The sequence below is a fragment of the Pantoea sp. JGM49 genome (genome assembly GCF_018257655.1).
GTDB lineage: Bacteria > Pseudomonadota > Gammaproteobacteria > Enterobacterales > Enterobacteriaceae > Pantoea > Pantoea communis.
Genome location: NZ_JAERJM010000008.1, coordinates 57,672 through 115,151, shown reverse-complemented (window position 1 = coordinate 115,151; position 57,480 = coordinate 57,672). Strand labels below are relative to the sequence as shown.

General features: G+C 52.3%; 53 protein-coding genes and 4 pseudogenes (2 of these 57 running past the window's edge). 35 read left to right on the top strand and 22 right to left on the bottom strand.

What is annotated here, in order from left to right; all coding sequences use genetic code 11:
• From argE to JK231_RS15230, 6 genes are all read left to right on the top strand, one after another.
• Positions 1-914, top strand: the 3' portion of a protein-coding gene (gene argE, locus JK231_RS15255) for an acetylornithine deacetylase (protein WP_153012316.1). Its footprint begins 238 nt before the window's first position; only the last 914 of its 1,152 coding nucleotides appear in the window; the start codon falls outside the window, past its left edge; the stop codon is at positions 912-914.
• A 230-nt stretch (positions 915-1,144) separates the two neighbouring features.
• Complete coding sequence (locus JK231_RS15250; protein WP_211728958.1) at positions 1,145-2,293, top strand: ABC transporter ATP-binding protein; 1,149 nt, start codon at positions 1,145-1,147, stop codon at positions 2,291-2,293.
• 3 nt (positions 2,294-2,296) lie between these two features.
• A complete protein-coding gene (locus tag JK231_RS15245) occupies positions 2,297-3,292 on the top strand; it encodes an NAD(P)H-quinone oxidoreductase (RefSeq protein ID WP_211728957.1) in 996 nt (331 codons plus the stop codon).
• A complete protein-coding gene (locus tag JK231_RS15240) occupies positions 3,289-3,903 on the top strand; it encodes a glutathione S-transferase N-terminal domain-containing protein (protein ID WP_211728956.1) in 615 nt (204 codons plus the stop codon). The genes JK231_RS15245 and JK231_RS15240 overlap by 4 nt, the downstream gene beginning before the upstream one ends.
• Before the next feature lie 12 nt (positions 3,904-3,915).
• The gene (locus JK231_RS15235) at positions 3,916-4,365 is read left to right on the top strand and encodes a type II 3-dehydroquinate dehydratase (protein ID WP_045815582.1); all 450 of its coding nucleotides are present in this window, start codon (positions 3,916-3,918) and stop codon (positions 4,363-4,365) included.
• Positions 4,362-5,291 carry a glyoxylate/hydroxypyruvate reductase A gene (locus JK231_RS15230; RefSeq protein WP_249221725.1) on the top strand — a complete coding sequence of 310 codons (930 nt, stop codon included), beginning with the start codon at positions 4,362-4,364 and terminating at the stop codon, positions 5,289-5,291. Before JK231_RS15235 ends, JK231_RS15230 begins: the two co-directional genes overlap by 4 nt.
• A 6-nt stretch (positions 5,292-5,297) precedes the next feature.
• Here JK231_RS15230 and JK231_RS15225 read toward each other — a convergent pair whose 3' ends face one another.
• The gene (locus JK231_RS15225) at positions 5,298-6,260 is read right to left on the bottom strand and encodes a LysR family transcriptional regulator (protein WP_045815580.1); all 963 of its coding nucleotides are present in this window, start codon (positions 6,258-6,260) and stop codon (positions 5,298-5,300) included.
• Positions 6,261-6,604: 344 nt separating this feature from the next.
• On the opposite strand from JK231_RS15225, the gene JK231_RS15220 reads away from it, so the two are divergent.
• The 5 genes from JK231_RS15220 to JK231_RS15200 all read left to right on the top strand — a co-directional run bounded on the left by JK231_RS15220 (position 6,605) and on the right by JK231_RS15200 (position 11,969).
• Positions 6,605-7,636 carry an ABC transporter substrate-binding protein gene (locus JK231_RS15220; RefSeq protein WP_058961376.1) on the top strand — a complete coding sequence of 344 codons (1,032 nt, stop codon included), beginning with the start codon at positions 6,605-6,607 and terminating at the stop codon, positions 7,634-7,636.
• 64 nt (positions 7,637-7,700) lie between these two features.
• Positions 7,701-8,555 carry an ABC transporter permease gene (locus JK231_RS15215; protein WP_058961377.1) on the top strand — a complete coding sequence of 285 codons (855 nt, stop codon included), beginning with the start codon at positions 7,701-7,703 and terminating at the stop codon, positions 8,553-8,555.
• A 1-nt stretch (position 8,556) separates the two neighbouring features.
• A complete protein-coding gene (locus JK231_RS15210) occupies positions 8,557-9,375 on the top strand; it encodes an ABC transporter permease (RefSeq protein WP_160833882.1) in 819 nt (272 codons plus the stop codon).
• Between the two features lie 124 nt (positions 9,376-9,499).
• Positions 9,500-10,750, top strand: coding sequence for an NAD(P)/FAD-dependent oxidoreductase (locus JK231_RS15205; protein WP_211728955.1), 1,251 nt, complete (start codon positions 9,500-9,502; stop codon positions 10,748-10,750).
• Positions 10,751-10,829: 79 nt separating this feature from the next.
• Positions 10,830-11,969, top strand: a complete 1,140-nt coding sequence (locus JK231_RS15200) for an alpha-hydroxy acid oxidase (RefSeq protein WP_072226584.1) — start codon at positions 10,830-10,832, stop codon at positions 11,967-11,969.
• A 45-nt stretch (positions 11,970-12,014) separates the two neighbouring features.
• On the opposite strand, the gene JK231_RS15195 is transcribed toward JK231_RS15200, so the two are convergent.
• The 4 genes and pseudogenes from JK231_RS15195 to JK231_RS15180 form a co-directional block, all read right to left on the bottom strand.
• Positions 12,015-12,734 carry a dienelactone hydrolase family protein gene (locus JK231_RS15195; RefSeq protein ID WP_160833879.1) on the bottom strand — a complete coding sequence of 240 codons (720 nt, stop codon included), beginning with the start codon at positions 12,732-12,734 and terminating at the stop codon, positions 12,015-12,017.
• A 128-nt stretch (positions 12,735-12,862) separates the two neighbouring features.
• Positions 12,863-14,044, bottom strand: a pseudogene (locus tag JK231_RS15190) (multidrug effflux MFS transporter).
• 242 nt (positions 14,045-14,286) lie between these two features.
• Complete coding sequence (locus tag JK231_RS15185; RefSeq protein WP_211728954.1) at positions 14,287-14,976, bottom strand: type 1 glutamine amidotransferase domain-containing protein; 690 nt, start codon at positions 14,974-14,976, stop codon at positions 14,287-14,289.
• 13 nt (positions 14,977-14,989) lie between these two features.
• The gene (locus JK231_RS15180; protein ID WP_211728953.1) at positions 14,990-16,408 is read right to left on the bottom strand and encodes a coniferyl aldehyde dehydrogenase; all 1,419 of its coding nucleotides are present in this window, start codon (positions 16,406-16,408) and stop codon (positions 14,990-14,992) included.
• A 103-nt stretch (positions 16,409-16,511) separates the two neighbouring features.
• Here JK231_RS15180 and JK231_RS15175 point away from each other — a divergent pair, with 103 nt between their 5' ends.
• The gene (locus tag JK231_RS15175; RefSeq protein WP_211728952.1) at positions 16,512-17,402 is read left to right on the top strand and encodes a LysR family transcriptional regulator; all 891 of its coding nucleotides are present in this window, start codon (positions 16,512-16,514) and stop codon (positions 17,400-17,402) included.
• Positions 17,403-17,408: 6 nt separating this feature from the next.
• On the opposite strand, the gene JK231_RS15170 is transcribed toward JK231_RS15175, so the two are convergent.
• The 4 genes from JK231_RS15170 to JK231_RS15155 form a co-directional block, all read right to left on the bottom strand.
• Complete coding sequence (locus JK231_RS15170; protein WP_211729055.1) at positions 17,409-17,669, bottom strand: hypothetical protein; 261 nt, start codon at positions 17,667-17,669, stop codon at positions 17,409-17,411.
• Between the two features lie 130 nt (positions 17,670-17,799).
• Positions 17,800-19,446, bottom strand: a complete 1,647-nt coding sequence (gene mqo, locus JK231_RS15165; protein WP_211728951.1) for a malate dehydrogenase (quinone) — start codon at positions 19,444-19,446, stop codon at positions 17,800-17,802.
• A gap of 306 nt (positions 19,447-19,752) precedes the next feature.
• Positions 19,753-21,141, bottom strand: coding sequence for an APC family permease (locus JK231_RS15160; RefSeq protein ID WP_097119155.1), 1,389 nt, complete (start codon positions 21,139-21,141; stop codon positions 19,753-19,755).
• Positions 21,142-21,290: 149 nt separating this feature from the next.
• Positions 21,291-22,121: a helix-turn-helix domain-containing protein gene (locus tag JK231_RS15155; protein WP_034823993.1), complete on the bottom strand. Its 831-nt coding sequence runs from the start codon at positions 22,119-22,121 to the stop codon at positions 21,291-21,293.
• Positions 22,122-22,352: 231 nt separating this feature from the next.
• Here JK231_RS15155 and JK231_RS15150 point away from each other — a divergent pair, with 231 nt between their 5' ends.
• From JK231_RS15150 to JK231_RS15120, 7 genes are all read left to right on the top strand, one after another.
• Entirely contained in the window at positions 22,353-23,492 is a 1,140-nt protein-coding gene (locus tag JK231_RS15150) for a tyramine oxidase subunit B (protein WP_160833874.1), read from the top strand.
• A 25-nt stretch (positions 23,493-23,517) separates the two neighbouring features.
• Positions 23,518-23,940: a RidA family protein gene (locus JK231_RS15145; protein WP_211728950.1), complete on the top strand. Its 423-nt coding sequence runs from the start codon at positions 23,518-23,520 to the stop codon at positions 23,938-23,940.
• Between the two features lie 16 nt (positions 23,941-23,956).
• On the top strand, positions 23,957-25,252 hold the full coding sequence (locus JK231_RS15140; protein WP_211728949.1) for an FAD-binding oxidoreductase: 1,296 nt from the start codon (positions 23,957-23,959) through the stop codon (positions 25,250-25,252).
• Between the two features lie 147 nt (positions 25,253-25,399).
• Positions 25,400-26,821, top strand: a complete 1,422-nt coding sequence (leuC, locus tag JK231_RS15135) for a 3-isopropylmalate dehydratase large subunit (protein WP_097119159.1) — start codon at positions 25,400-25,402, stop codon at positions 26,819-26,821.
• Position 26,822: 1 nt separating this feature from the next.
• Positions 26,823-27,449, top strand: a complete 627-nt coding sequence (gene leuD / locus JK231_RS15130) for a 3-isopropylmalate dehydratase small subunit (protein ID WP_211728948.1) — start codon at positions 26,823-26,825, stop codon at positions 27,447-27,449.
• Positions 27,446-28,360, top strand: coding sequence for an alpha/beta hydrolase (locus JK231_RS15125; RefSeq protein ID WP_211728947.1), 915 nt, complete (start codon positions 27,446-27,448; stop codon positions 28,358-28,360). Before leuD ends, JK231_RS15125 begins: the two co-directional genes overlap by 4 nt.
• A gap of 30 nt (positions 28,361-28,390) precedes the next feature.
• The gene (locus tag JK231_RS15120; protein ID WP_211728946.1) at positions 28,391-29,350 is read left to right on the top strand and encodes a LysR substrate-binding domain-containing protein; all 960 of its coding nucleotides are present in this window, start codon (positions 28,391-28,393) and stop codon (positions 29,348-29,350) included.
• Between the two features lie 26 nt (positions 29,351-29,376).
• Here JK231_RS15120 and JK231_RS15115 read toward each other — a convergent pair whose 3' ends face one another.
• Complete coding sequence (locus JK231_RS15115; protein WP_045815559.1) at positions 29,377-29,682, bottom strand: DUF1471 domain-containing protein; 306 nt, start codon at positions 29,680-29,682, stop codon at positions 29,377-29,379.
• A 279-nt stretch (positions 29,683-29,961) separates the two neighbouring features.
• Positions 29,962-31,830 (bottom strand): low affinity potassium transporter Kup, encoded by a 1,869-nt coding sequence (gene kup / locus JK231_RS15110; protein WP_211728945.1) that lies wholly within the window; start codon positions 31,828-31,830, stop codon positions 29,962-29,964.
• 355 nt (positions 31,831-32,185) lie between these two features.
• On the opposite strand from kup, the gene JK231_RS15105 reads away from it, so the two are divergent.
• Entirely contained in the window at positions 32,186-33,295 is a 1,110-nt protein-coding gene (locus JK231_RS15105) for an SDR family oxidoreductase (RefSeq protein ID WP_160833867.1), read from the top strand.
• Between the two features lie 45 nt (positions 33,296-33,340).
• Here JK231_RS15105 and JK231_RS15100 read toward each other — a convergent pair whose 3' ends face one another.
• A complete protein-coding gene (locus tag JK231_RS15100; RefSeq protein WP_160833866.1) occupies positions 33,341-34,141 on the bottom strand; it encodes a MetQ/NlpA family lipoprotein in 801 nt (266 codons plus the stop codon).
• Between the two features lie 406 nt (positions 34,142-34,547).
• On the opposite strand from JK231_RS15100, the gene JK231_RS15095 reads away from it, so the two are divergent.
• Positions 34,548-34,751 carry a hypothetical protein gene (locus JK231_RS15095; protein ID WP_034823970.1) on the top strand — a complete coding sequence of 68 codons (204 nt, stop codon included), beginning with the start codon at positions 34,548-34,550 and terminating at the stop codon, positions 34,749-34,751.
• A gap of 19 nt (positions 34,752-34,770) precedes the next feature.
• Here the strand turns inward: JK231_RS15095 and JK231_RS15090 are convergent, their stop codons facing one another.
• Positions 34,771-35,343: a TetR/AcrR family transcriptional regulator gene (locus JK231_RS15090; RefSeq protein WP_034823968.1), complete on the bottom strand. Its 573-nt coding sequence runs from the start codon at positions 35,341-35,343 to the stop codon at positions 34,771-34,773.
• Positions 35,344-35,433: 90 nt separating this feature from the next.
• Between JK231_RS15090 and JK231_RS15085 the strand changes: the two genes are divergently transcribed.
• Positions 35,434-36,330, top strand: a complete 897-nt coding sequence (locus JK231_RS15085) for an ABC transporter six-transmembrane domain-containing protein (RefSeq protein ID WP_097119168.1) — start codon at positions 35,434-35,436, stop codon at positions 36,328-36,330.
• Here the strand turns inward: JK231_RS15085 and JK231_RS15080 are convergent, their stop codons facing one another.
• Entirely contained in the window at positions 36,331-37,119 is a 789-nt protein-coding gene (locus JK231_RS15080) for an MBL fold metallo-hydrolase (RefSeq protein ID WP_211728944.1), read from the bottom strand.
• 170 nt (positions 37,120-37,289) lie between these two features.
• Positions 37,290-37,622, bottom strand: coding sequence for a gamma-glutamylcyclotransferase family protein (locus tag JK231_RS15075; RefSeq protein ID WP_034823962.1), 333 nt, complete (start codon positions 37,620-37,622; stop codon positions 37,290-37,292).
• 156 nt (positions 37,623-37,778) lie between these two features.
• Between JK231_RS15075 and JK231_RS15070 the strand changes: the two genes are divergently transcribed.
• Positions 37,779-38,798 (top strand): MBL fold metallo-hydrolase, encoded by a 1,020-nt coding sequence (locus tag JK231_RS15070; protein WP_160833864.1) that lies wholly within the window; start codon positions 37,779-37,781, stop codon positions 38,796-38,798.
• A gap of 78 nt (positions 38,799-38,876) precedes the next feature.
• Here the strand turns inward: JK231_RS15070 and JK231_RS15065 are convergent, their stop codons facing one another.
• From JK231_RS15065 to JK231_RS15055, 3 genes are all read right to left on the bottom strand, one after another.
• A complete protein-coding gene (locus JK231_RS15065; RefSeq protein ID WP_211728943.1) occupies positions 38,877-39,425 on the bottom strand; it encodes a sigma-70 family RNA polymerase sigma factor in 549 nt (182 codons plus the stop codon).
• 5 nt (positions 39,426-39,430) lie between these two features.
• A complete protein-coding gene (locus JK231_RS15060) occupies positions 39,431-39,865 on the bottom strand; it encodes a hypothetical protein (RefSeq protein ID WP_211728942.1) in 435 nt (144 codons plus the stop codon).
• Between the two features lie 220 nt (positions 39,866-40,085).
• The gene (locus JK231_RS15055; RefSeq protein WP_249221724.1) at positions 40,086-41,183 is read right to left on the bottom strand and encodes an MmgE/PrpD family protein; all 1,098 of its coding nucleotides are present in this window, start codon (positions 41,181-41,183) and stop codon (positions 40,086-40,088) included.
• Positions 41,184-41,266: 83 nt separating this feature from the next.
• Between JK231_RS15055 and JK231_RS15050 the strand changes: the two are divergent.
• Positions 41,267-41,449 (top strand): annotated as a pseudogene (locus JK231_RS15050) (PIN domain-containing protein); the annotation flags it as partial.
• Between the two features lie 161 nt (positions 41,450-41,610).
• Here JK231_RS15050 and JK231_RS15045 read toward each other — a convergent pair.
• A pseudogene (locus tag JK231_RS15045) lies at positions 41,611-41,760 on the bottom strand (ISNCY family transposase); the annotation flags it as partial.
• A gap of 393 nt (positions 41,761-42,153) precedes the next feature.
• Between JK231_RS15045 and JK231_RS15040 the strand changes: the two are divergent.
• Complete coding sequence (locus JK231_RS15040) at positions 42,154-43,638, top strand: sensor domain-containing diguanylate cyclase (protein WP_160833853.1); 1,485 nt, start codon at positions 42,154-42,156, stop codon at positions 43,636-43,638.
• Positions 43,639-43,657: 19 nt separating this feature from the next.
• Here the strand turns inward: JK231_RS15040 and JK231_RS15035 are convergent, their stop codons facing one another.
• On the bottom strand, positions 43,658-45,052 hold the full coding sequence (locus tag JK231_RS15035; protein WP_211728940.1) for a M24 family metallopeptidase: 1,395 nt from the start codon (positions 45,050-45,052) through the stop codon (positions 43,658-43,660).
• 293 nt (positions 45,053-45,345) lie between these two features.
• Here JK231_RS15035 and JK231_RS15030 point away from each other — a divergent pair, with 293 nt between their 5' ends.
• The 3 genes and pseudogenes from JK231_RS15030 (at position 45,346) to JK231_RS15020 (ending at position 49,049) form a co-directional block, all read left to right on the top strand.
• Complete coding sequence (locus JK231_RS15030) at positions 45,346-46,338, top strand: sugar phosphate isomerase/epimerase family protein (RefSeq protein ID WP_097117921.1); 993 nt, start codon at positions 45,346-45,348, stop codon at positions 46,336-46,338.
• A 724-nt stretch (positions 46,339-47,062) separates the two neighbouring features.
• Positions 47,063-47,986, top strand: a pseudogene (locus JK231_RS15025) (substrate-binding domain-containing protein).
• Positions 47,987-48,221: 235 nt separating this feature from the next.
• The gene (locus tag JK231_RS15020; protein WP_211728939.1) at positions 48,222-49,049 is read left to right on the top strand and encodes a creatininase family protein; all 828 of its coding nucleotides are present in this window, start codon (positions 48,222-48,224) and stop codon (positions 49,047-49,049) included.
• Between the two features lie 37 nt (positions 49,050-49,086).
• Here JK231_RS15020 and JK231_RS15015 read toward each other — a convergent pair whose 3' ends face one another.
• Positions 49,087-49,986 carry a LysR family transcriptional regulator gene (locus JK231_RS15015; protein ID WP_211728938.1) on the bottom strand — a complete coding sequence of 300 codons (900 nt, stop codon included), beginning with the start codon at positions 49,984-49,986 and terminating at the stop codon, positions 49,087-49,089.
• A gap of 106 nt (positions 49,987-50,092) precedes the next feature.
• Here JK231_RS15015 and JK231_RS15010 point away from each other — a divergent pair, with 106 nt between their 5' ends.
• Genes JK231_RS15010 through JK231_RS14980 form a run of 7 tightly spaced genes read left to right on the top strand, consistent with a single transcriptional unit; the run spans position 50,093 to position 57,286 of the window.
• Positions 50,093-51,103, top strand: coding sequence for a BMP family protein (locus tag JK231_RS15010; protein WP_211728937.1), 1,011 nt, complete (start codon positions 50,093-50,095; stop codon positions 51,101-51,103).
• Positions 51,104-51,119: 16 nt separating this feature from the next.
• A complete protein-coding gene (locus JK231_RS15005) occupies positions 51,120-52,661 on the top strand; it encodes an ABC transporter ATP-binding protein (RefSeq protein ID WP_211728936.1) in 1,542 nt (513 codons plus the stop codon).
• Positions 52,654-53,769: an ABC transporter permease gene (locus JK231_RS15000; RefSeq protein ID WP_211728935.1), complete on the top strand. Its 1,116-nt coding sequence runs from the start codon at positions 52,654-52,656 to the stop codon at positions 53,767-53,769. The genes JK231_RS15005 and JK231_RS15000 overlap by 8 nt, the downstream gene beginning before the upstream one ends.
• A complete protein-coding gene (locus tag JK231_RS14995; RefSeq protein WP_211728934.1) occupies positions 53,766-54,704 on the top strand; it encodes an ABC transporter permease in 939 nt (312 codons plus the stop codon). Before JK231_RS15000 ends, JK231_RS14995 begins: the two co-directional genes overlap by 4 nt.
• Positions 54,705-54,706: 2 nt before the next feature.
• Positions 54,707-55,129 (top strand): cupin domain-containing protein, encoded by a 423-nt coding sequence (locus tag JK231_RS14990; protein WP_211728933.1) that lies wholly within the window; start codon positions 54,707-54,709, stop codon positions 55,127-55,129.
• A gap of 1 nt (position 55,130) precedes the next feature.
• A complete protein-coding gene (locus JK231_RS14985) occupies positions 55,131-55,901 on the top strand; it encodes a cysteine hydrolase (RefSeq protein ID WP_211728932.1) in 771 nt (256 codons plus the stop codon).
• Positions 55,901-57,286 (top strand): amidohydrolase, encoded by a 1,386-nt coding sequence (locus JK231_RS14980; RefSeq protein WP_211728931.1) that lies wholly within the window; start codon positions 55,901-55,903, stop codon positions 57,284-57,286. Before JK231_RS14985 ends, JK231_RS14980 begins: the two co-directional genes overlap by 1 nt.
• A gap of 75 nt (positions 57,287-57,361) precedes the next feature.
• Here JK231_RS14980 and JK231_RS14975 read toward each other — a convergent pair whose 3' ends face one another.
• Positions 57,362-57,480, bottom strand: the 3' portion of a protein-coding gene (locus JK231_RS14975; RefSeq protein ID WP_211728930.1) for an aromatic amino acid transporter. 1,120 nt of this gene lie beyond the right edge of the window; the window shows 119 of its 1,239 coding nt (coding positions 1,121-1,239); its start codon lies off the right edge, out of view; its stop codon occupies positions 57,362-57,364.

Genomic DNA, 57,480 nt, shown 5'->3' with positions numbered 1-57,480 from the left:
CGTGGAGCGTTCCGCCTTTTGCGCTGACCGAGCATGACGGCAAACTCTACGGGCGCGGCACCGCGGATATGAAGGGATTTATCGCCTGTATGCTGTCGGCCGTACCGCATTTTCTGGCACAACCTCTCACTCAGCCGCTGCATCTGGCGATCTCTTATGACGAAGAAGTGGGTTGCCTCGGCGTCAGAACCTTGCTGGATGCGTTAGCGCAGCGCCCGGAAAAGCCGGACATTTGCCTCATCGGCGAACCCACCGAGCTGCAACCGGTTTTAGGCCACAAAGGCAAACTGGGCATGCGATGTGAAGTGCAGGGCGCGGCGTGCCACTCTGCTTATGCGCCACAAGGCGTGAATGCTATCGAGTACGCAGCGAAATTGATTCATCGACTAACCGAGATGGGTGAGCGACTGGCTGCTGCGGAAAATCAGGATGCGCGTTTTGATCCGCCTTATACCACCGTGCAAACCGGCGTGATTCAGGGCGGGCGGGCGCTGAATATTGTGCCTGCAGAATGTAGTTTTGATTTTGAAGTTCGCACCTTACCCAAAGATGATGCGCAACAGGTAGCCGACGAACTGGAGCGTTACGCACAGCGCGACCTGTTGCCCCTTATGCAGGCCGTCAATCGCGACACGTCGATTCGTTTCACATCTATCAGTGGTTATCCCGGTTTATATACTGACGCGGAGAGTCCCGCAGCGCGTTTGATTGCGCACCTGACCGGTACCGACAGCTTTAGCACGGTGGCCTTTGGCACCGAGGGCGGCTTGTTCCATCAGGCTGGTATCCCAAGTGTTATCTGCGGTCCTGGCAGTATGGCGCAAGGGCACAAACCCGATGAGTTTATCAGCCTGGAACAGCTGACCGCCTGCGATGCCATGTTGCGGCGGTTAGCGGAGTGGATGTGTCTATAAAGTGACACTGTCACTCATTGCGCAAGCTTATTGAGCCGCACCCTTCAGTTATCTCGTTCTTGTTTTCATCAATCACACACCAGGCTGAAGGGCGCGGTTATCAGGCCGCGCCCAGCCAATTTGCCTGCTTTAACTTTTCCAAACACCAGCTTCAGGAAGCACTAACCGCATGATGCACGCATTCACCGTATGCTGGTGGTAAGCAAAGATAGCCCGTTTCTGGAGAGTCCATGGTCAGTGCAGAAGTCACCCCGTTCCCGCAGCCCGACGTGCTGCATCCTGTAGCCCACAAAGCCAACGTTGCCGTGCAACTGGATGGCGTACTTAAACGCTTTGGCGATGCCATAGCGCTACACAAAATTTCGTTAACCATCGAAGAGGGTGAGTTTATTACGCTGCTCGGCCCATCAGGCTGTGGCAAAACCACACTGCTAAACCTGATGGCAGGCTTTGCCGAAGCAGATGGCGGCGAGATCTTTATTGATGGCGATCTGGTCACCGAGATCCCTCCTTACCAGCGTGAAATCGGTATCGTCTTCCAGAACTACGCACTGTTCCCGCATATGACCGTGGAGAAGAATGTTGGTTATGGTTTGCGTATGCGCGGTGTACCCAAGGCGGAGATCGCTGAGCGTGTAGAACAGGCATTAGCGCTGGTTAAACTGGCGGGCTACGGTCAGCGTAAGCCGCGTGAACTTTCTGGTGGGCAGCAGCAGCGTGTTGCCCTGGCGCGCGCTCTGGTGATTCGCCCGAAAGTGCTGCTGCTGGATGAGCCGTTTTCCGCACTCGATAAAAATCTGCGTTTATCGATGCAGGTCGAGTTAAAAGCTATTCAGCGCAAACTCGGCGTCACCACGGTATTTGTCACCCACGATCAGGGCGAAGCGCTGAGCATGAGTGACCGGGTAGTGGTGATGTCTGCTGGACACGTTCGCCAGATTGGTACCCCGGATGACATCTATCGCCGTCCGCAGGATCCTTTTGTCGCGGGATTTGTCGGCGATGTGAATATCTTGCCAGGCCACTACGCTGGCCGCGACAGCACCGCCGTTATAGAGCTAGGTGGCAATAAACTGCGTCTTCCGTCAGAGCGAGTAAATGCCCATGTGGGCGAACGTCTTGATGTCTACATGCGCCCAGAAAACCTGCAACTGGCACCGTTGAGCCCCCACTCCCTGTTCAGTGCCACGGTGATTACCCATGTTTTCCAGGGTGATCATGTGGATGTACATCTTGATGCGCCAGCACTGGGCAGCGCGGCATTATTTGCGCGCCAATCGGGACTCGAATCCCTGACGCGCTGGCCGGTAGGCAGTGTGGTGGGCGTGAGCGTTGATGATGAAGGTGTTTGTGCGTTTAGCGCGACGAAGCAAGGATAATCGATGTTACCTGAAATGATGAACGCCGTAATAGCACGCCAGCCCGGCGGTCCTGAAGTACTGGCATCAGTCAGCCGTCCTGTGCCGCAACCGGCGGCTGGAGAAGTGTTGATTCGCGTCAGCTGTGCGGGCGTTAATCGCCCGGATATTATGCAGCGTAACGGTATGCCGCTACCGCCAGGCATCACCGATATTCTCGGGCTGGAAGTCTCAGGCACCGTGGTCGCACTCGGCGCGGGTGTCGAATACCCGAGAATCGGGAGCGCCGTGATGGCGTTACTCAACGGTGGCGGATACGCCGACTATTGTGTCGCGCGTGCCGAACTCTGCCTGATCGTCCCGCATACCTTGCCGCTGAATCATGCCGCTGGCGTGCCGGAAGCCGCATTTACCGTCTGGCATAACCTGTTTGAGCTGGGCCGTCTGCAACCGGGGGAAACGGTATTGATCCATGGTGCTGCCAGCGGCGTCGGGACCTTTGCGATTCAATGCGCTCAGGCTTGCGGAGCAAAGGTATTCGCCACCGCAGGCGGTGCCGATAAAATCGCCGCGCTACAGCAACTCGGGGTTTGTCGTGCCATTGACCGACATCACGAAGACTTTGTTTCCGTTATTGAGGATGAAACCCAGGGCCGCGGTGTGGATGTGGTGCTGGATAACGTAGGCGGCGATTACGTGGTGCGTAACCTCAGCGCTCTGGCACCAGGCGGACGCCACGTGAGTTTGTCGTTTATGCAGGGGGCGAAAGTTGAGCTCGACTTACAGCTGGTGATGCGCAAAGGGTTAAGCCTGACGTCATCCACGTTGCGTCCCAAAAGCGCCGCAGAGAAAGCACGGCTGGCGCAAAACATCAGCAAACACCTGTTGCCACTGATGGCGAGCGGAAAAATTTCCCCGATCATTCATACGACATTACCGCTGGCACAGGCCGCCGACGCCCATCGCATTCTTGAAGCCAACGCCAACATCGGCAAAGTGCTGTTAAAGGTGGCGCCATGATGCAGCTCTTTTACGCCAGCACCTCGGCGTATGTGCGTAAAGTCATGGTCTGTGCACAGGTGTTGGGGTTAGCTGACGCGATCGCGTGGCTGGATTCGGCGGCACATCCTGTCGAACGGGATGAACGGATCGCGGCGTTTAATCCTCTGGCGAAAGTGCCCGCATTGCGAACCCATCATGGACTTTGTCTGTATGACAGCCGCGTCATTTGTGAATATCTGAACACGCTGTCACAAGGCACGCTGTTCCCCGCAACCGGGGATGCACGCTGGCAAAGCCTGACACGACAGGCATTAGGCGATGGCTTAATCGATGCCGCTTTATTGGCCCGCTACGAATTTAGCGCGCGTCCGGAAGAGAAACAGTGGCAAAACTGGGCCGATGCGCAGTTAAAAAAAGTCACCGCCGCTCTGGCAGAAATCGAACGACAGGTTTCGCAATTCAGCCCGCAGCCTGATGATATTGGTTTGATTGCAATTGGCTGTGCACTGGGCTATCTCGATTTTCGTTTCGCAACGCTTAACTGGCGTGATAGCTATCCGCTGACTGCCGCATGGTTCGCCCGTTTTGATGCTCATCCGGCAATGGCCGCAACGCGTCCGCACGTTTAATCAGGAGTTTTCATGTCACAGCAAATCTATTTTCTGAATGGACCCAATGCCAATTTGTACGGCCTGGATAAAAACGGCACCTACGGAAGCGAGAGTTTTGTCAGCATCGGCGAACGTTGCCAGCGCCGCGCAGCATCACATGGCGTGGTATTGCACTTTCGTCAAAGTAACCATGAGGGCGTCCTGGTCGACTGGATTCAGGAAGCGCGACAAAACGCCGCCGGGCTGATTATCAATGCCGCCGGTTTGACCTACAGCTCAGTGCCAATTCTGGATGCATTGCTGATGTTTGATGGCCCGATCATCGAAGCGCACATGAGCAATATCTGGAAGCGTGAGCCGTTCCGCCATCACTCCATGGTATCCAAAGCGGCAACCGGTGTGATAGCTGGACTCGGCGTGTTGGGCTACGAACTGGCCATTGATGCGGTGGTCACCCTCATCAAGGCGGATGTGGCATGACAACCCTGGTGTTTTACAGCGAGTTTGACAGTTACTCCGAGTGGTCAGCACTGCTGGCCCCACATCTGCCCGGTGTCACAATTTGCCGAGCTGAGGAGGTTCTGGACGCCAATGACGTGCACTTCGCGCTGGCGTGGAAACCGCCGCACGGTTTTTTTGCCCCGTACCGCAATCTTAAGCTGTTGGTGAATCTCGGTGCGGGTGTTGATTCGCTGGTAGGACGCGATGACCTGCCGGATATCCCGATTATCCGCCTGTCCGATCCTGATATGGCCAGGATGATGGCTGGCTATGTGCTGTTCGCGGTGCTGCGCTGTGCGCGCGACATCCCGGCATTTGAACGGGCGCAACGCGAGCGGCGCTGGCACTACCTTCATCCTCGGGTGCCATCAAGCGTACGGGTTGGCGTGATGGGTTTGGGAGAGTTGGGGGCTTTTGCCGCGCAGGAATTAGCACGGCAGGGGTTTGCTGTGCGTGGCTGGTCACGCTCACAAAAAAACATTGCCGGTATTGAATGCAGCAGCGGGCTGGCATCGCTGGATGATTTCCTCAGTCAGAGCGACATTTTGGTCGTGATGTTGCCATTAACGCCGAGTACCACCGGTTTGCTCAGCCAACAACGGCTGGCGCAACTGCCAAAGGGGGCGGCCTTTATCAATGTGTCACGCGGCGCGATTGTAGATCAGGCTGCGCTGACCTGCGCGCTACAATTGGGAGATATTGCCGAAGCTACGCTGGATGTGTTTGACCGCGAACCGTTGCCGCCGGAAGATCCGCTGTGGCGTATGGAGAATGTGTTAATCACCCCCCATCTGGCCTCGGTCGCCATTCCCGCCAGCGCAGCGTTACAGGTTGCTGAAAATATTCAGCGCGCCGCGCGCGGGGAAGCGGTATCCAATCAGGTGTTCCCGGAACGCGGATACTAAGCGGGTTCAGGCCACGCGCACCACTTGCGGGTCGAAATAGCTCGGGGCTGCCATGCCCGGAATGTATTGATCGGAGATGAACATCTGGCAACGTTCGGCAAAGGCGTTCACCACCATGGATTGCTGGGTGTTAGCCATGGTGGCATAGCCGAGTTGCATCGGCTTGTTCACGCCTGCCAGACGCACGCGGATCAGCCGTTTGCCATCCTGTGACAGGTGCGCTTTCGGGCGCACGTTGGCAATGCCAAATCCGACGCCGTTGGCCACCATGGCGCGCACCACTTCCATATTGCTCGAGCGCATCACCACATTCGGCGCCACACCCGCTTCACTGAACAGGCCGAGGAAATATTCGCGGCTCCATGGCATATCCAGCAACACCATCGGCATCGTTGCCAGGTCCTGAATGGTTACCGCCGATTGTGTCGCCAATGGATGATGTTCGCCCACCATCACATACGGCGGCAACTGCGCCAGGGATTTAAACGCCACGTCATTGGCCGGCACTAAATCATAAGTGAGGGCGATGTCGATATCTGCCGAGCGTAATTGCTTCAGCAATTGCTCGTGGTTGCCTTCGACGAGGGTGATACGCACGCCAGGAAATGCGCGACCAAAGCCAAACACCAGTTCCGGCGTCAGCATCGGTGCCAGCGTATCCAGACAGCCCACACGCAGAGGACCACGCACGTTGTTGAGTGACTCAGAGGCGATGGTATAGAGATTGTTCATCTGATCCAGAATCAGCTTGGCCTCTTTTAACACTTGATGACCAATAGCCGTCAGGGAGACGCCCTGCGCATGGTGACGCACAAACAGCTGCACCCCCAGCTCAGATTCAATATGTGTAATAGCTGCGGAAATCGACGGTGATGAAACGTGAATACGTTCCGAGGCACCAATAATGCTTCCGGCCTCACCGGACGCGACAAAGTATTCCAGCTGACGCTGGGTGATGCGACTGAGCATGCAGATTCTCCTGGGATCGCCGACGCGATCATGTCGCGCCAGTCATTGTAATAGTCCCGATGACCCTGCATTAATCATGCCAGAGGACGGTTAACAGCATAATCGCCTGACCGCTCCATCACGCCCATTCGCTTCTGCCTCATCACTGGTTAAGAAAATCCGTTGTAAAGCAGCGTCCTTTTTAGCCTCAGAAATTCTGATGCAAGGGCGAGGAAAAGGCTGTTTTACCGAATCACCTCGCGACGGCATTATCCCAGCAACACCAGAAGAGTCCGATAGCACTGTTTTGGTGCATCGCGTTTCACATTGCTGTTACAGCCATTTCATTCATTGGGGACGAGAATATGTTGCGTAAGATTTTTGCCTTAACGTTGCTGACGACGAGTGTATTAACTGCAGGTAATGCAATGGCCGCCGACAAGCTGATTGTCAGCACCTGGGGCGGCAGCTTTAAAGACCTGATTGATGAAACCATCGCCAAAGAGTTCACCAAAGAAACCGGCGTCGAGGTGCAGTTTGTCACCGGCGGCACCATTGATCGTTTGAACAAAGCCAAGCTGGCGGGTGGCACACCGGAGACGGATGTGACCTTTACCACCGCGCACGTCGGCTATCTGTATGCCAACAGCGGCCTGTTTGAAAAGCTCGATATGAGCAAAATTCCTAACGCGGTGAATCTGGTTGAGCAGGCGAAGGTCAGCCCGTATCACCTCGGCGTGTGGGGCTATGTCTATACCATCGGCTATCGCCCGGATCTGGTACCGAAAGGTGAAACCTTCACCAGCTGGAATGACCTGTGGAAACCAGAGCTGAAGGGCACGCTGGCCCTGCCAGATTGGGACCCAAGCCATATCATTGCCGTTTCCGCCAAACTCTCCGGGGCTGATGCCGCACACTGGCAGCAGGGCGAAGCGAAGATGAAAGCGCTGATTCCGAACATCAAATCCTTCTATACCGATGACGCCAACAGCCAGCAGTTGATCTCCACCGGTGAAACACCAGTACAGGTGATGCTGTCGATGAATGCCTACAGCATGATGGCCGAAGGGGTGAACATCAAACTGGCGATACCGAAAGAGGGTGCCATTTTGGGTGTGGACACCGTGGGCATCAACAAAGGGACCAAACACGCCGATCTGGCCTACAAGTTTATGAATATCGCGCTGAAACCGGAAATTCAGGAGCAGGTGGCGAAGATCTATCGTGGCAGCCCAACGGTGACCAACGCGCATATCGATCCTGAACTGGCGAAATTGCCTGGCATGTTGACCACGCCAGCGCAGTGGAATGCCACCATCAACACCGATCCACAACTGCGTGCCGAGAAAACAGCCGAATGGCGCCAGTGGTTCTCTGAAAACATCATGTCTCACTGATTGGTTCATCACGGGCGGCCACCAGGCCGCCCACAAGCAACACTTTATTCAGGCAGCAACGTCTATGACGAGAAAACCGACATTCTTACCCTGGTTCATTATTCCCGCCACACTGACAGCACTCGGACTGGTTGTGGCCATGTTCGCGGTGATGCAGTTTAGCGTGCGGGCTTATATTCCCGGTTCGCTCGACGTGGGCGGATTTACCCTGGCTAACTTTAACGGACTGCTGAAAAGCATTTACGCCGATGCTTTTATTAACACGGTGATGTTAAGTGCCAAAACTGCCATCTTTGGCCTGCTGATGAGTTACCCATTAGCCTATGCGCTGGTGCGCACGCGCACCACCTGGATCAAATCGACGATTCTGATTATCGCGATTACGCCGCTGTTTCTCGGTGAAGTGGTGCGTACCTACTCGTGGATTATCGTGTTGGGAAACAGTGGCTTCCTGAACAGCCTGCTGCTGGCACTCGGCATCATCTCAAAACCGATTCAGTTTATGTTCACCCAGAGCGGCGTGGTGGTAGCACTGGTGCACGTCACCATGCCGATCATGGTGCTGATGCTGGCCACGGCGCTGTCGCATATCAACCCTGACTATGAAAAAGCGGCAACCAGTCTCGGTGCCGGACCCGTTCGTACCTTATTGACGGTGACGATTCCACTATCGATCCCAGGTATCGTGGCCAGTCTGACCACGGCATTTGCCTGGACCTTTAGTGCTTTCGCCACGCCGCAGTTGATTGGTGGCGGACGCGTAAGCACCGTGGCAACCATGGTGTATCAGCTTGGTTTCTCGTCAATGAACTTCCCGTTTGCCGCCGCGCTGAGTATTGCCGGCTTGATTCTGACCATCCTGCTGCTGATGACATTGAAACGCCTGACCCGCTTCCTGCACGCTATGGGAGAACATTAATATGACCCGTTCGATGAACGATAAACTGGTGACGCTGGCCGGACGTTTGCTGGTGGCCGCCATCCTCATTTTTGTCATGCTGCCCACCGTTGTGGTGTTTATCTCTTCGTTCAGCAGCACTGCGGTCCTGTTTTTCCCGCCCAAAGGCTGGTCGCTGCGCTGGTTCGAGCGTGCGGTGAATTACGATGATTTTCGTCACGGCTTTTATTCCGGACTGATCGTCACCGCGTGGGCATCTTCGCTGGCAGTGATCATTGGTGCAACGCTGGCGATTGCCATTGAGCGCTATTCCTTTCCGTGTAAGCGCGTGCTGGAAGGCATTTTACTGTCGCCACTGTTTATCCCGCATTTCACTATCGGTTTAGGCCTGCTGATGCTGGTCTCACAGCTGGGCCTCGGGCGCGGCTATCCGCTGGTGATTTTCTGCCATATTGTGCTGGTGCTGCCATTTGTATTGCGCAGCGTCTACGTTTCGCTCAAGAACCTCGAACAGCGTATTGAAATGGCGGCAGCCAGTCTGGGTGCTTCGCCACTGCGGGTGGTGTGGACCATTACGGTGCCGTTGATTTTACCGGGCCTGTTTGGTGGCTGGATGTTTGCTGCGATTCTCTCTTTTAATGAATTTACCGCGTCGCTGTTTATTACCACCCAGGCAACACAGACCTTGCCGGTCGCCATGTACAACTATGTGCGTGAATTTGCCGATCCAACGCTGGCCGCGCTGTCAGTGATTTATATTGCGGTAACGGCAGCCATGCTGATTATTGCGAATAAGTTTTTGGGCCTTGGGAAGATATTAAACGTTGAAGCCCGCCACTAATCATGAATCTGTGCGCTTTGGTTTTACCGAAGCGCTGAATTAAAAAAGCTTGCTTAGCGTTAACACGAACAATGATTACGATGATGAATAACCCATCGCGTTAAAATCTATTTAGGGATTCCACATGTCAGTAGAAAAAATTAATACCGTAATTGTCGGTGCAGGTCAGGCGGGCATTGCAATGAGTGAACATCTTTCATTGATGGGTGTCCCGCATATTGTATTTGAGCGTAACCGCATTGCAGAGCGCTGGCGTTCAGAGCGTTGGGATTCACTGGTCGCCAATGGCCCCGCCTGGCACGATCGTTTTCCTTCAATGAAATTCGATAATATTTCTCAGGAAGCTTTTCCTCCTAAAGAGCGCATGGCTCAATATTTCGAAGATTATGCCAAAATGCTCAATGCGCCGGTGCGCACTGGCGTTGAAGTGCATCAGGTTGAACGTCTGCCGGGACGTAGCGGCTTCAAAGTGCTGACCTCTATTGGAGAATTTGAAGCAGATAATGTGGTGGCGGCAACAGGGCCGTTCCAGAAGCCTTCATTCCCGCAAATCGTGCCGGACAGTGCCAACCTGCATCAAATTCATTCCTCTTCCTATAAGAACCCGCAGCAGTTGCCAGAAGGCGGCGTGCTGGTGGTGGGCGCGGGCGCGTCAGGCTCACAAATCGCGGAAGAGCTGGGTAAAACGGGCCGCAAAGTCTATCTGTCGGTCGGCGAACATTATCGTCCACCACGCTCTTATCGTGACCGAGATTACTGCTGGTGGCTGGGTGCTTTAGGCTTGTGGGATGAAGTGAAAATCAAGCCGAAAAAACAGCACGTTGCCTTTGCCGTGAGCGGCTATGAAGGCGGTAAAACGGTTGATTTTCGTCGTCTGGCTCATATGGGCATTACCCTGGTGGGTATTACTCAGCAATGGGATAACGGCGTGTTGAGCTTTGCTGATGGCCTGGCTGAGAATATTGCAGAAGGTGATAAAGCTTATTTCGACGTACTACGTGATGCCGATGCTTATATCGAGCGTAATGGTCTGGATCTGCCGCTGGAGCCACAGGCCTGGGCATTATTATCCGATCCAGACTGCCTGATTAATCCTTTAACGAAATTAAACCTGGCCGAGGCCGGTATCACTTCTATTATCTGGGCGACAGGGTTTAAATTTGATTTTAGCTGGTTGCGTGTGGATGCATTTGATGAGAAAGGCGTGCCTTTCCATAAGCGTGGTATTTCAGCGGAGCGGCGTATTTATTTCCTTGGTTTACCGAATCTGGTGAATCGCGCCTCCTCCTTTATTTATGGCGTGTGGCACGATGCAAAATATATTGCCGATCATATCGTGCTACAGAATGCCTATACCGACTACGAGAAATCGTAAGTTATCTGTGTGTGTATTTGCGTGATCGCAGGCGGCTAAATGTTATTTTATTTGGCCGCTTTTTTTATCAGGTGGAAAAGTGACCATTACCTGTATTGAAGAATTGCGGCAACTGGCGCGAAAACGTGTGCCAAAGATGTTTTATGACTATGTCGATGCAGGTTCCTGGACGGAATATAGCTATCGCGCCAACGAAGCTGATCTACGCCGCATCGAATTTCGTCAGCGTGTCGCGGTGGATATTGCGGAACGCAGCACGGCAAGCCGAATGATGGGGCACGATGTCGCGATGCCGGTGGCGATTGCCCCCACCGGACTGACCGGCATGATCCATCCCGATGGTGAAATTCATGCGGCACGCGCAGCCAAAAAATTTGGTATTCCCTTTACGCTCTCTTCCATGAGCATCTGTTCGCTGGAAGCTGTATCTCAGGCCACGCAGGGGCATCCATTTTGGTTCCAGCTCTATGTATTGCGTGACCGGCAGTTTGTGGCAAATCTGATCGATCGCGCTAAAGCGGCCAACTGCAGCGCGTTGGTGGTGACCATGGACTTGCAGGTCTTTGGTCAGCGCCATAAAGACATTAAGAATGGCCTCTCCACGCCGCCCAAAATGACGCTGCGCAATGTGCTCAATATTGCCACTAAACCGCGCTGGTGCTGGCAGATGCTGAATACGAAGCATCGTAATTTTGGCAATATTATCGGGCATGTAAGCGGTGTGGATAACATTGACTCGATGGTGGAGTGGACGGCACAACAGTATGATCCGCGGCTCTCCTGGAAAGATATCGAATGGATTAAACGGCACTGGGGCGGCAAGTTGATTGTGAAGGGCATAATGGATGCCACTGACGCGCAACTGGCGATCGAAGCGGGTGCCGATGCGTTGATTGTTTCCAACCACGGTGGGCGTCAGCTGGACGGCGTGTCTTCGTCAATTACACTGCTGCCGGAAATTGTGGCGGCGGTCGGCGATCGAATAGAAGTGCATTTTGATGGCGGCATTCGTTCCGGGCAGGATGTATTAAAAGCCATAGCGTTAGGCGCCAAAGGCACCTACATCGGGCGTAGTATGCTGTATGGATTGGGGGCGCTAGGTGAAGAAGGGGTGACCACAGCGCTAAGCATCATCCGTAACGAGTTTGATCTGTCGATGGCGTTTTGTGGCAAAACCAGTGTAGCGGCCATTGATGGCGGGATTTTACGCGTGCGCTGAAAGACGGGGAAATAGCGGGAGGCTAGTCATCCTCCCGCCGCGTCATTAAAACACTTCATCCAGCAATTGATACAGGCGTTTGAAGGCACGCTGCGTCACTTCCGGATGATACTGCGATACGCCAGCATTATCGGCTTTTGGATCGGTGAAGGAGTGCACCGCACCGGCAAAGCTCACCAGCTGCCAGTCAACGCCTTTGCTGTTCATCTCATTGGCGAAGGCGGCTAGCTGCTCGCGCGGCACAAGAGGATCGGCCGCGCCGTCCAGTACCAGCAGTGAAGCCTGGATAGTATGACTGTCATAAGCGCCCTGGGTATCCAGCGTGCCGTGGAAAGAGGCGGCCGCTTTGATGTCCGCGCCGCTACGTGCCAGTTCAAGCGCACAATGGCCGCCGAAGCAGAAACCGATAGCCGCAACCTTATCCGCGTTGACGGGGGCGGTGGTTTGGGTGCGCAATGCGCTGAGGGCTGCCTGCATGCGCGCCACTTCGGCGGGGGTGTCTTTCACTGCCATCATCATCGCACCCGCTTCTTCGCCGTTAGTGGGGCGTTGACCCTGACCGTACAGGTCAGCTACCAGCACCACATAGCCGTGGGCGGCAATGGCTTTGGCTTGTTCAGCAACATCAGTGGTGGCCCCCATCCAATTGGGCGCAATAACAATGCCCGGTTGAGCAGTGTTATTATCAGCCTGGTAAACTAAATAACCTTCAAATGTCTCGTTGTCCACGGTGTAAGAAAGGAATGAAGACTGGATGTTGCTCATTAATTAAGCTCGCTTATTTTTATTAGCAGATGAAGCCACGACGTTACCGACTATTTTGAATTTAGCAATTGCATGCTGGGCTCACCGCACCAAATGTTTAATGTCATATTTAACATTTCACTTCAGCATTAAATTTCTGCCATTTTTGGCTGGGCTTTTCCTCCGCCAAGCGTGCTAAGAAAACTGAGCAGGGTGAATACCGTCATAATGCTCACCATAATCCAGGGCGTACCGTTGTTAAGCCCTGCCAGCAGCAGTGAGGAAACAATCCCACTACCGTATTGCAATGAACCTATTAGCGCGGAGGCTGAACCGGTGGCATTCGGCACGGCATCCAGCGCGGCCGCGGTGGCTGAAGCTGCAATAATCCCGTTCATTGAGAAGAAAATGAAGATACAGATGACCAATCCCGCCAATGCTGCCGGATGCGTTTTCAGTACAAAACACATTACGAAAGTCATCAGTGCGGCGATAAAAGAGGCGGATTTCAGCAGCGTCTCAAGCCGTACCTTTTGCACTAAACGTTTATTAACGGTGCTGACCGTCACCAGTCCAAGGATATTAATGGCGAACAGCCAACCATAATGTTGCGGATCGATGCCGAAATAGCTGATATACACCGCAGGCGAACCGACAATAAAGGCGTAAGCAGCAACGTAATAAAAAGTCACGCATAAGGTAAAACGCATAAAGTTTTTATTTTGCAGCAGGGTGCGATAATTACCCATTATTTGCCGAGGTGACGCCGTTACCCGTTTTTCTGCCGGCAGTGTTTCAGGAAGCCAGAGCAGTGATATGAACATCAATGCGCCGACTACCGCCAGAAACCAGAAAATCACCGGTCATTGCGAGTAACGAATGATTTGCCCACCCATTAATGGCCCCGCGATAGGGGCAATCGCCATAACAATGATCAGCGTCGATAGCATCTGCGCAGCACGCGTGCGGCTGAAAAGGTCGCGGATCATGGCACGCGCCAGCATCGGGCCGGTGCAGGCGCCAGCGGCCTGAATGACACGCCAGAAGACAATCTGAGGCATGTCGCTGGAGAGTGCGCATCCCGCTGAGCCGACAGCAAAGATAATCATCCCGATATATAGCGGTGTTTTTCGGCCGAGTTGATCGCTAATCGGGCCCCAGATTAGCTGTGCGATGGCAAAGCCAATCAGGAATCCGGTGACCGTCAGTTCCGAATCGCCGTGTAACGCGGCTGACATCGCGGGCATCGCCGGAAGATAGATGTCGGTTGAGAGCGAGGTAAATGCCATCAGCGCGCTAAGAATAATAATAAAAGCGATGCCGGTTTTCATATCCGGAGGATGCGTTGCAGTTTTGATATCCATAGTGTCTTTTTATAAGAAAAGGATGGGGCCTGTGCGGTGCCAGGGCTTGAATACAGTGATGGAAAAGGGATTGCGGGGTAGCTTAACAAAGGCGGAAGGGATTGATTAGGTGCGCCAGTCTACTAGCACCTATGAGCAAAATTCATTAATGGGAGGGTTAATAAGACGAGGGCGCATCACCGCCAGAGCAGTGATGCGCTTTAACGCGATTAAGGCTGTTGTGCTGCCAGTTGCAGCAGCAGCGCTTTCGCCACATCTTCTGAGCTGGCCGGATTTTGCCCGGTGATCAACTGACCGTCTTGTACGACAAACGGTGCCCAGTCCGTGCCTTTTTGATAATGCGCGCCCAGTTTGATGAACTCATCCTCAATCAGGAAAGGCACCACGTCGGTCAGCTCAACGGCTGCTTCTTCGCTATTGGTAAAGCCGGTGACCTGCTTACCCTGAATTAACGGGGCGCCGCTCGCAGCTTTCACATGGCGCAATGCGCCAGGTGCATGGCAGACAAAACCCATCGGCTTACCCGCACGATCGAAAGATTCGATCAACTGGATGGAGTCTGCTGACTCCGCCAGATCCCACAGTGGACCGTGGCCGCCAGGATAAAAGACCGTATCGAAATCCTGCTGATCAATGCTTGCCAACTTCACGGTATTGGCCAGCGCCTGCTGTGCCGCCGCATCAGATTTGAAACGTTCGGTCATAGCAGTCTGAAATTCAGGTAAATCACTTTTTGGATCCAGCGGCGGTTGTCCACCCGCCGGAGAAGCCAACACCACTTCGGAACCCGCATCTTTAAACACGAAGTAGGGTGCGGCGAACTCTTCCAGCCAGAACCCGGTTTTTTTGCCGGTGTTGCCCAACGCGTCATGTGATGTTAGAACCATCAAAATTTTCATTGTCTGTCCTCGATTAATGTTGGTTATTCAGTAATGCAGTCAATGCTGCGCTTTTGTCCTGATAGGGCGCACGCAGCCGTAAATTTGTGGTGCCCGCCTCATCCTGGATCACAATCGGCTTGGCGTGACTGAAACGACGGAATCCGTGAATCCCGTGATACGCGCCGATACCGGATGCGCCCACGCCACCAAATGGCAGGCTGTCGAGAGAAGCATGGGTCATGACATCATTTATCACCAGTGCGCCAGAAGTGGTGTGCTGAGCCATCAGCTTTTGACGCTGTTTATCATGGACAAAATAGTAAGCGGCCAGTGGACGTGGATGCGCATTGATATAGCGAATCGCTTCCTCTACCTCTCCGCTGTAGCTTTTGACTGGCAGCAGCGGGCCAAAAATCTCTTCCTGCATGACTGCCATCTCTTCGGAGACATTGAGGATCAAATGCGGCGCGATTTTGCGGCTTTGCGCATCAAAGTCCGGCTCACCCGCAGGGGCCAGGCTAACGATCCGGGCACCTTTAGCTCGGGCATCTTCGATCAGACCGATCAATCGCTGATAATGACGAGCACTGATTATGGCGGTGTAATCCACGTTGCTTTGCAGCGTTGGGTACGTCTGATGCATGAACTGCTGTGACGCGGTGATAAATTCCGCTTCAGCGGCATACGGAAGTAATAGGTAATCCGGTGATATACAAATTTGACCGGCGTTAAAGGTTTTTATGGTCAGGGTTCGGGCTGCCGCCATTGCCACATCCGCATCTGCGTCGATCACCACCGGCGACTTTCCACCCAGTTCCAGCGTAACAGGCACCAGATTCTCTGCCGCTGCACGCATCACATGCTTTCCGACGGCGGTGCTGCCGGTGAAGACCAGATGGTCGAATGGCAGAGCGCTAAACGCTTGTCCCACTCTGGCGTCACCCAGAACCACGCTGAGTTCATTGGCGGCGAAGTAACGCGGCACTAACTCCGCCAGTAATGCCGAGGTGTGGGGTGTCAGCTCAGAGGGTTTTAGCATCGCAGTGTTGCCCGCAGCAAACACACCGGCCAATGGGCCAAATGCCAGGTTAATCGGGAAATTCCACGGGCTGATAATGCCAACGACACCTAAAGGTTGTTGTTCGATGCGCGCCTGCATACCCGCAACCGGGACTTCGGCGATCTCCGGCTGCATCCACTGCTCCAGATGCTCGGCGGAGTGCTGCAACATGTTGATGGTGGTCATCAGGTCGGCCGCCTGGGTTTGATAGGCACTGCGATGACCAAAATCGGCGCTGATAGCCGCAGTAAACGCAGCATGATTCTCGCGAATTAATGCCACGCTGCGTAATAAGCGATCGCGGCGAAGTTCGGCGCTAGCAGGTTCGTTCTGCAGATGAGCCTGTTTCATTGTGTGCAGCACATGCAGTAATTCTTGCTGAAGTGACATGATTTTTCCCGTGCGTTTCAAGATGTGGGCAGCTTACTCGCGCTGGTGTTTGACGGCTAACAAGGCTATTTTGGCAGGGGTATAAAATAATTTATGGGGCACTATGTCACTGGTTCGCTTACGAACGTTTATGGAAGTGTATCGCCAGCGCTCAATTTCCGGTGCGGCGCGCGCACTGAATCTGACGCAGCCTGCGGTTTCGCAACACATTAGCGGCCTGGAAGTCGCAGTGGGTCGACCGCTGTTTGAACGTCAGGCCCATGGCGTAATGCCGACGGCCGCTGCCGACGATTTGGCCGCTGATATAGGCAACTCTCTGGATACCGCAGAGTCTGCTTTATCATCCGCGCGTGCCCGATCGATGGATGTGAGTGGAACGTTGCAGATCATTGGACATGCTGATTTTATGGCGGAGAAATTATCAAGTGAGCTGCTTCCTCTGCTTGAAAGCGGCATTCGCGTGCATATGCACAGCGGTGATGGTCCGCTCGTTGCGCAGATGGTGATTGAAGGGCACTGTGATCTCGGCGTGACGGCACATCCGGTGACCGATCCACGTTTAAAGGGGGAAGTGATTTTTCAGGACCGTGTGGTTGCAGTGCCTGCACCGGCCGTGGCGGCTCGCTTACACAACAGTGCAGATTTTTCTGCGGATTTGATTAAAGAACCTTTGCTGGCTTATGACCTAAAACTCTCTTTGATTGATCATTGGCTGGATAAAAATCGCATTAAATACCAGACGCTGTTACCTGCGGTAGTTGGGCAGGATTTACGTGGTTTGCGAAGTTTACTCTGCGGCGGATTTGGCTGGTCGGTGATGCCAGCATTTTTATGCCAGGCGCAAATCGCGCAAGGGGAGTTGGTGGTGCTGGACGCGCCAGTGGGGGATACGGAAATTCTCTATCACCTTATCTGGTTACCCAGCGCTCTGCGCCAACCGCGTATTGCCCATGCAAGACAGGCACTGGTTTGGGGGATGAATAACAGCCATTAAGATTTATTATCTGTAAATCTGTTTAATTTGTCTTTTCTCACGCAGATAGTCGCCTTGCATCTCCAGCGTTTCTGCCTTGGTTAAAATGCCTTTTTTCTTCAGATTAACCAGAAGTTGTTCGATGACATCAAGTTCTACGATGTCATCGGCCAGGCGAGTAATTGCAACAGCCATGCGACTCATACCATCACGGTCAGCCGTTACGTGGTGAACTTTAGCCAGTTCACGTACCTGATTAGCAACACTTAATGATGCAGATTTATTCATGTCTTTGCCTCATTCAATGATACCCAATTTTAGCACGCAGAAGGTTGAGTGTCTGCTATGCGATTTGACCTTATTCCAGACACAAAAAAGCCGGACATTGTCCGGCTTTCTTCATTAGCGCGAAGGAGAATTACAGCGCCATATCCTGCTTAGCGGATTCTGCACGAGGCTTAGCCTGCGTAGGGGCAACGGACTGATCACCCATGTTGATGACCGGTGGTTTGGTCAACTGCAGCGTAGCAGCGGTGTTGTCCCAGACCTGCTGAGTCAGTGCGGTGTTACCGTTCAGTTTCTGGCCGAAGCTTGGAATAATGCCGCGAATCTTCTCTTGCCACTCAGGAGAAGCGAACTGCTCCGGGAACAACTTCTTCATCACGTCGAGGGTGATTGGCGCAGCAGTTGAAGCACCTGGTGATGCACCCAACAGGGCCGCCACGGTTTTCTGCTGATCGGTCACGATTTCGGTGCCGAGTTTCAGCACGCCGCCTTTATCCGCATCTTTCTTGATGATCTGTACGCGTTGACCCGCCTGGATTAGTTTCCAGTCTACTTTACGTGCGTTCGGGTAATACTCTTTCAGCGCGGCAAAACGATCGTCGTCGTTCAGCATCACCTGACCAATCAGGTACTTCACCAGGTCAAAGTTATCGATACCCACGTGAGTCATCGGCATGATGTTGCTGGTGGTGGTAGCGCTTAACAGATCGAACAGTGAGCCATTCTTCAGGTATTTGGTGGAGAAGGTCGCGAACGGCCCAAACAGCACTACGCGTTTACCGTCCAGATTACGGGCATCGATGTGTGGAACAGACATCGGTGGCGCACCGACTGAAGCCTGGCCGTACACTTTTTCCAGGTGACGACTGGTCACTTCTGGATTCTCGGTCATCAGGAACGAACCCCCGACCGGGAAGCCGCCGTAGTTATCCGCTTCAGGAATACCGGTTTTCTGCAGCAGTTTGATGGCCGCGCCGCCTGCACCGATAAACACATATTTCGCGTCAACCGAACGGTTCTCACCGCTCTTCACATCTTTGATGGTGACGTGCCATGAATTATCGCTGTTACGTTTGAAATCAGTAACTTCTGATGAGGTTTCTAATTTGAAGTTCTGATCTTTCTTCAGGCTGCCAATCAACTGACGGGTGATTTCACCGTAGTTAACGTCAGTACCGACTGGCGTCCAGGTGGCTGCCACTTTCTGATTAGGATCGCGACCTTCCATCACCAGCGGAGCCCACTGCTCAATCTGCTTGTGATCGGTTGAGAACTTCATGCCCTGGAACAGGGTGGTTTTCTGCAGTGCATCGTAACGCTTAGTCAGATACTCAACGTTTTTATCGCCCCAGACAAAGCTCATGTGTGGGGTGGAGTTGATGAATGAACGCGGGTCATGCATTACGCCGCGCTGTACCTGAGAGGTCCAGAACTGACGGGAAATCATGAAAGCTTCGTTAATTTCCAGCGCCTTGCTCACGTCGATTGAACCGTCTGCACGCTCTGGCGTGTAGTTCAGTTCCATGTTCGCAGAGTGACCGGTACCGGCGTTGTTCCAGCCGTTAGACGATTCCAGTGCGACGCCATCCAGACGCTCAACCATCAGTTGCTTCCAGCCTGGTTGCAGTTCCTGTAGCCAGGTTCCCAGTGAGGCGCTCATGACGCCGCCGCCAATCAACAGAACATCGGTTTTTTCTGGTGCGTTTTCAGCGTGGACCACTGAAGAAACAAGCAGCGCTACCAGTGAAAGGGCAGACACGATTTTTTTAGAGTGAGTCATTCTGATCCTGATCTTTGTACTTTGCAGGTGAACGTTAAAATTTCGGTTTGCAAATTAAAAGATTGTTACGAAAAGATTAACTTGTTTTTAGTTAATAAAGTATTGGTGTTAATTACTTAACTTACATAAAACCAATATTGCGGGAATTTAAGCAATGAATGCGAAAGGTAGGGAGATATATCCGTGAGTACTGCGCGGTTATTCTTTATAGCGAGCATCGCGACTTAGGTCAAATAAAACACCATAACGCCAGGTTAAATATTTACTCGCTAACTGGGTGCGCATGGCTGCGCACCACGACGATGACTAAGCGCGAGCTTTAAAATTGCGTTTCAGCGACATACCGTATCCCATCAAGGCGCAGCCAGCAATGAACCAGGGAATCATCTTCACCACGCTGGAATCACTGCCGCTTAAGGATTGCAGATTATTAACCACCAAAATAATCGTCACGCTCATGCACACCATTGACAGTAACGGTGCCCAGAATACGGTGAATGGATTTTCGCTATTCTCCATCCGACGGAAGAACAGTATCACGGCAGCGGAAACGCCCAGTTGTAAAATCAAAATACACAGTGTGGCGACGGCAGAACCGATAGCGAAGATGTGCACCATCGGGTCCAATCCCGCGCTGCCCATACCTGCCAGTAGCATCAGCATGATCACGCTGTGAACGTGGCTGGCATTATGTGGCGTGCCGTTAGTGGGATGAGTTTTGCACAACTCTTTCCAGATCAGACCATCGCGGCTAATGCTGAACAAATACCGTGAAATATTGTTATGAAACGCCAGCGCCGCTGCAAATAAACTGGTGATCAGCAATACCGACATGGTTTCTACAGCCCACTGTCCAACATATTGCCGGGTAATGTTAAACACGAAGTTGCCGGGATCTTTGCTGGCAATCGCGACAATCTGATCAAAACCGTATGCCTGCACCAGTGACCAACTGGTGAAACAGAAAAATGCCGTGATCAGTAACAAGGCACAAACTGTGGCACGCGGCACAGTTTTATGTGGGGCACGGCACTCTTCCGCATATATGGCGGTAGATTCAAAACCGATAAAAGCGGCGATGGTGAAAATAAAGGCGATGCCAAGGTTGCCCTGCATAAACACCGATGGCTCGAACGATTGGAAGCTGTAAGGACCGACTTTTTTGATTAACAGCATCACGTCGGTGAGTAACACAATAGCCACTTCCGCCAGCATTAATATGCCGAGTAATTTTCCACCGACTTCGACGCGTTTAATGCTCAATACCCAGCATACCAGCACAAATAGCATGCTCAATGCCCACCAGGGAATATGGGCTGAAAAGTGCTCTTCAATAAATAACTGCGTGAAGAATCCCAGCATTGCGACGATGGCTATCTGAATAGAGATATACGCCATCAGCGCTAATACTGACGCGGAAGCGCCCCAGTTTTCGCCGATTCCTTTAGAGATATAGGTATAAAAGGCCCCCGCATTATTGACATGACGGCTCATGGCAATAAAGCCCACGGCGAATAACATCAAAATAATACACGAGAGAATATAAAACACCGGAATGCCACCGCCGTTGCCAGAAATAATCGCCACCGGCAAGCCGCCCACCACGCCTGTCAGCGGCGAGGCTGCCGCGACGACAAAAAAGACCAGAGAAAACAAACCCAACGTATTTTTGCGTAAGCCGGAATCCTTATTCATCGCCAAAGCCCTCAACCGCTAAGAGAAAGTTCTCAGGCAATCTGTGCCGCCTGAGGCCGGTAACATAGCGGCATCATTTCTCAGCTGAGCATCTGGCGGATAGAAAAAATCGGACAGCGTCACAGTGCAACGCTGCACCCTTTTAGTGCTCAGTGGAAACGCAAACGATGGAAATAGGCATCATGCGAAATACGCCGCTGATAATCACAGGGCGTGGTGCTGACAAACTTTTTAAACTCGCGCAGGAAGTGCGACTGATCGCTAAATCCAAGATCAAAGGCCAGATCGCTAAACGATACTTCCTGCTGTAAGTGAATGCTGCCCAGCGCCGACTGGCAGCGCAAAATGCGGCTAAAAGCCTTGGGTGACATCCCGGTATCCTGGCGAAACTGGCGCTGGATAGTGCGGCAGGTGTAGCCGGTCAGCGCTTCCAGTTGATCAATGCGAATGTTGCCTTTCTGCTGGCGCATGGTGTGGATGATCAAGGATGTGACGGCGGAAGCTTTGCGCACCAGGCGCGGCGTGAAACTGGCGTTGAACAAAGCAATCTGCCGCGAAAAATCGCGCGTCTGCACGATCTGTTCAAAGGCTAACCGTGCATCCGGCACCACATCGAGGAAATTAAACTCACGATCGGGAATCTCTTCTGCCATCACATCGAGGAAATCAGGAATGATGCCCGGTGCGAAGCGCACACCAAAATAGTGGTGGTTATGCTGCATATCGGCACCGCGCGCTTCCAGCGTGGTGCCACACACGCGTGCTGCTGGCCGCTGCGCATCGCAATCAAACACGATATCCACGCAGCCGTCGGGAATCGCCAGCGTCATGCTGGCACTCTGCGCCACATCAAAACTGTAGAAATGGGAAATAGCCGGGTTGTCTGACGCAATCAGCGAATAATGCTGCGCGGCGTTCAGCACAAACCATGGCTGCTCGGGTTGAAATCCACTGTGGCGATAGAGAGGCAATTGTGTCATGGCGGGCTCCGCTGCGGGCTATTTACTGTCTGTGTGATGCAAGGACTGTGCCACGCACGAATTTCGTCATGTCGCAAATATTCAATACAGCTCGACAACTGACGCGCTATTTCTATTTCACCCAGCGAAGACCATCGACACCTAAGACGGTTTTAGCCAGTGAAATCGCTAGTTATGGCAGCGCTCGCCACGGCGGGAAATAGACCAAAAGACTGATTGATGAGGCGACTTATGAGTGATTCAACCCGGATTGATTTTATTTACCTGTCGGAGCAAGACATGATTCGTGCGGGCGTGACCGATATGGCCGCCTGTGTCGATACCATGGAAGAGATGTTTGGCCTGTTGTATCACGGCGACTATCGCATGGCCGGATCCAACAATGATTCACACGGCGCGATGGTGACCTTCCCGGAAAATTCGCCGTTCCCGACGATGCCAAAACCCACTGCCGATCGCCGCATGATGGCGATGCCTGCCTACCTTGGCGGCAATTTCGGCACGGCTGGGGTCAAGTGGTATGGCTCCAACATCGCCAACCGTGAGAAAGGGCTGCCGCGCTCGATTCTGATGTTCACCCTCAATGATGCGGATACCGGCGCGCCGCTGGCGCATATGTCAGCCAATCTGCTGTCGGCGTATCGCACCGGGGCGGTGCCGGGCGTCGGCGCACGTCATCTGGCGCGAAAGGATTCTCGCGTGATCGGTTTGCTCGGACCGGGCGTGATGGGAAAAACCGCTGTTGCGGCATTTATTGCTGTTTGCCCACACATCGACACCATCAAAGTCAAAGGACGCGGCCAGCGCAGCCTCGATAACTTCATTACCTGGGTGCAGGAGACCTATCCACAAATTAAGCAGATAGAAATTGTCGACTCACTGGAAGCGGTAGTGCGCGATAGTGACATTGTCACTTATTGCAGCTCAGGTGAAGTCGGTGATCCCGCCACTTATCCGCTGGTGAAACGTGAATGGGTGAAAGCTGGCGCGTTCCTCGCCATGCCTGCGCTGTGCAATATCGATGAAGGAATGGAGCAGTCGGATGTGCGTAAGGTGCTGGATAACACCGGACTCTATCATGCCTGGTTTGATGAAGTTCCCAAGCCTGCGCATCGCTGCGTGCCGATTATCGGTGTGCGCTTTATGGATATGGTCGCTGAAGGGCAGCTGCAGGCGGAGCAGCTGGAAGATATTGGCAAAATTGTCGCCGGCGAGGCGCCTGGCCGCCAAAACGATAGCGAAATCATCATCATGTCTGTCGGTGGTATGCCGGTGGAAGATGTGGCCTGGGGCACGGTGTTGTATCGCAACGCACTGGAAAAAGGCATTGGCGTCAAACTCAACCTGTGGGAATCACCGGTTTTAAGCTAAATCATTCATTAATAGAGAAAACATCATGACCAATATCATTAAAGTAAAAACCGGTTCGAAATTTGAAGAGCAGGCGAGTTATTCGCGCATCGTGGCCGTGGATAACTGGATTTATGTCTCCAACACTGCCGGTCGCAACCCACAAACCAAAGAAATTCCCGAAGACCTGCGCGAGCAGACTTTGCAGGTGTTTGCCAATATCGAAGCCGCACTGGCAGCCATCGATGCCTCATTACAGGATGTGGTGTGCTCGCGCGTGTTTATTCAGAATCCGGCGGATGTACCTGCAGTGATGGCGATCATTGGTGAGAAGTTCCGCGGAATTAATCCCGCCTCGACAGTGACTTGCCCGCCGCTGGGATCGACCGTTTATAAAGTTGAACTGGAAGTTACGGCCTATCGCGGGGCCGGTAACGCTCAGGTTCAGGAAATTACCGTAGCCCTGTAAGGGTGGGAGACGCGCTATGGCACCTGTTATTTCTCCGGTTACGCCTTCGCCAACGTTGCCGGATGCCACCACGGTGGTCGTTATTGGCGGCGGGATTGTAGGGTTGACCGCCGCACTGACGCTGGCGGAGCGCAATATTCCCGTCGTGGTGTTGGAAAAGGGGCGGATTGCGGGCGAACAGTCTTCCCGCAATCTCGGCTGGATCCGTAAAACCAGTCGTGCGCTGGAGGATATCCCGCTGGCGCAGGCCGCTGACCGCTTGTGGGCGGGGATGGCCGCGCGGGTTGGCAGTGACGTGGGATATCGTCAGGCTGGCATTATGTTTGTGGCACGCAACGAGCAGCAGATGTCACTGCATGAAAAATGGTTAAGCGGGGTTAGTGCCGCTGGCCTGGATACGCGCTTGCTCAGCCACGCACAAATTGCAGCACAAGTGCCAGGCGGTGCGGAGAAATGGGCAGGCGGGATTTACACTGCTTCCGACGGGCGAGCCGAACCCACGCTGGCGGCCAGCGCGATGGCGAATGCCGCCATCGCCAGGGGGGCGATTATCATGGATCACTGTGCGGTGCGTGGCCTGGTCACCAGCAACGGCAAGGTCAGTGGTGTGATGACCGAACGCGGTGAGATTCGTTGTGACCAGGTGTTGCTGGCGGCAGGTGCCTGGTCGCGTCGTTTCCTTGGCAATCACGGTATTAATCTGCCGACGCTGCCGCTGATTTGTTCGGTGATGCGTACCAAACCGCTGGAAGGACCGGCCAATATAGCGGTAGGCGCTCCTGACTTCTCATTCCGAAAACACCAGGACGGTGGCTTTATCATCACTCAACGCGGTGCGCTGGATGCGCCAATAACGCTTGATCATCTATTGATCGGCACACGTTATATGCCTCAGCTACGGCAGGCGCGTGACAACCTGCGGATTTCGCTGGGCAAATACTTTGTGAAGGATCTTGCACTGGCACGTCGCTGGCGCAACAATCGGCGTTCACCCTTTGAGCAGGTCCGCACGCTGGACCCTCTTGCCAATCCGGCACTGAACCAGGAAGCGATGCGCAACCTTCGCGCGGCGTGGCCGGTGTTCCAGCAGGCGGAGATGGCGGAGTCATGGGCTGGCGTGATAGATGTTACCCCGGATTCGAACCCGGTGATTGGCCCAGTGGCTTCGATACCTGGGCTAACTTTGGCGACGGGCTTTTCAGGGCATGGTTTCGGGACATCACCCGCAGCCGGGCAGTTAGCCGCAGATTTGGTGACCGGGCATACGCCGCTTATCGATCCCGCACCTTATCGCTTCGAACGCTTGCAGTAGCATCATACTTCTATCGGCGGCTGTGAGGTCGCCCATTAAACACACTTCATAAACCATCACTTCACGCACTGTGTTCATAGTCTTAACCACAACTGTATTACCCTAGAGTCTCTAATGACTTGTTGATACTTTTATGTGGGCAATCGCATGGCTAACAAAACACTGTATGAAAAACTGATCGATCAGCATGTGGTACGTCAGTTAGACGATGAAGGGCATGTGTTGCTCTATATTGATCGATCAATACTCAACGAATACACTAGCCCGCAGGCCTTTAGCGGGCTGCGTGAACATCATCGCCCGGTACGTCGTCCGGCGACTATCTTACTCAATGTCGATCACGTAAATCCCACGCGTCCTGAGCGTGACGATGCGATGACCGATGCCGGCGGGCAGCTGCAGGTGGATTACTTCCGTCAAAATGCCGCCCACTTTGGCATCGAATTGTTTGATGTCATGGACCCGCGCCAGGGCATCGAGCATGTGGTTGCGCATGAGCAGGGACTGGTCATGCCCGGCATGGTGATTGCCGCCGGTGATAGCCACACCACCACCTATGGCGCATTTGGCGCGTTGGGTTTCGGCATCGGAACATCAGAAATTGAACATCTTCTCGCCACGCAAACCCTGATTTATCGCACGCTGAAAACCATGCGCGTCACGGTAACGGGAGAGCTGCCTTATGGCTGTTCGGCTAAAGACATCATTCTGGCGTTGATTGAAGATATTGGCGCCTCAGGGGCAACCGGTTATGCCATCGAGTTTGACGGCCCGGCGATTGACGCGCTGAGTATGGAAGGGCGCATGACGCTGTGCAATATGGCTGTCGAGGCCGGTGCACGCGGAGCGATTATTGCGCCAGATGAGAAGGTATTCGCCTACATCCAGGGCAAACCGCAAATGCCAACGGGTGCATTGTGGGAGCAGGCAAAGGCCGAATGGATGACTTTGCGCAGTGATGACGGGGCCAAATTCGACCGTGCGATTGAGCTGGATTGCAGCGACCTTGAACCTAAAGTGACCTGGGGCATCAGCCCGGATCAGACCTGTGCTATTGGCGGCTGTGTACCTGATCCGCAATACGAACCCGATTTGATTAAACAGCAGGCAATACAAGCCGCACTGAAATATATGGGGCTGGAACCTGGCATGCGCCTGTCTGACATCGCCATCACCCATGCGTTTATTGGCTCCTGTACCAACGGCAGAATCGAAGATTTGCGCGCTGCAGCAGCGGTGATTGGCGAGCGCAAAATCGCCCGACACGTGCGCGGGATCATCGTGCCAGGCTCCACACAGGTGCGTCAGCAAGCAGAGGCTGAAGGCTTAGCCGACATTTTTATCAATGCAGGTTTTGAGTGGCGGCAGTCGGGGTGCTCAATGTGCCTGGCAATGAATGAAGATGTCCTGGAACCCGGCGATCGCTGTGCTTCAGGAACCAACCGCAATTTTGCGGGCCGCCAGGGTGCAGGAGCACGAACCCATTTAATGAGCCCGGCGATGGTCGCCGCCGCTGCGGTGGCCGGTCATCTGGTCGATGTACGCAACTTCACGACAGTAGAGGTTTAATATGGACGCTTTTCACAGCATCACCGGACGCATTGCCCATTTACCGGCGGCCAACATTGATACGGATGTGATCATGCCAAAGCAGTTTCTGAAAGGCATCGATCGCCAGGGTTTGGATCGGGGCGTGTTCTTTGACCTGCGATTTTTGCCCGACGGCAGTGCGAATCCCGCGTTTATCCTCAACCAGCCTGCCGGAAAGAACGCGGCATTCTTGCTGGTAGGACCCAACTTTGGCTGTGGTTCCAGTCGCGAACATGCGGTGTGGGGACTCAATCAGCTGGGCATTCGCGCCATCATCGGCACCAGTTTTGCCGGCATCTTTGACGATAACTGCCAGCGCAACGGCGTATTGACGCTAACGCTAAGTGAGGAGGCGTATCAGCAGCTCAGCGCTGCTACCGCTGATGCAGAACACAACCAGATTACGGTTTCTCTGGAAGATAAGACCCTCACCTTCAATCAGCAGGTGTTGCATTTTGAGGTCAGCGCGCTCAAACGTGAGATGTTAATGGGTGGCGGCAGCGCGGTAGACTGGACGCTCCAATACGAGACTGACATTACGCAGTTTGAACATCGGCACTTTGCTCAGCGCCCCTGGCTGCAGCGGGTTAAAGGACAAACAGCATGAGTGACATCAAGGGTTGCGGCGCATCGCCGTTTATCGACGGATTTGCCTTGAAAGCGGTCACGCTGGACAACGGTATCACACTACGCGTGGCAATCGGGGGCGAAGGACCGCCGTTGCTGATGCTGCACGGGCATCCACAAAATCATCTGGCGTGGCGTAAAATCGCTCCGCAGCTGGCGCAAAAATACCAGGTGATCCTGCCTGATCTGCGCGGCTACGGCGACAGCGACAAACCCGCCAGCGACGAACGCCATCTGGCCTATTCAAAACGCGCCATGGCTGAAGATATCAGCCAGTTGATTGATGCACTGGGTCTTTCGCGTGTCGCGTTTGTCGGACACGATCGCGGTGCCCGGGTTGGACATCGTCTGGCGCTTGACCATCCGGAGAAAGTGGCTTGCGGCACTTTCGTCGATATCGCCCCGACTGCCACCATGTATGCGCAGACCGATAAGGCGTTTGCTACGCGCTATTTTTGGTGGTTCTTTCTGATCCAGCCTTATCCACTGCCGGAGACAATGATCGGACACGATCCGGCTTTCTTCCTGCGAAAACATATTGATGGTCAACTCAAGACAGCGGGGGCGACTTCAGAAGCGGTATTCAATGATTATTTGCGCTGCTATCAGCAGCCCGAGATGATCCACGCCGTCTGCGAAGATTACCGCGCGGCCGCCACGGTGGATTTAGAGCACGATGCAGAGGACAGCGACAAACGCATCGTTTGTCCGCTTCAATTGCTGTGGGGGGAAAAGGGCACGGTCGGTCAGCTATACGATGTGGTTGAAACCTGGCAGGAGAAGGCCATTAATGTGCAGGGCAAGGCACTGCCTTGTGGGCATTCCCCACAGGAAGAAGTCCCGGCGGTATTTTTAGCACAGCTTCAGGGCTTTCTCGATTCTGTGTTATAACCGCTCGATGTTGGCTAACTGCGTAATAGTATGAAGCTCTTGCTTGCCGGGAAAAACGTTCAGAAACCGCTACAGGGCTGGCCCTCTGTCGAAGACCTCTATGTGTTTATCAGCGTGGCGCGTCATGGTGGTTTTGGTCGCGCTGCCGTGGAGCTGGGCCAGTCTCCATCGTATATCAGCAAACGTATCGCCATTCTTGAGAAACAGCTCGACACCCGGCTTTTCTTCCGCACCAATCGGGTGATGCGCCTGACGCCAGAAGGTGAGAAAGCGCTGGAGGGGGCGCTGCAAGTGGTGCAGGAAATGGATGCGTTTCTGAATAATTTTCAGCAGTGGCGCGGTGAATTAACCGGTGAGTTGACCGTTGGCTGTTCGCTGGGATTTGGTCAGACGTATTTATCTGATGCCATTTCAGCCTTTATTTCTCAGCATTCATCTTTAAATATCAAACTCATTTTAAGCGATCGTGAGATTGATTTGATGCAATCTGGCACCGATGTGGATATACAGGTTGGCGATAATCTGAATCACTCTTACATCGCGCGTAAACTGGCCGTTAATCGGCGTATTCTTTGCGCATCCCCTGAATATTTAGCGCGCGCTGGGGCGGTCAATTCGCTGGATGAATTAATTGACCATAGCTGTCTTATCATCAACGAAAAGAACAATTCATTCGGCAATTGGGCGCTGACTGACGGTAAGCAACAGGTATTGTGCCGCCTTAATAGCCATTATTCGTCAAACAGTGGCAAGGTCATTTTAAACTGGGCGTTGAAGTCACACGGGATTGCGCTCCGCTCGGCATGGGATGTGGTGCCTTTTCTCAGCACTGGCGAATTGGTCCATGTTTTACCGCAGTGGTATCAGCAGGCGAATATCTGGGCGGTGTATACGCAACGGACATCGGAATCGCCGCGCATGAAAGTGTTTATTGATTTTCTCGCCGAATACTTTGCAGATAAAAGCCTGTCACAAGAGTGGCAGGCTTAAATGCAACAGCGAAGGGGGGGTTAACATTAGCCGTACGCCACTTTGCTATTGATATGGTACAGGGTTGCGGTAGCCGCCATTACATGCTGACCATCGTGGCCCGGCTCATGGGATTCAACATCAGTGATGTGATAACCCACGGCCCCTGCAGCGAGCGTTTTTTTCACAATCGCATCAGTCAGTTCTTCCATCGAAGTGGCCCAGCTCACGGAAGTAAAGCCCACAGGATGAATTGATGATAATTCACGATGGGTCAAATCCGCACGGACTAAAACGGGTTTAACATTTTGCGGTGTGAAAATAGAGATAACGTCATTAATAAGTTCTTTCATGGTCTTACTCCTCAAAATAACTGCTGAGCCGATTTCGAAGCTATGCATTTTATTGTTGATAGTGATTTTATACATTCCGGCAGTTGCGCACGGCAGGTAATGAGTGCCGGTAGGCTTAATAAACACCTTTTGAGGTTATGCGTTTTAGCTTTAATTGCTAATTAGTTGTTAAGAAAAGTTCAGCCACAACTCCGTTAAACTTTCGGGAATATTCTTTCATCTGGTTACATTTGTGGCAGGGCAATAAGTTGATTGGGGCGTCATGCACGCCCCATTTTGTTAAAACTCGCGTTGTCCACCCAGTTCGATAACGCGATTGGGGGGAATATTAAATTGCTCATGCGCACGCAGCGCATTGCGTTGGCAGAAGTGAAAGATGCCGCCTTTTATTCTTGCCAGTCCGCGGCGTTTTTTCATCACCAGGGTGTCGTGTGAGGTAAAGAAAGACGCTTCATTCAGCGTGCAGCCAAAACCTTCCAGTCCGCACAGGTGTAAAACCTCCGCCATTGAAGGGACTTCTCGCCAGCCGTATGCCGCGGTTACCTGCCAAAAGGACGGCGAAAGTTGGGTGATGGTGATGCGCTTCTGATTGTGCACGCGTGGCGTATCTGTCGTGCGGATGTTCAGCAACACCACGCGCTTATGCAGCACCCGGTTATGCTTGAGGTTATGCAGCAGCGCCTGTGGAATCTCAAACTCTTTACGCGCCAGGAAGATGGCAGTACCCGGTACACGACTGGGCGGATTGGTTTCCAGTGATTTCACCAGCGCCTGCAGGCTTTCTGGATCGTTGTTCAATTTTTTGATTAACCGATTACGCTCGGTGCTCCAGACCAGCATCAACCCCATCATGGTCAGCGCCATCAGTACCGGAACCCAACCACCTGACAGCAGTTTCATCAGGTTCGCAGCAAACAGCGGCACGTCAATGCTCAGCATACATAGCAGGAAAATCACCGCCAGCGGCAGTGGCCATTTCCAGTTACGCAGCGCCACCACGCCGGCCAGACAGGCGGTGATCACCATAGTGCCGGTCACCACGATACCGTAAGCGGAGGAGAGGGCCGAGGACTGACGGAACGCCAGCACAATCACCGTTACCGCAACAAACAGCAGCCAGTTCACCACGGGAATGTAGATTTGGCCAGATTCAGTATGCGAGGTGAACACAATACGCATGGGTGGCAGAAACCCCTGACGAATCGCTTGATGCGTCAGGGTGTAAACGCCGGTAATCACCGACTGGGCTGCGATCACCGTGGCGAGCGTTGACAGCACTATCAGGGGAATTTGCCCCCAGCCCGGCGCGAGGTTGAAGAACGGGTTATTGATCGTCTTCGCATCCGCAATCACCAGTGCACCCTGGCCAAAGTAATTGAGCACCAGGGCAGGCATGGCAATCACCAGCCACGCCAGGCGGATCGGCGCTTTGCCGAGATGTCCCATATCCGCATACAGCGCCTCGGCACCGGTAACGGCCAGTACCACCATACCCATCGCGGCAAAGGCGAGCGCTTCATGAGTCAGCAAAAAGGTCAGCGCGTAGCTGGGATTCAGCGCCTGCAAGACCGTGGGGTTGAGCGCAATCCCGCGAATACCCAGTAAACCAATCGAGACGAACCAAACAAACATCACCGGCCCAAATACTTTACTGACTTTTTCCGTACCGTGTTTCTGGATGAAGAACAACAGCGTGAGTATGAGTACCGCCAGTGGGACCACGTATTTGTCGAGTTGGGGTGATACCACCTCAATCCCTTCAATGGCGGAGAGCACCGAAATCGCCGGCGTGATGATGCCATCACCGTAAAAGAAGGCGCCACCCGTCAAACCGGCCAGAATAATGATGTGACCAATCTTCGGACCGACGTTACGACGCGCCAGTGACATCAGCGTTAAAATACCGCCTTCACCATCATGGTCGGCACGCATGACAAAGCAGACATATTTCAGGGTAACGATCAGGGTTAACGCCCAGAAAATCAGTGACAGAAAACCCATCACGGCAGTGGTTGAGATTGATCCATCCGGTAAGATCGACAGGCACTCTTTCAGGGTGTAAAGCGGGCTGGTACCGATATCACCAAACACGATCCCTGCGGCGGCCAACATGCCAGCAGGCAGAGACTGTTTCTCGGTCTGACTCATATATTTCCTGTTTCTTATCAGCGTGGAACGGCGATGGCTGTGTCTATGACGGCGAACATACCTGTTTACCCGAACGGTTAATAGCGGGTGGTGGTTTTGTGACCTGCATTTTTACGCCTGGCAGCGAAATTTTTACGACATTTTTATATCGCGGCGGTTTTTTAATCTCAGAATAGACGAACGGTGAGAAATAAAATGACGGATGGTTATCAGAGATAAACGAAAGCTAACTGGACCGCTTTTTCCCTCACCTTGTGCAGATCGCATTTATTCGCCATTTATCTGCGCGGGCATACATTCGAAGCCACGCTCAATGGACCGTTTTCGTCCAGAAACCAACTGATAGCTGAATACTATGAATACGATTTTAATTACTGGCGCAACCGGATTTTTAGGCGGAGCAGTAACGGTTAACTTATTGAAGAAAAGCGAGAATAATCGACTGTTACTGCTGGTGCGCGGTGATTCACCCACCGAAGGACTGAGTCGGTTGCAATCCAATCTGGCTAAATTTGGCGTGGCACAAAATCTGTTGGAGTCACTGACCACAGATAACATTCTTATTGGCGATCTCGCGGAACCAGAGCGGTTTACTGCCGACCCGCGTCTGGATAGCGTTACACATGTGCTCAACTGTGCGGCTGTGGCTTCGTTTGGGGCGAATCCTTACATCTGGAAAGTTAACGTTGAAGGAACTTTCACCTTCGCCAGTCGTATGAATCAGGTCAGCGGACTTAAGCGCTTTATTCATGTCGGAACGGCAATGTCTTGTGCGCCGGAAGCTAACACCCTGGTAACCGAGAGCAAACTGAATACGCTGCGCGATCAGCACATTGTTGAGTACACCTGGAGTAAAGCCACGGTGGAAAAAATGATGAGCGAGATGTTACCCGAACTGCCGCTGGTTATTGCGCGTCCCTCTATTGTTGTGGGCCATTCCGATCATGGCTGCACGCCATCGCCGAGTATTTTCTGGGTGTTCCGCATGGCACTGACATTGGGTAAGTTTATGTGTGAGCTGGACGATCGTATTGATGTGGTGCCTGTGGATTATTGTGCAGATGCGCTGGAGCTGTTGTTGACCGCTGAAAACGTCGATAAAAGCATTATTCACATTTCGGCGGGGCTCAACAGCAGTGTCACCTTCGCGGAGATTGATAAAGCGATGGCGAAAGCCTCAGGCAATGTGCCCGTGGGCGAGAGTTATCAGAAAGTGAATTATCGCGAGCTGGCCGAAAGTAAGAAAAACTTCGCGTCGTTATTTGGGCCGTGCAATGAGCGGATTGTGTTGCGCGCCATGAATCTTTACGGCCATTTCTCCAAACTCAACGTGGTGTTCTGCAATGAGAAGTTGCTGGAGTTAGGCATGCCGCCCTCCTCGAAATTTACTGATTACCTGCACCGCTGCGTGACCTCGACACAGGATTCAACCATCGCTGAATTGATGGCAGTGGATTTTAAGTAATAAAAAGCCGCGCAACACGCCTGTTGCGCGGCTTTTAAGCGGCTATTACCAACCCTTGATAATGTCGCCTTTGTAAATCTCGTTAGCTTTATCCAGCACTTCCTGCGACTGGAAAGCCTCTTTTAGCTTCTGCACATTCGCGCTGTCTTTGTTATCTTCGCGCGCCACAATCGCATTCACATACGGCGACGCTTTGCCTTCCATAAACATGCCATCCTTCGACGCGGAGAGGTTAACCAGCGCGGCAAAGTTGTTATTGATGATGGAGATATACACCTGCGGATCGTCGAGAGTACGGGCCAGTTGCGGGGTATCCACTTCAACGATTTTAAGTTTCTTCGGATTATCCGTGATATCCAGCGTGGTTGGCAGCAAGCCCGCTTCGGGTTTCACTTTGATCAGTCCCTGAGCTTGCAACAGCAACAGGCTGCGACCGAGAGTGGTTGCTTCGTTAGAGATGGTGATGGTCGCGCCATCTGGCAGTGCATCGAGCGCTTTGATCTTGCGGGAATAGCCGGCAATCGGGAACACAAACGTGTTGGTGACCACGGCGAACTTATAGCCACGCTCTTTCGACTGCATCTCCAGATAAGGCAGGCTCTGGAAGGCGTTGGCATCGACATCTTTATTGAACAGGGCTTCGTTCGGTTGTACATAATCGTTAAATGCCACCACATCGACATCCAGATGATATTTATCATGAGCGACCTGTTTAACGGTCTGCCAGAGCGCTTCGTCAGGACCGGTGTTAATGGCGACTTTGATGGCATTGTCTTTGTTGTTGTCGCAGGCGCTCAGCAGTGAAACTGCAGCGGCGAGAAGGGTGGTAACGAGTAATTTGTTCATAGTACGAGTCCCTGAGTAACGTAGGAGACGGACTATAATATACGTCTGGACGTCTGTACATCCATGAACGGTGCGTTCGCCTTAAATTTGCTCAGTGCAATTAATCGCCTATGCATAGCAAAAAGTAATTAATATCGGTGAATGACATTGCGCATTGCTGATATATCCATCATGAAACCATTTAGAAATTTCACAGCTTTTCGTTTTGCCTGGAGTGTAGATTGCACTTTCTGAAGCTGAGATCGATCTCATTTATCAGAGAATCTGCGGGTTTTAAAGCGGGTGGCCGCAATCCTTCATCGGATTTTTTGCAGATTGTAATATTAATATAACTGCATTGTGCATCAAGAGACTTACAAGATAATCTGTTGAAGCAGATTATCTTGTTATAGATCGGGAGAAGATGATGGAGTCTGTTAAAGCGTTGGATATGGAGCAGTTAAACTCGTTTCTGAGTAGCGGTAAACACCCTTCAGTTATTATTGGCTTCAATTTAACCAGTGATGCGTTTTTCAATATGGCAGCATACTGGCGTGAACGCGGTGTCACTATTGAAAAACACGATAACTATTTTGTCGCCAAATCGGACAGTTCAGTGACCACGTCCTGAATCGAAAAGTTTCTATTATTCAAAGCGCGAGTTTAATAAAGGCATGCAGATCGCTGATTGCCTGTTCCCGCGCTTCAGCTTCCTGCACCACAATGAGTAAATCCGCATAGCCGTTCAGCATAGCACTGAGCTGACGCGCTACCTGTTCTGCATCAGCCTGACGAAAAACACCTGCATTTATCCCATCACGTATGATGTCGGTCATCAGTGCATGCCACTGCTTTGTTACCTGAGTGGCCAGTTCGGCATAGTCGACTTCCGTAGTGGCTTTTCGCCAAAGTGAGCTGTAAAGCTGCCATACCGCATCCGGTTCCAGCGGCAGATAATCGGCAATAAAGGCTTCCAGTCTTTCATGGAAGGGCAGCATTCCAATTTGCTGCGTAAATTCCTGAAGATCTTTTTGTGCGAAGCGCGCGCACGCCTCCAGACTCAATGACGCCCAGCCTGAAAAGTAGTGATAAATGTGGCTACGGGATAACCCCAACTGTGTCGTCAGTTCGCGGGTTTTCACATTCTCTAAACCTTTTTCGATGAACAGTGCCACCGCTGTATCCAGAATCTTTTCACGCAATTCTGCTGTTGTCTCTTTCATCACCACCGCCGTTGACTTTGAGCAAGTGCTCAAATACACTTTTGCCATTTTTGAGCAACCGCTCAAAAGTGGCAATTTGAACGTAATCTAATGCAAATCATACCTGAAAATATATCAAGCGGGGCCTCACGCAGCGCCCTTAATACACTGAAAGTGCTGGCGAAACGTAATAAGAAAAAATTACTGCTAACCATGATGCTGGTGATCGCTGAAAATGTGGTTTACCTGCTTTACCCGTTGCTGGCGGGTTTCGCGATCAACGCCATCATGCATGGCAACGCACTTCACGGCCTGTTTTATGCCGGTTTAGTGATGATTATGTGGTTGATTGGCGCAGCGCGCCGCACCATGGACACCCGCACTTTTGCACGCATTTATGCCGGTCTGGCAGTGCCCGTGATCCTCGCTCAGCGTGAAGAGGCGCACAGCCATTCCGCCATTGCGGCAAGGGTGACGCTTTCACGCCAGTTTGTGGATTTTTTTGAAACGCATCTTCCGATGTTGATCACCTCCGCGGCCTCGATGTGTGGTGCCGTGGTGATGTTACTCACCATTGAACCCTGGGCCGGATTGGCGTGTTTAACGGTTTTGCTGCTGTTTGCCGGATTCTTGCCGGGCTACACACGAAAAAATGAATCGCTTATCGGGCGGATGAATGATCGACTGGAGCGGGAAGTGGGTTTTGTCAGTACCGCAGGCGAACAGAAGCTTAATCGCCATTATCACTTTCTGGCGCAAGTGCGGATTCGCTTGTCTGACCGCGAAGCGATTGGCTATTTGTCGATTGGTATTGCCTCCGCACTGCTGTTTGGCATCACGATCAGCGTGATGGCGTTAAAAGGCGGTATGAGCGCAGGCCATATTTATTCGGTCATGACCTATTTATGGATGTTTGCCATGAGCCTTGATGATGGCCCGTCCTTGCTGGAAAAGTATTCTCAGCTGAAAGAAATCGGTAAACGGGTGAATACCGGGCTGGCAGGTTAATTATTGCAGGCAGCGGATATAACGTTCAGCTGCCTGTCTGACAATGGATTGTGCCTGCTGTGTCATTTCCCGACCGGCAAAAGCGCCATAAATCTGCGAGAAGGTGACCTTATCCAGTCGGTGAATGAGCGTATTCACCGTAGCTGCAGAAAGCGGCAACATGTTGGGATAGCTCCACATAAATGACACGGAATTTGCACCGGGTGTCACTTGCACAACATCACCACTCAACAGCACGCCATCATGTTGCGACCAGTGCAGTACACAGCCTCCTTTAAAATGCCCACCCAGGCGTAATATCGTGACATCGGGCAGTAAATCCAATTCGTCACCTTGCCAGAGATGAATATGCGAGCTCTGGCGCATAATCCATTCCCGATCATCCTCATGCAAATAGATGGGTGCATTAAATGCCGCAGCCCAGTCTTGCATGGTGCTGTAGTAATGGGGATGAGAAATGGCAATGGCATCAATACCGCCGAGTGCGTGTATCAATGATTCCGTGGCGTCATCCAGATTCGCAATGCAGTCCCAGAGAATATTCCCCTGCGCGCTTTGCAGTAAAAAAGCACGTTGGTTGATGGCGAAACTCGGGACAGTTTGCAGGCTGAATAATCCCTTTAGATGCTGCTGCCATTTATTTTGATGTGTGGCACGCAGAGCCGAGAATTCCAGCCATTGCTGCCCTTTGACAGGCACAAACTGCCGCTCGTCTTCGCAAATTTTGCAATGTGAGATGCCTGGATCATCTTCATAAGAAGTACTGCAGGCGGTGCAGAGTTTGCTCATCTGAATGCTCCTTGATGCGGTTTGCATTCATTCTAGCCTGGCTTATTAAGTGCGAGCGTGCTGCAACCCATACCGCAGAGAATACCTATGCCGCAGAAGCCAGATGTATTCTCATTTCGCAAGGTATCGTGGGCGTTGCGCTTGCTTAGGCTGGAAAAGAGCAGGGCAGATTAGGCCTGTGGCGGCTGTAACTGATAAATCCACGCTGTGATTTTCTCTCCTTCGAGGGTGGTGACTTCAACATCAACACGATCATAACCCTCCTCGAACTCATCCAGCATTGTCCAGTGCGCGGTCAGATGCTCTGAGAAGAAGAGTGAGCCTTTGACAAGGCCCGCATTGTTGTCCAGCACAATGCCGGGAAAATCCGCTGCCGCGCCCCAGCCGCGTTCATAGAAGATGCCGTTGACCGTTCCGGGCAGCCACTCTCCACCGATACTGTCCAGAATATGCGCATTTGAATGACCTGGTTGCAAGGTGCCGTATACAAATAAAGGTTTCATTTTCCCTCGAAAAATCAAACAAAAGAGTGACTTTAGCGCTCATGAAATGAAAAGTCATCTGAAGGTTGAATTTCATGACCAGACCGCCCGTTATGCCATATAGGGTTCACTAAAACACGGTATTGTGAGCCATCGTATCCGGTCAGGAAAAGATCAATGTTGAATTGTTCAGGCATCTCCCGCAGTGCCATCAAGGGTTATCCGCAATCCGCACAGTTCGATGGCAAGCGTTTCACCAATGCTGCTCCCCGGCAGCCGTTGAAATTCAGCGAATATATGAAGATGTTCTGGGATTTGGCGTTCAACAAGCCAAAAGAAACGGTACCTCAGCAGCAATTACCTGTGCAGCCCATCACGTCCGAGGCGCTCGCCATGGCAGCCGACAACAGTGTGTTTCGACTGGGGCATTCATCGCTGCTGCTCAAATTGAAAGGTAAGTATTGGCTTACTGACCCGGTATTTAACCTGCGAGCGTCTCCTTTTCAGTGGCTCGGGCCAAAGCGTTTTCAGGCTGCACCCATCGAGCTGAGCGATTTACCGCCTATTGAGGGCATTATTTTATCCCATGACCATTATGATCATCTGGATTACCAGACGATCATGCAGTTGAAAGATCGTGTTCGCTATTTCCTCGCTCCGCTGGGCGTCGGTGATTTGCTGGCGAAGTGGGGAGTGGCTGAGGAGAAGATCACCCAACTGGATTGGTGGCAATCTACGGAGGTGGGCGAGGTGCATTTTGTCGCCACACCGTCGCAGCACTTTTCCGGACGTGGTTTGTTTGACGGCAATAAACGTTTGTGGTGTTCATGGAGCATCATCACCGATGAGTTTCGTTTATTTTTTGGCGGTGACTCCGGCTATTTCCCAGGCTTTAAAGAAATCGGCAATAAATACGGTCCATTTGATGTTGCCTGCCTGGAGAATGGGGCTTATGACAGCCGGTGGGCGGATATTCACATGATGCCAGGGGATACCATCCGGGCGTTTCAGGATTTAAAGGGAAAATGGTTAATGCCCATTCATAACGCGGCCTTCGATCTTGCTTTTCATCACTGGAATGACCCCCTGATACAAATAGCGGAGCTGGCGCGTGAGCAAAAAATTAAATTGTCTTTACCGGTCATCGGACAAGCCGTGAACATTGTGCAACCAAGGGAAGAAGCGGTCTGGTGGTAACTGGAAATATAGGCTGCTATTTACGGTAAGTAGCAGCCATTCTTTTTACGATTCAGTCAGTAAAACGCCATGTTTTCATTACTCAGCGGTAAGCTCATCATAAAGACTGCGCAATCGCGTACGCAGGGAAAGCACCGCTTTGTGTTTGCGTGATAACAGCGCCTGGACGCTGACGCCGCTCTCTTCAGACAGGTCGTTGTAGCTGTAACCCAACAACTCTGTTTTTTCGAACACTTCGCGCTGAGCGAGTGGCAGTTCCGCTAAAGCTTCCTCCAACTCTTCCCATAACAGCGCTTTGAGATATTCATCTTCCGGTGTTTCCGGCACGCCAAATAGCGTTTCAGCCATCTCATCTTCAGGGAAATCCGCTTCATTATCGCCGTCTAAGAGAGCGGATAGTGGCAGTTCACGCTTTTTTCGTGCCCGGTCGGTCATCTCATTGCGTGCGGCACGGAATAACCAGGCCGCGACATTTTCCACCGGTTGCTCAACCTGCATGAGCTTGTAGGTCACTTCCTGCAGGATATCGTCGGCATCTTCACGGATCGAGGAGCGGCCGCGAATAAATGCGCTCAATTTTGCCCGACAGGCGTTCAACGCGGACATCAGCAGAGAATCCTGCGCCATGGCGTTTACTCTGCGTCTGACGATTTAGCGGGAGCCTCGTCGGAGGGTGAGCGCGCATCATCGCGACGGCCATGCCAGTCACAGCGATCGCGGCGTCCACGGTGCGAACGTTCACGGCGGTGTTGCATAAACTCTTCGCGCTGTTCTGGGGTCATCTGCATCCAGCGTTCGTGCATGCGACGACGTGCCATACCGAACATGCCGGGGCGGAAACCTAAGCCACCAAACAGTATGCGGCACAATACCAGTAGCCCGATCGCCTGCCAGAACCCAATCGCCTTCACGCCGATGATGGCTGGCAGCACGGCATTCCACAGCGACATCACCAGCAGCCCGAGTGCCGCGATGATCAACACGCCGAGCAACAGCGGTTTCATCATGCGATGACCACCAAAATGGTGGTCACGGCGGTGTTGTCTGCGCATATCGAAATCTCTCATTGTTGTTATTCCTCATTACAGTAGCCGATATTGGCTCGTACTGAGGTAGACGAATGAGCGATGTGAATATTGCCAAAGAAGTGAAAATATTTTCCGAGCTTATAAATTTAGCGGTGATTCGGTGTTGTTCTACCGATCCGATTCACCGCTGCTCCCGAAGCGTATTCTCCTGCGATGAACGGGATCCATCCAACGATGGCTGCTACCCATACTGTCAGGGTTAAACCATAAGCTGACGTATAAACGTTAAATCAGCTTGCTGCGCTAATTCCTTTAGGCGCTGATAAAGCAATTCTGCCTGGGGTAGCGCTGCACAACAATCTAAGAACTTTGCCTGGCGATCGTCGGTGCTGAAAGGTTCGTCTAACGCACCACGCGCCCGCAATCTGGCGTGGACAATTTCCTGACCATTCCTGAAACGCAAAGTGAGGATATGCGGCAAGTTTCTGTCTTCAGCCTCCTGTTCCGCTGTCCATGGCGCGAGGGTAATCATCGCCAACAGTTGTACATCTGCCTGTTGTTTTACGCTGGCGGCGGTAAAGTCCTGCACGCTCAACGTGCCGTTCCTGAGCATCATGGCAACGCAATATTGCATTGAGAAGCGCGCTTGCATTTCATCCTGCGGCTGGTGGTAGGCAAGATTGCGCCAGTTGGCGATCCCCACCTGGCAGTGCACGCTTTCAATGTCGTCAATCTTCAATGTTTGCTGTTGCTGGATATCGGCAATTGCATCGAGAATGCGGTGGGTAGACCCGCAGCACGGATATTTTTTCGGCATCACACCGATTTGTTCAATGACATGCTGCTCAGCGCCGGGCAGCGACGGTTGGCTTAACAGACCGGCATAGAGTTCCGCAAAACCCTGTGCGCACTCAAGAATATCCAGACGACCTTGCATGCCGGTTTGCGCCAGCGTCGCGGCTTCAACGGCATTGCGCGCCGCCATTCCGGCATGAAACGGTTTCAGAGGCGTGCCAAACTGGCCTTTGACCCCACTGGCCAGACTTACCGCAATGCTCAACGTACGGGCAATCCCTGCTGCATCCTGGCCGAGCAGGGCAGCAACACCTGCCGCGCTGCCAATGCAACCCACGGTGGATGTACCATGCCAGCCAGCAGTGTAGTGCTGATAGCCGATGGCTTCGCCTATATAGGCTTGTGCCTGCAGACCAATTAAATAAGCGTGTATCAACGATGCGCCGTCGCTGTTTTGCGCCACGGCCAGCAGTGCAGGTACCAAAACGGCCGATGCGTGACTCATGCCCGGTGCAAAGTTGTCGTCAAAGTCGATAGCGTGAGCGGCCGTGGCGTTGAACAACGCATCGAGCGCCTGGCTACGGGGTATCTGAGGCCATGCCTGCTGCACCGCCTGGGTAGAAAAGTCGCTACGGCCAGCTACATCGGGCGGCGGTGGACGCCACCGCTGTAATTAAGGCCACCCTAAGCGCAGCCGGAACACCGATAGGCCCAAATGACACGGCGATTGCCGGCCATGCCATTGCGGCCGGCGCTATCTTGGTGACAAATAATACCAGGGAATTTGCGCGGGTACCGGATTTGGTGCTTGAAGACTGGGCGAAGTAAGCCGCTTATCAATCTCGGAAAGTACCTGAAGCATTTCTGCGGTAATTTGTGGACAAAACCCACGTAATTTTCACGTAGCAGCGTCAGTATGTGGTGGCGCAGACTCTCATCGATGCGATGTGTGCCGGGCTTTCCACTCCGTGCATCGGTAAGACCGGCTGCCGCTGAAGCAGGCGACGACAATGCCGGTCGGAAATACTGAGACGCTCAGCAGTGAGGTGGGTTGTCAGCCGCCGGTCGACAACGTCCTGAATAACTTTGACGCGGTTAATCTCTTTCAACGTAAATACCCCTGAGCTATCTGCGATCACGGCAAGCCTCCCGGTAGTTTTACTGACTGAAAACGACTCTGTGAGAGGTACCATAACGCGGTCATGTTTATTGAGCCACAACCGGATATTACTATTGGGGTGCTACAATCAAAGTGCGCATAATCATGATTATGTTAAATTGGAGGTTTTGATGCACACCACGCATCATGCTGGGCTTTCTGGTGCTCACTTCTACGGCGCCAATTCTCGCTCATCAGATTTATTCCACAAATGCATAAAATTTTCTTTACTCAGCTTATGACAGTTACATGAATCCTGTAATATCCCTATCCACTCTGCCCACCTTTTCAGCATGCACAAAGAGTATCAATGCGTAAAAGTGTCCTCTCAGATAGCACCCCTCGTCTGCTAAAGACTTCTCTTGGAAGAAGTATGGCCGTATTTCTGCTTTCCATCAGTTTACTGGTTGTGGCTATTAATGCCTGGTCTCTTTGGCACTCCTGGCAGCAACACCTGGCAGAAAAAGAAGAGGATGCACGCAATCTCTCGCTCTCATTAGCCAAACAAGCTGAAGATGCCTTTTTACAGGTTGATATTACCCTCGCGGATGCTGTGCGCCAGTTACGTCAAAACGGCAACAGCTTTGCTGCAACACCGCAGTTCCTGCATCAAATCAAAGACCAGCAGAGCAAGCTCCCTCAGCTGCACGGATTGTTTGTTTACGATACCGAGGGACATTGGGTGGCTTCATCTGGCAACTTCACGCCAACCAATGCCAGTAACGCCGATCGTGATTACTTTGTCTGGCATCGGACGCATCCCAGTCTGGATATCCATATCAGCCATGTCATCCGCAGTCGCTCCACCGGTGATCTGGTGATTCCTGTTTCGGTACGCCTAAATGATAATGCGGGGAATTTTGCTGGTGTCGCCCTTGCGACGGTCAAAGTGGATTATTTCCGGCAGTACTACAGCTACTACACGCTTGGCGATAAAGATGCGTTGGGATTGATCCTGGCGGATGCCACGGCCCTCTACATCCGCCCTTTCCCTGACTCTTATATTGGCCGGACCCTATCCGCCAGCCCGCTGTTTCAAACCGAGCTGAAATCCGCTTCAAGTGGCAGTGCAACCTGGCGTTCAACGCTCGACGGTGTTGAACGTGTGTTCGGCTATGCTCGACTAGAGCGTTATCCACTGATTGTGACGGCTGGCTATGACCGTGACCGGCTTCGCATGGAGTGGATGACGGCCAACCTGACGAATGTTTTGCTCAACATTGTGCTGCTCTTAACTATTACCGGCATGGGCGTCTTTGTATTGCGTCAGGTGGGTACCAATGTGCGTAATCAAATTGAACTGACCCATGTTCGTGATGAACTGACCACCATCAACCACACGTTGCAATCTTTAGCATTGGTGGATGGCTTGACTGGCCTGGCAAACCGTCGTCAGTTCGATGCTCTGCTGGAGCAAGCCCTGCTTCGTTCAGAAAAGCACGCTGAGCCGCTCTCGCTGGTGATGATCGATATCGATTATTTCAAGCGCTATAACGATACCTATGGGCATGTTGCGGGTGATGAGTGTTTGCAGGATGTCGGCCTGGCGTTAAAGGATAGCGTGCATTATCAAGGCGATATCGTGGCACGTTATGGCGGTGAAGAGTTTGCGATCATTCTGCCCAGCACCTCAGCCTTTGATGCCAAAAAAGTGGCGGAGCGCGCGGTCAGATTTGTTGCAGAAACCGGCATTGCACATGAAAGCTCAGATGTTCCAGCTGGCGTAGTGACCATCAGCGCTGGTTACAGCACGCTGACGTCAACTGGTAAAACCGGCGAAGCAGACCAGCTGAAACAGGACGCCGACAAAGCCCTTTATCTGGCAAAACGCAGCGGGCGTAATCAAATTAAGCCCTGATGTTCGCTATCAGTGCGCTCTATTTCTTCACGCTGAGAGACAGGTGTTTAGCGAGCAAAAATGGCCTTAAATAGCCAACAGCATTGGATAGCGGCAATACATCGGCATTGAGTTTAATGCCGATTTCATTGCGCAGGTAATCACGTCGACGTGTAATTCGCTGCCAAAGTTTCGGATAAGCTTCAGCGATCTTAGCCTGAAGTGATGAATCGGCCAACGCAACACACTCTTCTGCGCTGACACCGTTATAGCCCGGTACCGATGGAATGATATCGAGCTGCAAGATCATGCCACTTCTCAACAGTTCGCCGGAATTTGGGTAAACCGGCGATGACATCCACTCTTCATCAGCAACCAGATGGCCGGGATTGAGATGCCAGCCATATCGGGTTTTGGGCAGTACATCTTCGATCACGTCATAAAGCTCACCGCCAGACATACCCACGCGGATATTTTCCAGCCAGGCTACCTGTGCAGAGAAGTAGGGTTTAGCGATTCTGTCTAACCAATCTTTCTGTGCGTCAGGCAGTTCAGCAGGACTGGCGATAACGAAAGCAGCTCTGCTGGACAAGCCACCTTTAAATCCTGTGGTCAGCGACAAAGGAGCGCCGTGCTGCACCCTTTTGTATGTTGGATAAAGGTTAGCATGATCGAAGCGGACGCCGGTGGCAGCGATGGAGACCACCGTATTGTATTGGCCTTCCGCCGTCAGAAGCGCGCCCAAATCAATTTCCCGCACTCCTACTTCCACCGCGTCCATCGCATTAAGAATACAGTTAGATGCCAGATTGGCCCCATACTCATAATGCGCGATTTCATTGGCGTTGTTGGTCACTCTTGCACCGCCAGCGCCGCTAATAAATAAGTGCGCTGCATTTAACAGTTCAGCCTCTTTTTTCAGCGTGCGTTGCAACGCATCAACAATAAAATAAGGTACATCGAAATAGGCAGAACCATTGCCTGCGGCTGGGGTGAACATTTTCCATCCCACCAGGCCTACTTTACTTTTGTTACTCAAGCCGGCAGATGCCAGAAGGTTTTCAAGCGGTGTTTCATGATCCATTGGCTGGTTAGGCAGCGAAAACAACGGGCAGTGAAGCAACGTGACAGGTACGCGTGAAAAGCGAGCCAGTTTGAGATTCTCATACCCGAGAATAGCGGTACATTCTCCACTGGCATCAACGATCAACAGCCCCTCTTCAAAACGCGGGATGAACCCTGTTAAGTATTCAAAATTCCCGCCGTGTTCTTTGTCTGCATAAATGACCAGCGCATCAAAACCGCCCTCGACCATCCTTTGCATAACCTTATTTTTTCGCTCCAGCATAGTCTTGTCGGAGAGGAAAACGGGTTCAACCTGGGTAAATTTTATCGGTGCTTTAGTCGGGCCAAGCTGAATTGGGGGAGACATCATGATGAATGACCTCAGGTTAACGTGTTTAAGGCTGGAGTGGCGGAAACTGATTGCCGCAGGATTAAGCAAGGTAGCACCTGTTGATTTTAATTGTGCACGGATAATGTCTTTACCGATTCCTTTCTCACCTCAGACACACATATTTTGTGTGAGGCCACCATCAATTTCTTCACTCAATGCTGGTTAAGCAAGAAGCTCAAGGCGCAGAATGGAATATATAACCGTTAATGAATATATATTCAGACCATCATTGTAGCGCCTCGGATTACCCTAATCCCTAAGGAGAATGTCTTATGAGTGGTTACACCTACCCGAAATTTGGTGCCGGTTTATGGCATTTTGCTAACTACATAGACCGTTATGCCGTCGACGGATACGGTCCGGCGCTCAGCACGCTAGACCAGATCAAACTGGCTGGCAGTGTTGAAGACTTATCGTATGTTGATGTGCCCTATCCCTTTACTGAAGGTGTTACCGTTGCCCAGGTTAAAGAAGCCTTAGACCAGGCTGGGCTGAAAGCGATTGGCGTGACGCCTGAAATCTATCTGCGCCGCTTTTCTCGCGGTGCCTTTACTAATCCTGATCCCGCACTGCGCAAACAGGCCTTCGACCTGATGCATGAAGCGGCCACAGTCGTGCGGGAATTGGGTGCCAATTATGTGAAAATCTGGCCGGGTCAAGATGGATGGGATTATCCCTTCCAGGTTGATCATAAAAATCTTTGGAAACTGGCGGTTGATGGCATGCGCGAACTGGCGAGTGCCAATCCTGATGTCAAATTTGCCATCGAGTATAAACCGCGTGAACCACGCGTTAAAATGACCTGGGATTCCGCTGCACGCACCTTACTAGGGATTGAAGATATCGGCCTCGATAACGTCGGCGTGTTGCTGGACTTTGGCCACGCGCTATTTGCCGGTGAATCACCAGCGGACTCAGCCCAGTTGATAATTGACCGCGGCAGGCTGTTCGGTATGGACGTGAATGACAACCTACGTGGCTGGGATGACGATCTCGTTGTCGGCACAGTGCACATGACAGAAATTTTTGAGTTCTTTTATGTACTCAAAATCAATAATTGGGATGGCGTATGGCAGCTAGACCAATTCCCCTTCCGTGAAGACCATGTTGAAGCCGCCAATCTGTCGATTCGATTCCTGAAGCATATTTACCGTGCACTGGATAAGCTGGATATTGCCGCGTTGCAAGCGGCGCAAAGTGAACAAAATCCACTCAAAGCCCAGAAAATCATTCAAAATGCGCTGTTAAGCAGTATTGAAGACTAGCCCTGTTGTGCCCGGCACTTTTTTGGCCGGGCAACCTCAATACGCCCCACGCACGTCACCACCTAAATTCTCGTACGTAATTGCTTGTTATTAAAGGTTGGGTAAAACAAGCTGCATCCGAATTACAGCAATCTTGAAGCCTCCCTACTACGTGTGGACGTGAAAAGCATTCGCGAAAAAATCTATGAGCAGAAGTGTTATGGCTCAAGGGGTTGGCTGTGCATCCTGAACGAACTTGGGTTGTTGAAGCAATATCGGGTTATCTCTCACCAATGCCGGCAGTGCTCTCGATTCACGCCAGATAAACGCGATGCTGAAGTTTATCAATACCTTTGTAATCTTTAACTGCCCCCCGATGACAGATCTTTAGATGCGCGCGATAAACTGCTGTTTAGCTTCAATCGACGCAGTGGCTTACTGATGCGCATCTTTCAGAGACTTTATTGGATGTTGTAACTTAAGCCCGTAATAAACAAGCGGAGCATTGCCAGAAAAAATTTGCACCCGGTAGCATTTCTATTCTCTTGTTAGGATGCTTCGCCCAAATTTTGTGATCCAGATTAAGGAATCAATTTTTAGCGCGTTGACTAATTTCTAGCCTCATCTGAAAGTAATGTTACGCGCTCAGGGTCACAGCGAAAAATATACACAGCACTGTGTGTTGATACGCAATTTATTGCACCCGGGTGCACAAATACCCTATCCACCTTACAGAGATACAAACATGAATATAATTAAAGCAATAATAATCGCCTGTGGTTTACTCAGTGTGTTTGTCGTGCAAGCCAAAACGTATATGGTGGGCGTTGCTCTGGCGAATCTGGATCTTAACTATGTTTCAATCCTCCGCAGTCAAATGGAAACGCAGTTGAAAGAGAAAGGATTGAATAGCCAGTTTGCCGATGCCAAAGGCGATGTTTCACTGCAAATCTAGCAGGTTGATGATTTTATTAATCAGGGTGCCGACGCGATTATCGTGAACCCGGTAGACACGCAAGGTGTTATGCCTGTGATTGCTGCAGCAAAGAAAGCCAATATCCCTCTGATTTTCGTCAACCGTAAACCTGAAGTGCCCCTGAGCGGTAAGATGGCTTACGTTGGCTCCGACTCTGCTTTGAGTGGAAAAATGGAGATTGAAGCGCTGGCAAAACGCATGAACAACCAGGGGAACATCGCCATCCTGATGGGTTCACTCTCTACCGAGGAAGCGCGCCAACGCACTAAAGCCGTTGAAGATTATGTCAGCGCTCATCCAGGTCTTAAAGTCATTCAAAAGCAGACCGCTAACTGGCAACGCAATGAAGCCGTCGATAAAACCCTCTCCTGGCTACAGGATGGCAATTCGATCAACGCCATTGTTGCTAACAATGATGAGATGGCAATTGGTGCGATTATGGCACTGGATCAGTTGAAGAAGAGCGATGTGTTAGTGGCTGGCATTGATGGCACACCGGATGATTTGCAATTCATCAAGAATGGCAAAATGGCGGTGACCATTTTCCAGGATGCGAAAGGCCAGGCCATTGGCGCAGTTAATGTGGCAAGCGATATGCTGACCGGCAAAAAAACCGAAGCCTATAACTGGGTGCCCTATCAGACCGTCACGAAAGAAAATTACCAGGCGTTTACAGACAAGAATCAAAAATGAGACGGAAGGCGGCCCGCAGGGCCGCCGGGAATGACCTTCGCTTCCGCAGGCAGACTTTATCCTGCTTCAGGGGCCTGATGATGACAGCAGCAAAGCAAAAACGTGTGCCGCTTTCAGTGAGATTTTGAAGAGTACCTTGTCAGGAAGGATGACTTAAAGGCAACGTTCAGTACGAATTTTGTTGCTTCCATTGCAGTGGCAACCCGCTATGTTGAGCTAAAAAATGGAGGTTAACATGGTAAAACCGTCTTCGCCCTGGTGGTGGGATCTTTCCACTCGGGAATTTAGTGAACTCGATATGGCAAACATAGTGGCTGTCTTACCGATTGGAGCCGTTGAGCAGCATGGTCCACATCTGCCGGTACGCGTGGATGCCGCCATTAATGCGGGCATAATTCAACGCGCCGTTGAACTCATGCCCGACGACCTGCCAATGTTGGTGTTACCCGCCCTGCCGATTGGCAAATCAGACGAACACCTGGCTTATCCTGGTACGCTTTCACTGCCGTATGAAGTGCTGGGCAAAGTGTGGTTTGAAGTAGCAAAAAGCGCCTGGCGGGCGGGCATTCGCAAAATCATTTTCTGGAATTCCCACGGCGGCCAACCGCAATTAATGGAGATTGTTTGCCGTCAACTGCGCATCGAACTGGGGATGTTTGCCGTTGGGGCCAGCTGGTTCCGGACAATTGATGCATCAGACCTGTATAGCGAAAAAGAGATGCAGCACGGCATTCACGGTGGAGAATCAGAAACCAGTATGATGCTGCATCTGCATCCCGAATTGGTGCAGATGGCATATGCTGATGATTTCGTCTCAACCTCAGTGGCGTTGGAGGCCAGTGGCGGGATACTCACCCCTGAAGGCGGCATAGGATTCGGCTGGATGGCACAAGACCTTCATCTCTCAGGCACCACAGGCAATGCAGCCGCTGCAGATGCGGAACGGGGTCAGATTGCCACCGACCGTGCAGCACAAGCCTTAATCACCTTGGTTCGTGAGGTGCAAGCATTTAACCTGGACTTCCTCAAAGGTGAAACTGCCTTCCGATCAAAGAAGGTTTAAGCAGACGTTGAGGGCAACCAGACGGACGCCCTCAACGCTAACGCAACGTCGACATCATACCTTTTAGTGTCTCCGCAAATACGCTACCAATAGCGCTTGTTCCGCGATCGTGACCAATCAACATCAGCGTCTGTGTATGCTGCGCAAGCTCACGGACCGGGATATAGATCAATCGCCCGCTTCGTTGATCTGATTCGATATCAATCGGTGTCAGGAAAGTCAGCGTCTGGTCCATCATCGCTGACTGGCGCATCACCTCAATGGAATTAGTTTCGATGACTGTTTGCAGATTGATCGATGCTCGCGCGAAAACCTCATTCAAGTATGGCCTGATGACCATAGATTTATCAGCAATCACCACGGGATAAGGCAGACAGTCACTAAGACGTAGGCTGGCTTTTTCAGCCAGCGGATGACCTGTACCCGCCACGGCCCCCAGTCGCACAGGTACACTGGCAAGTTTTCGATGCACAGGCTGCAGTTCAAAATCAAACCCAATCCCCAAATCTGCTTCACCGTTTGCTACTGCATTGGTGATATTTTCACCCGTGGTGAGTTGCTGAAGATGCAATTTCACTCGTGGATTAGCACGACGAAACTCCGCTGCCGTAAGGGGAATAAGATTGGCGGCCAGCCCGCTCATCATTGCTACTGTGACTTCACCGCGCCGCAGTCCTTTCAATTCCTCAATCTTCATCTGCGCTATTTCAATTTCTTTAAAACTCTGACGCACGTGATGAATCAAGGCTTCGCCCGCTGCGGTTAGCACCATCTTACGTGGCAGTCTCTGGAACAAGGGTGTGCCTAGCTCTTCTTCCAGCGCAATCAGTTGGCGATTAATGGCTGAGGCCGAAATATGTAAACGCTCAGCTGCTTTGCGAATCGAACCACTGCGCGCTATTTGGTCGATATAAATAAACAAACGGTGCTGGAGCATGCTTTCCTCTGCGTTGCCTTTAAGGCATCAGTAAGTGCGAAAAATGATGCTTTTAAGATAATGCTCTTCCGGTGATTAATACATCTAAACCACACCAGGAGAACACATGATGTCAGACGTATCCCGCAGAAAATTTGCGAAATTAGTGGCTGGCGCGCTGTTATTACCGGCTCTGGCTCCCATGCTGTCGCGCAGCGCAATGGCAGCGAATAACACCATAAAAATTGCCCTGCTGCTGCCTGGCTCTGTTGCCGATGGTGGCTGGAGTTCACTGGCATTTGCTGGATTACAGAGCCTGAAAAAGGCCGGTTTTAGCGTCGCCTACAGTGAAAGCGTACCGCAAGCTCAAATGGAACAAGTGATCCGAGGTTACGCTGACGATGGTTACACCCTAATCATTGGTCACAGCTTCGAATACGGTTCCGCATTTGCCGAAATTGCGCCGGAATACCCAGAAACCTACTTCTTCGCCTCAACGTTCAAACCCGGTGAGAAATCACCTGGTAACGTTGAATACGTCAACCTCGCGTATTTACAAGGCGCCTATGCTGCAGGGGCACTGGCGGCACTGATCTCCGATAAAGGCAAAGCCGTCGGCTTTGTTGGCGGAGGCGATAACCCCACTCAGCAAGCCATGATGCGGGCCTTCATTCAGGCTGCAGAAAAGACCCGCCCCGGCATCAAAGGTATGGGTGTGGTCACTGGCGACTATGACAACGCCGCTAAAGGACGTGAAGCGGCCACCACCATGATTGGCAATGGAGCAGATGTCATTTGGCATGCCGCTGATGTGACCGGCTTAGGCGCAATGCAAGGCGCTGCAGCGGGTAAAGTGAAGGCCATCGGTTGTTATGTCGATCAGCGTGATGTCGCACCGGATTATGTCGCGTGCAGCTTCCGTCAGAACCTCGACTGGATGGTTGAGCAAGTCGGCGAGTCGGTAGCAAACAAAACCTTCAAAGGCGGTGATGAGTGGCATCCAACGGTGGGTAAAGCCTGGTCGGTGGTCAGCGGTAATGAACAGTACAACAGCAAACTCGTCAGCGCGGATGCATGGGCTAAATTCCAGACCATTTGGCAGCAGCTCGACAGTGGCGCGTTGAAACCAACTGTTTAATCGGCGAGAACTTGTTATGACAGCAACAGCACCTGTTCGCGTGGCACTCAATCACATCACCAAACGCTTTGCTCGCGTCGTGGCCAACGATGGCGTTTCACTCAGCATAAAAGCCGGTGAAATCCACGCCTTGCTGGGAGAAAACGGTGCAGGTAAAAGCACCTTGATGCAGATTCTGTATGGCCTGTATCAGGCAGATGAAGGTGAGATTGTCGTGGATGGATTACCCCGGCGTTTTCGCGATCCGAGTGATGCCATCCACTGCGGCATCGGTATGGTTCACCAGGAATTCATGCTGGTACAGCCAATGACCGTGGTCGAGAACGTGGTGCTGGGGTTGAAAGAGAATCGTAGTGGTGCGCTCAATCTGCAAGCCGCGGCTCAGAGGTTACAGGCGCTCTCTGACAAGCACGGTCTGGCGATTGATCCTTGGGCGAACGTGCAACATTTGCCCATTGGCGTGCAGCAGCGCGTTGAGATCCTCAAATTATTGTACCGCGACGCCCAGGCACTGATTCTTGATGAACCCACTGCAGTGCTTACGCCACAAGAAAAAGAAGGCCTGTTTGCCACGTTAAAATCACTGTGCGCTGAAGGGCGTTCCGTCGTGATCGTGACACATAAATTGTATGAAATCATGGCTATCGCCCATCATGTTTCGGTGATGCGCGGCGGCAGGATGATCGATTCGGTCGATATCAATGACACTTCAGAGCGCGATTTGGCCCGCCGCATGGTGGGCCGTGATGTGGTACTTTGCGTGGAGAAATCCCCCTGTCAGCCGGGTAAAACGGTATTGCATGTCGACAATATTGCGGTCCGGGATGCCAGCGGTCAGCAAAAAATCTGGCGCGTTTCTTTGCAGGTTGCAGCCGGTGAAATTCTGGGTATTGCTGGGGTCGAAGGTAACGGCCAGTCCGAGCTTGCTGAAGCATTACTCAATTTGCGCAAGCTGGAGGCCGGGCGCATTTTGTTAAATGGGGCCGATATCAGCGAGGATTCCCCGGCAGTCCGTCGTCATAAAGGGATGGGATTTATCCCCGCCGATCGTCGTGGCGTCGGTTCAGTCACAGCGTTATCAATCACTGACAACGCCTTGTTAGGCCGCCAACACCGTTTCACTCGGGCAGGTGGTTGGTTGCTGGACCGACAGCGCATCAGCCAGCATGCCCGCGATATCATTGCACGTTTCGCCGTACGCACACCCGATGCGGATTTCGAAGCGGGAAAACTCTCTGGCGGCAATTTGCAGAAGCTCATACTCGGTCGTGAAGTGGCGAGCGATCCCTGCTTACTGGTGGTTGAACAACCCACACGCGGCCTGGATGTTGGCGCGATTGAGAGCGTGTGGCAAGGGTTAATTGCGGCGCGCGATCGCGGCTGCGCCATTCTGATGATTTCCGCAGAGCTGGAAGAGATTCTTAACCTGTCCGATCGCATCGCCGTGATGTACAGCGGACAAATCGCAGGCGAACTGCCTGCTCATGAAGCAACAGCAGAAAAACTGGGTGAGCTTATGGCGGGCGCTCATCTGCAAAAAGGAGGCGAACGTGAATAAGCTGCTTGAGAGACGTCTCGCCCCTGCAGAATCGACTGGCGCGCAGATGCTGACCAGCATCTGCGGCATTATCGCCGCTTTTGCTATCGCGGGATTGTTGTTTATCCCCTTCGGCGGTAATCCGCTATCAGCTTATGGTTTCCTGTTCAATGAAGCATTCGGCTCTCTGCGCAGTCTTGGTCTGAGCATAGTCCAGTCCACGCCGCTCATGCTCATCGCGCTGGCGACCATTGTGGTGTGGCGAGCTGGACTGGGTTATATCGGCTTTGAGGGTTGCTTTTTACTGGGCGCTGCAGCAGCCAGTTGGATCGCGCTTTCAGGTACACCGCAGGGTTTTCCGTGGGCCATCCCCCCTCTGTTGTATTGGCCGATGGTTTTACTGGCCGCGTTTCTAGCGGGTGCCATTTGGGCCGGCTGGGTCGGTGCGCTTCGCGTCAAATTCGGCGGCAACGACGTCCTGATTTCATTAATGGCAAATTACGTTGCGTTATTCATCGTGCAATTCCTTGTTTCCGGACCGATGCGTGCCCCGGGCGACCTTCCACAAACGCCACGTTTGCCCGCCGATAGCTGGTTACCGTTTGTCATGAGTGGCATGCGTGCGCATTGGGGAATCGCCATCGCTCTGGTCGCTAGTCTGTTTGTATTCTGGCTGTTGCGTGCCACGCCCGCGGGCTTTGAAATAAAAATCGCAGGCCTGAATCCACGTGCTGCACGCTATAGCGGAGTTGATGTTAACCGTCGTCAGATGGGGGCCGTATTGCTCGGCGGAGGATTAGCTGCGCTTGCCGGGTTGTGTGCGGTGCTTGGCGTTCAACATCGCTTAATGGATGGCATCTCTGGAGGGGTGGGTTTTATCGGCGTGGTCGTCGCTTTGCTGGCGCGTCTGAATCCGTTACTGGTAATCCCTACTGCGATTTTATACGGCGGGCTCGAAGTGGGCGGCAGCGCCATGCAGCGCCAAACCGGTTTACCGACATCAGTGGTGCTAATCCTGCAAAGTCTGGTGGTGTTATTAATCCTTGCCGGCGATCTGCTGCGCTACTACCGCATTAACTTACCGGGTTTACGCAGATCCAGCCGTCCATTTGTGGAGGAGCAATCATGAATTTGCTGGCTAATCTCGATACCGCGTTCTTTATCAGCTGGCTTGCCGCCGCGATCCGACTCGCCGGACCGGTGCTACTTGCTGCGCTAGGTGAAATCTACTCCGAACGTTCCGGCGTGCTCAATATTGGCATTGAAGGCACCATCTTACTTGGCGCGCTGGCCAGTTACATGATGGCGGTTGAAAGTGGTTCTACGGCACTGGGTTTTATCGCGGGTGGCGTTGGCGGCTTGATCGTTGGCTGCGTGCTGGCCGCGCTCTATCTGCGCGCACATGCCAGCCAGGTCGTGGTTGGCATTGTGTTTAATATTCTCGCTGCCGGGCTTGCATCGTGGATCTATGCCTTGGTGATGGGCAATGGCTCGTCGCCAACCATTCCTATGCTGGAGCCTTGGCATATTCCGGTGCTCTCATCCATTCCCGTCGTTGGACCGATTCTGTTCCAGCAGCCGCTGCCCCTTTACCTCACGCTGATTCTGGCCGTATTGGCACATTATTGCCTGTTTCATACGCGCTTTGGACTTTCGCTGCGCGCCGTTGGAGAAAACCCGCGAGCTGCGCATGCTGCCGGCCTGAACGTACTGAAAATCCGAACCTGGGGCGTAATGTTTTCCTGTGTTGGAGCGGGTTTAGCAGGTGGCTATCTGGTCACCGCGCAAATTGGCCTGTTTCGCGACAATATCGTCAGTGGTCAAGGGTTTATCGCGCTTGCTATCGTGATTTTTGGCCGCTGGAGCCCACTAAAAGCCCTGCTCGCCGCCTTTATCTTTGGTGCGGCTGATGCACTGCAACTCTCTTTACAGCTGTTTGAAAACACGCTGCCACCGCAGGTGCTGCTCGCTCTGCCTTATCTGCTCACGATTCTGGCGATGTCAGGTGTCGTGGGACGCACATTACAACCCGGCGCACTGACTCAGCCTTATCGAAAGGAATAATGATGAAAACGTTTCGTTTCAATAATCTGAAAGATGTTCAGGCTTTCCGTATTAGTCCGGACAGCACCAACTACTTCGCCATCCTGTGCGATAAAACCCTTGATGGCATTGATCATATCTTTGTTGTAGAGATCTTTAACGTCGGCGGCGCGACGCCTCCTAATGAACATGCCACTGCCCATGAGTTTTTCTATGTTCTTCATGGCGAAGGCGTGGCGCGTTGTAATAATGACGAGTTGGTGATCAGGAAAGGTGATTCGTTGTTGTTACACCCGGGTAACGATCATGCCATACGTAACACGGGAACTGAAAAGCTGTATACGTTGACGGTCATGACGCCAAACGAGGGCTTTTCCGAACTGATTCGCAGCGGTGACCCTGTCACATTAGACAGTGAAGATTTGCGTATTCTGACGGGAGCCTGAAATGGGGTTAAACGTATTGGGCAGCAACCGATTTAACCAATGGCGTGTTTCAAAAGAACTCATTGATACACGTCGACCAACGCAAGTTTCACGCTCGGTCGAGCTTAGCACTGGCGAAAGGTCTGTGATTTTTGATTTGCAGCACACCGCGATCGTCGTGATTGATATGCAGAACGATTTTTGTCATCCCAATGGCTGGCTTGGCCACATCGGGGTTGATGTCACGCCTGCACGCGCGCCCATCGCGCCGCTACAACATTTGCTACCGGTACTGCGTCAAGCTGAGGTGCCGGTGATCTGGCTTAACTGGGGTAATCGACCCGATAAGCTCAATCTCAGCCCTGCGCTGTTGCATGTTTATAACCCCTATGGCGATGGCGTTGGCTTAGGTGATCCTCTCCCCCTTTCCGGTGCGCCTGTGCTGGAAGCCGGCAGTTGGGCGGCTGAAATTGTTGAAGAGTTAACGCCGGACTCACGCGATATCCGCATCAACAAATATCGTATGTCCGGCTTTCATGACAGCGAACTCGACAGCATTCTGCGTAACCTTGGTGTGACAACACTGCTGTTTGCTGGCGTGAACCTCGATCAATGTGTGCTGTGCACCCTTCAAGACGCAAACTTTCGAGGTTATGACTGCCTGCTTCTTGAGGATTGCAGCGCAACCACTTCACCCTCTTATTGCCGCGACGCCACGCTGTACAACGTGCAACAGTGCTTCGGTTTTGTCGTTCAGGCATCGCAATTACAACAGCAGTTGGAGTGTGATTGATGAGTTATTTATTGTCCGACGGCTGGATTATCACCATGAACCCACAGCGTGAAATCCTGGAACAAGCCAGTTTGGTGATTGAAGGCCAGCATATCCGTGCCATCGGAACACGCGAGACGCTCAGCCTGCAATATCCTGAGGCAGAGGTTATCGATTGCCGTCAACGCATTATTATTCCGGGTATGGTCAACACGCATACGCACCTGTTTCAGACGCTCTTAAAAGGGTTGGGCGACGACATGGTGCTGAAAAAATGGTACACCTGTATGACCGGACCGAGTGCTGTCGCGTTAACGGAACAGGATGTTTATGCCGCAGCCCTGCACGGCTGCATGGAGTCTCTGCGCTCAGGTGTCACTTCGCTGGTCGATTTTATGTATGCCCATCCCCGGCCGGGTTTGACCGCAAAAGTCATTGAAGCTTTTGAGGTCAGTGGTATTCGCGGTCATGTATGCCGTGGATTCCTGACCACCGGAGCTGAACATGGCATCCCTGAAGCACTTATCGAAACGCCGGAAGCCGCGCTGGCAGACGCACGTCAGGTTATTCATCGATTTCATAAAGCCGACGGCCGCGTCAAAGTGGGCCTGGCACCCAGTATGATTTGGGCTCTGGATGAGAAAGTGCTGCGCGGTACCCGTGAGCTAGCCAATGAAACTGGCGTACTCATCACTACGCATGTGGCGGAAACTGATTTTGAAATTGAACAAGCCAAACTGCGTTTTCAGGGAACAGACACCGAATTCCTGAGTGATATCGGTTTCCTCGGTTCTGATGTATTGGCCGTGCACTGTGTGCAGTGCAGTTCTCGTGATATCCGCGCGCTAAAACATCACGACACACGCGTCTCACACAATCCATGCAGTAACTTGTATCTCGCGTCCGGCGTGCCTCCCATACCTGAAATGCTGGCGGCTGGATTAACGGTGGGGCTCGGCTCCGACGGCCCTGCCAGTAGCAATAATCACAGCCTTTTTCAGGCGATGAAAGTTGCCGCACTCCTGCAGAAAGGGGTCCATCGCGATCCGACAATTATGACCGCAGAGAAGGTGCTGGAGATGGCCACCATTGATGGTGCCCGAGCCATTGGTCTTGATCATCTGGTCGGTTCATTAGAAGTCGGTAAGCGCGCGGATGTGGTTATTGTTGATACTTCGCATCCGGCGATGACACCCATCCACCACCCAGTCTCATCGCTGGTATATTCCGCATTAGGTCATGAAGTCAATGATGTATTTGTTGACGGTGCGCATTTGCTGCAAAATGGCGAATTTACTCAGATCAACCAGCAAGCCGTAATGGCGCGTTCACAACGTGCGGCACAATCACTGGCCGCACGAACCGGCAATGACACGCCACGAGGCTGGCGTTCAATGGCATTTTAATCGGTGTTTCTTATGGCTTTGAATGACCCAATAAACACCCCCTTCAATCAGCAGGTGAGATTGAATTGCGTTAAATCAAGCGCCACCGAAGGTGGGCAGCCAGCCCACCCAGCTCAGTAACCAGGCGACGATATTCAGCACACCGAAAATCATCACCAACACAATCGGGAGCGTGGAACGCGGCATCCCGGCAA

What these genes read in the sequence shown, in the direction of transcription:
- JK231_RS15250 (WP_211728958.1), top strand. Translation starts at nt 1,145, where the DNA reads ATGGTCAGTGCAGAAGTCACCCCGTTCCCGCAGCCCGACGTGCTGCAT.
- JK231_RS15245 (WP_211728957.1), top strand. Translation starts at nt 2,297, where the DNA reads ATGTTACCTGAAATGATGAACGCCGTAATAGCACGCCAGCCCGGCGGT.
- JK231_RS15240 (WP_211728956.1), top strand. Translation starts at nt 3,289, where the DNA reads ATGATGCAGCTCTTTTACGCCAGCACCTCGGCGTATGTGCGTAAAGTC.
- JK231_RS15235 (WP_045815582.1), top strand. Translation starts at nt 3,916, where the DNA reads ATGTCACAGCAAATCTATTTTCTGAATGGACCCAATGCCAATTTGTAC.
- JK231_RS15230 (WP_249221725.1), top strand. Translation starts at nt 4,362, where the DNA reads ATGACAACCCTGGTGTTTTACAGCGAGTTTGACAGTTACTCCGAGTGG.
- JK231_RS15225 (WP_045815580.1), bottom strand. Translation starts at nt 6,260, where the DNA reads ATGCTCAGTCGCATCACCCAGCGTCAGCTGGAATACTTTGTCGCGTCC.
- JK231_RS15220 (WP_058961376.1), top strand. Translation starts at nt 6,605, where the DNA reads ATGTTGCGTAAGATTTTTGCCTTAACGTTGCTGACGACGAGTGTATTA.
- JK231_RS15215 (WP_058961377.1), top strand. Translation starts at nt 7,701, where the DNA reads ATGACGAGAAAACCGACATTCTTACCCTGGTTCATTATTCCCGCCACA.
- JK231_RS15210 (WP_160833882.1), top strand. Translation starts at nt 8,557, where the DNA reads ATGACCCGTTCGATGAACGATAAACTGGTGACGCTGGCCGGACGTTTG.
- JK231_RS15205 (WP_211728955.1), top strand. Translation starts at nt 9,500, where the DNA reads ATGTCAGTAGAAAAAATTAATACCGTAATTGTCGGTGCAGGTCAGGCG.
- JK231_RS15195 (WP_160833879.1), bottom strand. Translation starts at nt 12,734, where the DNA reads ATGAGCAACATCCAGTCTTCATTCCTTTCTTACACCGTGGACAACGAG.
- JK231_RS15185 (WP_211728954.1), bottom strand. Translation starts at nt 14,976, where the DNA reads ATGAAAATTTTGATGGTTCTAACATCACATGACGCGTTGGGCAACACC.
- JK231_RS15180 (WP_211728953.1), bottom strand. Translation starts at nt 16,408, where the DNA reads ATGTCACTTCAGCAAGAATTACTGCATGTGCTGCACACAATGAAACAG.
- JK231_RS15175 (WP_211728952.1), top strand. Translation starts at nt 16,512, where the DNA reads ATGTCACTGGTTCGCTTACGAACGTTTATGGAAGTGTATCGCCAGCGC.
- JK231_RS15170 (WP_211729055.1), bottom strand. Translation starts at nt 17,669, where the DNA reads ATGAATAAATCTGCATCATTAAGTGTTGCTAATCAGGTACGTGAACTG.
- mqo (WP_211728951.1), bottom strand. Translation starts at nt 19,446, where the DNA reads ATGACTCACTCTAAAAAAATCGTGTCTGCCCTTTCACTGGTAGCGCTG.
- JK231_RS15160 (WP_097119155.1), bottom strand. Translation starts at nt 21,141, where the DNA reads ATGAATAAGGATTCCGGCTTACGCAAAAATACGTTGGGTTTGTTTTCT.
- JK231_RS15155 (WP_034823993.1), bottom strand. Translation starts at nt 22,121, where the DNA reads ATGACACAATTGCCTCTCTATCGCCACAGTGGATTTCAACCCGAGCAG.
- JK231_RS15150 (WP_160833874.1), top strand. Translation starts at nt 22,353, where the DNA reads ATGAGTGATTCAACCCGGATTGATTTTATTTACCTGTCGGAGCAAGAC.
- JK231_RS15145 (WP_211728950.1), top strand. Translation starts at nt 23,518, where the DNA reads ATGACCAATATCATTAAAGTAAAAACCGGTTCGAAATTTGAAGAGCAG.
- JK231_RS15140 (WP_211728949.1), top strand. Translation starts at nt 23,957, where the DNA reads ATGGCACCTGTTATTTCTCCGGTTACGCCTTCGCCAACGTTGCCGGAT.
- leuC (WP_097119159.1), top strand. Translation starts at nt 25,400, where the DNA reads ATGGCTAACAAAACACTGTATGAAAAACTGATCGATCAGCATGTGGTA.
- leuD (WP_211728948.1), top strand. Translation starts at nt 26,823, where the DNA reads ATGGACGCTTTTCACAGCATCACCGGACGCATTGCCCATTTACCGGCG.
- JK231_RS15125 (WP_211728947.1), top strand. Translation starts at nt 27,446, where the DNA reads ATGAGTGACATCAAGGGTTGCGGCGCATCGCCGTTTATCGACGGATTT.
- JK231_RS15120 (WP_211728946.1), top strand. Translation starts at nt 28,391, where the DNA reads ATGAAGCTCTTGCTTGCCGGGAAAAACGTTCAGAAACCGCTACAGGGC.
- JK231_RS15115 (WP_045815559.1), bottom strand. Translation starts at nt 29,682, where the DNA reads ATGAAAGAACTTATTAATGACGTTATCTCTATTTTCACACCGCAAAAT.
- kup (WP_211728945.1), bottom strand. Translation starts at nt 31,830, where the DNA reads ATGAGTCAGACCGAGAAACAGTCTCTGCCTGCTGGCATGTTGGCCGCC.
- JK231_RS15105 (WP_160833867.1), top strand. Translation starts at nt 32,186, where the DNA reads ATGAATACGATTTTAATTACTGGCGCAACCGGATTTTTAGGCGGAGCA.
- JK231_RS15100 (WP_160833866.1), bottom strand. Translation starts at nt 34,141, where the DNA reads ATGAACAAATTACTCGTTACCACCCTTCTCGCCGCTGCAGTTTCACTG.
- JK231_RS15095 (WP_034823970.1), top strand. Translation starts at nt 34,548, where the DNA reads ATGGAGTCTGTTAAAGCGTTGGATATGGAGCAGTTAAACTCGTTTCTG.
- JK231_RS15090 (WP_034823968.1), bottom strand. Translation starts at nt 35,343, where the DNA reads ATGAAAGAGACAACAGCAGAATTGCGTGAAAAGATTCTGGATACAGCG.
- JK231_RS15085 (WP_097119168.1), top strand. Translation starts at nt 35,434, where the DNA reads ATGCAAATCATACCTGAAAATATATCAAGCGGGGCCTCACGCAGCGCC.
- JK231_RS15080 (WP_211728944.1), bottom strand. Translation starts at nt 37,119, where the DNA reads ATGAGCAAACTCTGCACCGCCTGCAGTACTTCTTATGAAGATGATCCA.
- JK231_RS15075 (WP_034823962.1), bottom strand. Translation starts at nt 37,622, where the DNA reads ATGAAACCTTTATTTGTATACGGCACCTTGCAACCAGGTCATTCAAAT.
- JK231_RS15070 (WP_160833864.1), top strand. Translation starts at nt 37,779, where the DNA reads ATGTTGAATTGTTCAGGCATCTCCCGCAGTGCCATCAAGGGTTATCCG.
- JK231_RS15065 (WP_211728943.1), bottom strand. Translation starts at nt 39,425, where the DNA reads ATGGCGCAGGATTCTCTGCTGATGTCCGCGTTGAACGCCTGTCGGGCA.
- JK231_RS15060 (WP_211728942.1), bottom strand. Translation starts at nt 39,865, where the DNA reads ATGAGAGATTTCGATATGCGCAGACAACACCGCCGTGACCACCATTTT.
- JK231_RS15040 (WP_160833853.1), top strand. Translation starts at nt 42,154, where the DNA reads ATGGCCGTATTTCTGCTTTCCATCAGTTTACTGGTTGTGGCTATTAAT.
- JK231_RS15035 (WP_211728940.1), bottom strand. Translation starts at nt 45,052, where the DNA reads ATGATGTCTCCCCCAATTCAGCTTGGCCCGACTAAAGCACCGATAAAA.
- JK231_RS15030 (WP_097117921.1), top strand. Translation starts at nt 45,346, where the DNA reads ATGAGTGGTTACACCTACCCGAAATTTGGTGCCGGTTTATGGCATTTT.
- JK231_RS15020 (WP_211728939.1), top strand. Translation starts at nt 48,222, where the DNA reads ATGGTAAAACCGTCTTCGCCCTGGTGGTGGGATCTTTCCACTCGGGAA.
- JK231_RS15015 (WP_211728938.1), bottom strand. Translation starts at nt 49,986, where the DNA reads ATGCTCCAGCACCGTTTGTTTATTTATATCGACCAAATAGCGCGCAGT.
- JK231_RS15010 (WP_211728937.1), top strand. Translation starts at nt 50,093, where the DNA reads ATGATGTCAGACGTATCCCGCAGAAAATTTGCGAAATTAGTGGCTGGC.
- JK231_RS15005 (WP_211728936.1), top strand. Translation starts at nt 51,120, where the DNA reads ATGACAGCAACAGCACCTGTTCGCGTGGCACTCAATCACATCACCAAA.
- JK231_RS14995 (WP_211728934.1), top strand. Translation starts at nt 53,766, where the DNA reads ATGAATTTGCTGGCTAATCTCGATACCGCGTTCTTTATCAGCTGGCTT.
- JK231_RS14990 (WP_211728933.1), top strand. Translation starts at nt 54,707, where the DNA reads ATGAAAACGTTTCGTTTCAATAATCTGAAAGATGTTCAGGCTTTCCGT.
- JK231_RS14985 (WP_211728932.1), top strand. Translation starts at nt 55,131, where the DNA reads ATGGGGTTAAACGTATTGGGCAGCAACCGATTTAACCAATGGCGTGTT.
- JK231_RS14980 (WP_211728931.1), top strand. Translation starts at nt 55,901, where the DNA reads ATGAGTTATTTATTGTCCGACGGCTGGATTATCACCATGAACCCACAG.